General features: G+C 66.0%; 55 protein-coding genes. 28 read left to right on the top strand and 27 right to left on the bottom strand.

Annotated features, from left to right (window positions below; translation table 11 throughout):
* Nucleotides 1-85 precede the first annotated feature (85 nt).
* The gene (locus ACH2CY_RS25950; protein WP_395022786.1) at nt 86-760 is read left to right on the top strand and encodes a glutathione S-transferase family protein; all 675 of its coding nucleotides are present in this window, start codon (nt 86-88) and stop codon (nt 758-760) included.
* Nucleotides 761-763: 3 nt separating this feature from the next.
* Here ACH2CY_RS25950 and ACH2CY_RS25945 read toward each other — a convergent pair whose 3' ends face one another.
* The 5 genes from ACH2CY_RS25945 to ACH2CY_RS25925 are packed head-to-tail and all read right to left on the bottom strand — an operon-like array spanning nt 764 to nt 5,237.
* Nucleotides 764-1,555, bottom strand: a complete 792-nt coding sequence (locus ACH2CY_RS25945) for an SDR family oxidoreductase (RefSeq protein WP_395022785.1) — start codon at nt 1,553-1,555, stop codon at nt 764-766.
* 31 nt (nt 1,556-1,586) lie between these two features.
* Nucleotides 1,587-2,600, bottom strand: coding sequence for a Gfo/Idh/MocA family protein (locus tag ACH2CY_RS25940; protein ID WP_395022784.1), 1,014 nt, complete (start codon nt 2,598-2,600; stop codon nt 1,587-1,589).
* Nucleotides 2,597-3,115 (bottom strand): GNAT family N-acetyltransferase, encoded by a 519-nt coding sequence (locus ACH2CY_RS25935; protein ID WP_395022783.1) that lies wholly within the window; start codon nt 3,113-3,115, stop codon nt 2,597-2,599. The genes ACH2CY_RS25940 and ACH2CY_RS25935 overlap by 4 nt, the downstream gene beginning before the upstream one ends.
* Nucleotides 3,112-3,852 (bottom strand): acylneuraminate cytidylyltransferase family protein, encoded by a 741-nt coding sequence (locus ACH2CY_RS25930; RefSeq protein WP_395022782.1) that lies wholly within the window; start codon nt 3,850-3,852, stop codon nt 3,112-3,114. The genes ACH2CY_RS25935 and ACH2CY_RS25930 overlap by 4 nt, the downstream gene beginning before the upstream one ends.
* Nucleotides 3,849-5,237, bottom strand: coding sequence for an aspartate aminotransferase family protein (locus ACH2CY_RS25925; RefSeq protein ID WP_395022780.1), 1,389 nt, complete (start codon nt 5,235-5,237; stop codon nt 3,849-3,851). Before ACH2CY_RS25925 ends, ACH2CY_RS25930 begins: the two co-directional genes overlap by 4 nt.
* 77 nt (nt 5,238-5,314) lie before the next feature.
* Here ACH2CY_RS25925 and ACH2CY_RS25920 point away from each other — a divergent pair, with 77 nt between their 5' ends.
* Nucleotides 5,315-6,241, top strand: a complete 927-nt coding sequence (locus ACH2CY_RS25920) for a 2-hydroxyacid dehydrogenase (RefSeq protein WP_395022779.1) — start codon at nt 5,315-5,317, stop codon at nt 6,239-6,241.
* Here the strand turns inward: ACH2CY_RS25920 and ACH2CY_RS25915 are convergent.
* The 7 genes from ACH2CY_RS25915 to ACH2CY_RS25885 form a co-directional block, all read right to left on the bottom strand.
* Nucleotides 6,210-7,274, bottom strand: a complete 1,065-nt coding sequence (locus ACH2CY_RS25915) for a DUF1513 domain-containing protein (protein ID WP_395022778.1) — start codon at nt 7,272-7,274, stop codon at nt 6,210-6,212. The two genes, ACH2CY_RS25920 and ACH2CY_RS25915, sit on opposite strands and share 32 nt — an antisense overlap.
* Before the next feature lies 1 nt (nt 7,275).
* Nucleotides 7,276-8,346, bottom strand: a complete 1,071-nt coding sequence (locus ACH2CY_RS25910) for an imelysin family protein (protein ID WP_395022777.1) — start codon at nt 8,344-8,346, stop codon at nt 7,276-7,278.
* Between the two features lie 11 nt (nt 8,347-8,357).
* Complete coding sequence (locus tag ACH2CY_RS25905) at nt 8,358-9,650, bottom strand: di-heme oxidoredictase family protein (protein ID WP_395022776.1); 1,293 nt, start codon at nt 9,648-9,650, stop codon at nt 8,358-8,360.
* Nucleotides 9,634-11,040: a multicopper oxidase family protein gene (locus ACH2CY_RS25900; RefSeq protein ID WP_395022775.1), complete on the bottom strand. Its 1,407-nt coding sequence runs from the start codon at nt 11,038-11,040 to the stop codon at nt 9,634-9,636. Before ACH2CY_RS25900 ends, ACH2CY_RS25905 begins: the two co-directional genes overlap by 17 nt.
* Nucleotides 11,041-11,137: 97 nt before the next feature.
* Nucleotides 11,138-12,406, bottom strand: a complete 1,269-nt coding sequence (locus ACH2CY_RS25895) for an imelysin family protein (protein ID WP_395022774.1) — start codon at nt 12,404-12,406, stop codon at nt 11,138-11,140.
* 133 nt (nt 12,407-12,539) lie between these two features.
* Nucleotides 12,540-13,184 (bottom strand): FABP family protein, encoded by a 645-nt coding sequence (locus ACH2CY_RS25890; protein WP_395022773.1) that lies wholly within the window; start codon nt 13,182-13,184, stop codon nt 12,540-12,542.
* A gap of 191 nt (nt 13,185-13,375) precedes the next feature.
* On the bottom strand, nt 13,376-13,855 hold the full coding sequence (locus tag ACH2CY_RS25885) for a winged helix-turn-helix transcriptional regulator (protein ID WP_395022772.1): 480 nt from the start codon (nt 13,853-13,855) through the stop codon (nt 13,376-13,378).
* 17 nt (nt 13,856-13,872) lie between these two features.
* On the opposite strand from ACH2CY_RS25885, the gene ACH2CY_RS25880 reads away from it, so the two are divergent.
* Nucleotides 13,873-14,382, top strand: a complete 510-nt coding sequence (locus ACH2CY_RS25880) for a MaoC family dehydratase (protein ID WP_395022771.1) — start codon at nt 13,873-13,875, stop codon at nt 14,380-14,382.
* Nucleotides 14,383-14,480: 98 nt separating this feature from the next.
* Nucleotides 14,481-15,779 carry an SGNH/GDSL hydrolase family protein gene (locus ACH2CY_RS25875; protein WP_395022769.1) on the top strand — a complete coding sequence of 433 codons (1,299 nt, stop codon included), beginning with the start codon at nt 14,481-14,483 and terminating at the stop codon, nt 15,777-15,779.
* A gap of 4 nt (nt 15,780-15,783) precedes the next feature.
* On the opposite strand, the gene ACH2CY_RS25870 is transcribed toward ACH2CY_RS25875, so the two are convergent.
* Nucleotides 15,784-17,226 carry a sensor histidine kinase gene (locus ACH2CY_RS25870; RefSeq protein ID WP_395022767.1) on the bottom strand — a complete coding sequence of 481 codons (1,443 nt, stop codon included), beginning with the start codon at nt 17,224-17,226 and terminating at the stop codon, nt 15,784-15,786.
* A gap of 167 nt (nt 17,227-17,393) precedes the next feature.
* Here ACH2CY_RS25870 and ACH2CY_RS25865 point away from each other — a divergent pair, with 167 nt between their 5' ends.
* The 6 genes from ACH2CY_RS25865 (at nt 17,394) to ACH2CY_RS25840 (ending at nt 23,622) form a co-directional block, all read left to right on the top strand.
* Nucleotides 17,394-18,161 carry a FadR/GntR family transcriptional regulator gene (locus ACH2CY_RS25865; RefSeq protein WP_395022766.1) on the top strand — a complete coding sequence of 256 codons (768 nt, stop codon included), beginning with the start codon at nt 17,394-17,396 and terminating at the stop codon, nt 18,159-18,161.
* Entirely contained in the window at nt 18,158-19,354 is a 1,197-nt protein-coding gene (locus ACH2CY_RS25860) for a PLP-dependent transferase (protein ID WP_395022764.1), read from the top strand. Before ACH2CY_RS25865 ends, ACH2CY_RS25860 begins: the two co-directional genes overlap by 4 nt.
* Before the next feature lie 57 nt (nt 19,355-19,411).
* Nucleotides 19,412-20,686, top strand: coding sequence for an ABC transporter substrate-binding protein (locus ACH2CY_RS25855; protein WP_395022762.1), 1,275 nt, complete (start codon nt 19,412-19,414; stop codon nt 20,684-20,686).
* Nucleotides 20,687-20,798: 112 nt separating this feature from the next.
* Nucleotides 20,799-21,728: a carbohydrate ABC transporter permease gene (locus ACH2CY_RS25850; RefSeq protein ID WP_395022761.1), complete on the top strand. Its 930-nt coding sequence runs from the start codon at nt 20,799-20,801 to the stop codon at nt 21,726-21,728.
* Complete coding sequence (locus tag ACH2CY_RS25845) at nt 21,728-22,558, top strand: carbohydrate ABC transporter permease (protein ID WP_395022760.1); 831 nt, start codon at nt 21,728-21,730, stop codon at nt 22,556-22,558. The genes ACH2CY_RS25850 and ACH2CY_RS25845 overlap by 1 nt, the downstream gene beginning before the upstream one ends.
* Before the next feature lie 2 nt (nt 22,559-22,560).
* Nucleotides 22,561-23,622, top strand: coding sequence for an ABC transporter ATP-binding protein (locus ACH2CY_RS25840; protein ID WP_395022758.1), 1,062 nt, complete (start codon nt 22,561-22,563; stop codon nt 23,620-23,622).
* On the opposite strand, the gene ACH2CY_RS25835 is transcribed toward ACH2CY_RS25840, so the two are convergent.
* The gene (locus ACH2CY_RS25835) at nt 23,619-24,251 is read right to left on the bottom strand and encodes a GntR family transcriptional regulator (RefSeq protein WP_395022756.1); all 633 of its coding nucleotides are present in this window, start codon (nt 24,249-24,251) and stop codon (nt 23,619-23,621) included. The two genes, ACH2CY_RS25840 and ACH2CY_RS25835, sit on opposite strands and share 4 nt — an antisense overlap.
* Before the next feature lie 384 nt (nt 24,252-24,635).
* Between ACH2CY_RS25835 and ACH2CY_RS25830 the strand changes: the two genes are divergently transcribed.
* The 8 genes from ACH2CY_RS25830 to ACH2CY_RS25795 all read left to right on the top strand — a co-directional run bounded on the left by ACH2CY_RS25830 (nt 24,636) and on the right by ACH2CY_RS25795 (nt 31,232).
* Nucleotides 24,636-25,106: a PAS domain-containing protein gene (locus tag ACH2CY_RS25830; RefSeq protein WP_395022755.1), complete on the top strand. Its 471-nt coding sequence runs from the start codon at nt 24,636-24,638 to the stop codon at nt 25,104-25,106.
* Nucleotides 25,107-25,478: 372 nt separating this feature from the next.
* On the top strand, nt 25,479-25,871 hold the full coding sequence (locus ACH2CY_RS25825; protein WP_395022752.1) for a hypothetical protein: 393 nt from the start codon (nt 25,479-25,481) through the stop codon (nt 25,869-25,871).
* 175 nt (nt 25,872-26,046) lie between these two features.
* Nucleotides 26,047-26,577: an inorganic diphosphatase gene (gene ppa / locus ACH2CY_RS25820; protein ID WP_395022751.1), complete on the top strand. Its 531-nt coding sequence runs from the start codon at nt 26,047-26,049 to the stop codon at nt 26,575-26,577.
* A gap of 570 nt (nt 26,578-27,147) precedes the next feature.
* The gene (locus ACH2CY_RS25815) at nt 27,148-27,771 is read left to right on the top strand and encodes a FecR domain-containing protein (RefSeq protein WP_395022750.1); all 624 of its coding nucleotides are present in this window, start codon (nt 27,148-27,150) and stop codon (nt 27,769-27,771) included.
* 38 nt (nt 27,772-27,809) lie between these two features.
* Entirely contained in the window at nt 27,810-28,574 is a 765-nt protein-coding gene (locus ACH2CY_RS25810; protein WP_395022749.1) for an SDR family NAD(P)-dependent oxidoreductase, read from the top strand.
* A 14-nt stretch (nt 28,575-28,588) separates the two neighbouring features.
* On the top strand, nt 28,589-29,800 hold the full coding sequence (locus ACH2CY_RS25805; protein WP_395022747.1) for an acyl-CoA dehydrogenase family protein: 1,212 nt from the start codon (nt 28,589-28,591) through the stop codon (nt 29,798-29,800).
* Nucleotides 29,801-29,804: 4 nt separating this feature from the next.
* Nucleotides 29,805-30,836, top strand: coding sequence for a phosphotransferase family protein (locus ACH2CY_RS25800; RefSeq protein ID WP_395022745.1), 1,032 nt, complete (start codon nt 29,805-29,807; stop codon nt 30,834-30,836).
* Between the two features lie 3 nt (nt 30,837-30,839).
* Nucleotides 30,840-31,232: a DUF6285 domain-containing protein gene (locus ACH2CY_RS25795; RefSeq protein ID WP_395022744.1), complete on the top strand. Its 393-nt coding sequence runs from the start codon at nt 30,840-30,842 to the stop codon at nt 31,230-31,232.
* 3 nt (nt 31,233-31,235) lie between these two features.
* Here ACH2CY_RS25795 and ACH2CY_RS25790 read toward each other — a convergent pair whose 3' ends face one another.
* Both ACH2CY_RS25790 and ACH2CY_RS25785 read right to left on the bottom strand, forming a co-directional pair.
* On the bottom strand, nt 31,236-32,387 hold the full coding sequence (locus ACH2CY_RS25790; protein ID WP_395022743.1) for a helix-turn-helix transcriptional regulator: 1,152 nt from the start codon (nt 32,385-32,387) through the stop codon (nt 31,236-31,238).
* 54 nt (nt 32,388-32,441) lie between these two features.
* Nucleotides 32,442-33,623: a thermonuclease family protein gene (locus ACH2CY_RS25785; protein WP_395022742.1), complete on the bottom strand. Its 1,182-nt coding sequence runs from the start codon at nt 33,621-33,623 to the stop codon at nt 32,442-32,444.
* A gap of 195 nt (nt 33,624-33,818) precedes the next feature.
* On the opposite strand from ACH2CY_RS25785, the gene ACH2CY_RS25780 reads away from it, so the two are divergent.
* From ACH2CY_RS25780 to ACH2CY_RS25760, 5 genes are read left to right on the top strand one after another with little or no spacing between them, the layout of a single operon-like run.
* Complete coding sequence (locus ACH2CY_RS25780) at nt 33,819-35,477, top strand: phytoene desaturase family protein (RefSeq protein WP_395022741.1); 1,659 nt, start codon at nt 33,819-33,821, stop codon at nt 35,475-35,477.
* The gene (locus ACH2CY_RS25775; RefSeq protein ID WP_395022739.1) at nt 35,474-37,051 is read left to right on the top strand and encodes a phytoene desaturase family protein; all 1,578 of its coding nucleotides are present in this window, start codon (nt 35,474-35,476) and stop codon (nt 37,049-37,051) included. The genes ACH2CY_RS25780 and ACH2CY_RS25775 overlap by 4 nt, the downstream gene beginning before the upstream one ends.
* Nucleotides 37,048-38,235 (top strand): aminomethyltransferase family protein, encoded by a 1,188-nt coding sequence (locus tag ACH2CY_RS25770; RefSeq protein ID WP_395022738.1) that lies wholly within the window; start codon nt 37,048-37,050, stop codon nt 38,233-38,235. Before ACH2CY_RS25775 ends, ACH2CY_RS25770 begins: the two co-directional genes overlap by 4 nt.
* A 10-nt stretch (nt 38,236-38,245) precedes the next feature.
* Nucleotides 38,246-38,887: a transcriptional regulator BetI gene (gene betI / locus ACH2CY_RS25765; RefSeq protein ID WP_395022737.1), complete on the top strand. Its 642-nt coding sequence runs from the start codon at nt 38,246-38,248 to the stop codon at nt 38,885-38,887.
* Nucleotides 38,884-39,306: a GFA family protein gene (locus tag ACH2CY_RS25760; protein ID WP_395022735.1), complete on the top strand. Its 423-nt coding sequence runs from the start codon at nt 38,884-38,886 to the stop codon at nt 39,304-39,306. Before betI ends, ACH2CY_RS25760 begins: the two co-directional genes overlap by 4 nt.
* Nucleotides 39,307-39,308: 2 nt before the next feature.
* Here ACH2CY_RS25760 and ACH2CY_RS25755 read toward each other — a convergent pair whose 3' ends face one another.
* Nucleotides 39,309-39,746, bottom strand: a complete 438-nt coding sequence (locus ACH2CY_RS25755; RefSeq protein WP_395022734.1) for an EamA family transporter — start codon at nt 39,744-39,746, stop codon at nt 39,309-39,311.
* A 138-nt stretch (nt 39,747-39,884) separates the two neighbouring features.
* Here ACH2CY_RS25755 and ACH2CY_RS25750 point away from each other — a divergent pair, with 138 nt between their 5' ends.
* Nucleotides 39,885-40,367, top strand: coding sequence for an SRPBCC family protein (locus ACH2CY_RS25750; protein ID WP_395022733.1), 483 nt, complete (start codon nt 39,885-39,887; stop codon nt 40,365-40,367).
* On the opposite strand, the gene ACH2CY_RS25745 is transcribed toward ACH2CY_RS25750, so the two are convergent.
* The gene (locus ACH2CY_RS25745) at nt 40,368-41,069 is read right to left on the bottom strand and encodes a helix-turn-helix transcriptional regulator (protein WP_395022732.1); all 702 of its coding nucleotides are present in this window, start codon (nt 41,067-41,069) and stop codon (nt 40,368-40,370) included.
* A gap of 140 nt (nt 41,070-41,209) precedes the next feature.
* Between ACH2CY_RS25745 and ACH2CY_RS25740 the strand changes: the two genes are divergently transcribed.
* Nucleotides 41,210-41,962, top strand: coding sequence for a glutathione S-transferase family protein (locus tag ACH2CY_RS25740; RefSeq protein ID WP_395022731.1), 753 nt, complete (start codon nt 41,210-41,212; stop codon nt 41,960-41,962).
* Nucleotides 41,963-42,032: 70 nt separating this feature from the next.
* Nucleotides 42,033-43,079 (top strand): cupin domain-containing protein, encoded by a 1,047-nt coding sequence (locus ACH2CY_RS25735; protein WP_395022729.1) that lies wholly within the window; start codon nt 42,033-42,035, stop codon nt 43,077-43,079.
* A gap of 4 nt (nt 43,080-43,083) precedes the next feature.
* On the opposite strand, the gene ACH2CY_RS25730 is transcribed toward ACH2CY_RS25735, so the two are convergent.
* The 6 genes from ACH2CY_RS25730 to ACH2CY_RS25705 all read right to left on the bottom strand — a co-directional run bounded on the left by ACH2CY_RS25730 (nt 43,084) and on the right by ACH2CY_RS25705 (nt 48,925).
* A complete protein-coding gene (locus ACH2CY_RS25730) occupies nt 43,084-44,739 on the bottom strand; it encodes a hypothetical protein (RefSeq protein ID WP_395022727.1) in 1,656 nt (551 codons plus the stop codon).
* Between the two features lie 229 nt (nt 44,740-44,968).
* Entirely contained in the window at nt 44,969-45,934 is a 966-nt protein-coding gene (locus tag ACH2CY_RS25725; RefSeq protein WP_395022726.1) for an MBL fold metallo-hydrolase, read from the bottom strand.
* A 14-nt stretch (nt 45,935-45,948) separates the two neighbouring features.
* Nucleotides 45,949-46,953 (bottom strand): methyltransferase, encoded by a 1,005-nt coding sequence (locus tag ACH2CY_RS25720; protein WP_395022725.1) that lies wholly within the window; start codon nt 46,951-46,953, stop codon nt 45,949-45,951.
* A 265-nt stretch (nt 46,954-47,218) separates the two neighbouring features.
* Nucleotides 47,219-47,671: a hypothetical protein gene (locus ACH2CY_RS25715; RefSeq protein ID WP_395022724.1), complete on the bottom strand. Its 453-nt coding sequence runs from the start codon at nt 47,669-47,671 to the stop codon at nt 47,219-47,221.
* 119 nt (nt 47,672-47,790) lie between these two features.
* Complete coding sequence (locus tag ACH2CY_RS25710; RefSeq protein ID WP_395022722.1) at nt 47,791-48,183, bottom strand: hypothetical protein; 393 nt, start codon at nt 48,181-48,183, stop codon at nt 47,791-47,793.
* 175 nt (nt 48,184-48,358) lie between these two features.
* Complete coding sequence (locus ACH2CY_RS25705; protein ID WP_395022720.1) at nt 48,359-48,925, bottom strand: hypothetical protein; 567 nt, start codon at nt 48,923-48,925, stop codon at nt 48,359-48,361.
* A 152-nt stretch (nt 48,926-49,077) separates the two neighbouring features.
* Here ACH2CY_RS25705 and ACH2CY_RS25700 point away from each other — a divergent pair, with 152 nt between their 5' ends.
* On the top strand, nt 49,078-51,339 hold the full coding sequence (locus tag ACH2CY_RS25700; RefSeq protein WP_395022719.1) for a tetratricopeptide repeat protein: 2,262 nt from the start codon (nt 49,078-49,080) through the stop codon (nt 51,337-51,339).
* Between the two features lie 29 nt (nt 51,340-51,368).
* On the opposite strand, the gene ACH2CY_RS25695 is transcribed toward ACH2CY_RS25700, so the two are convergent.
* The 3 genes from ACH2CY_RS25695 to ACH2CY_RS25685 all read right to left on the bottom strand — a co-directional run bounded on the left by ACH2CY_RS25695 (nt 51,369) and on the right by ACH2CY_RS25685 (nt 53,937).
* A complete protein-coding gene (locus tag ACH2CY_RS25695) occupies nt 51,369-51,734 on the bottom strand; it encodes a VOC family protein (protein WP_395022718.1) in 366 nt (121 codons plus the stop codon).
* Nucleotides 51,735-51,847: 113 nt separating this feature from the next.
* Nucleotides 51,848-52,912: a hypothetical protein gene (locus ACH2CY_RS25690; RefSeq protein WP_395022716.1), complete on the bottom strand. Its 1,065-nt coding sequence runs from the start codon at nt 52,910-52,912 to the stop codon at nt 51,848-51,850.
* A 5-nt stretch (nt 52,913-52,917) separates the two neighbouring features.
* A complete protein-coding gene (locus ACH2CY_RS25685; RefSeq protein ID WP_395022715.1) occupies nt 52,918-53,937 on the bottom strand; it encodes a hypothetical protein in 1,020 nt (339 codons plus the stop codon).
* A gap of 545 nt (nt 53,938-54,482) precedes the next feature.
* Between ACH2CY_RS25685 and ACH2CY_RS25680 the strand changes: the two genes are divergently transcribed.
* Nucleotides 54,483-54,668, top strand: coding sequence for a hypothetical protein (locus ACH2CY_RS25680; RefSeq protein WP_395022714.1), 186 nt, complete (start codon nt 54,483-54,485; stop codon nt 54,666-54,668).
* Nucleotides 54,669-55,405: the final 737 nt, after the last annotated feature.

Raw genomic sequence — 55,405 nt, 5'->3', positions numbered from 1 at the left:
ATCACATAGATGCATCTGCATCAAGATTGACCGATCGATGCAGCTGCATTAAATAGATGCAATTGCATGAAACGGGAGACCCGCCATGGAACGCCTCACCTTGGTCAGCCACCACCTCTGCCCCTATGTCCAGCGCGCGGCGATCGCGCTGGTGGAGAAGGGCGTCGCCTATGACCGCGTCACTGTGGATCTCGCGAACAAGCCCGACTGGTTCAAGGCGCTCTCGCCGCTCGGCAAGACGCCGGTGCTGCAGGTGGGCGCGACGGCGATCTTCGAATCCGCGGTGATCCTGGAATACCTGGAAGACACCCAGCCCAAACCGCTGCATCCGGCGGATGCCTTGCGCCGCGCCGAGCACCGCAGCCTGATCGAGTTCGGCTCGGCCATCCTGAACGACATCTGGGCATTCTATTCGGCGCCGGATGCGACGGTCTTCGACGTGAAAAGGAAGCAACTCGCCGAGCGCCTCGCCTGGCTGGAGCGGCGACTGGTGGCCGAGCCCTGGTTCGACGGCGCGGATTTCTCTCTGGTCGATGCCGCGTTCGCGCCGGTCTTCCGCTATTTCGACGCCTTCGACCGGATCGCGGATTTCGAGATCCTAGCGGGGTTGGAGCGGTTGGCGCGCTGGCGCGGATCGCTGGCGGTGCGGGCCTCGGTCAAGGCCGCGGTCGCCGCCGACTATGACGCGCGGCTCCGGCGCTTCCTGCTGGCGCGGGGCTCGCACCTCACGCGGCTGATGCAGGCGAAGGAAGCGGCGTAGCGGCTACCAGGCGGTCCAGCCGCCATCGACCACGATGTTCTGGCCGGTCACGTAGGCGGAGAGATCGCTGGCGAGGTAGGCGACGGCGCCGATCATGTCGTTCTCGCGGCCCATGCGCCCGAGTGGCGTGCGGGCGACGTAGCGCTCGACGAACTCCGGCGGCTGCCCGCGGGCGATGCCGCCCGGCGTCAGCGCGTTCACCCGCACTCTCGGCGCGAGGCTGGTCGCAAGCCAGCGGGTGAGCTGGATGAGGCCGCCCTTGCTGGCCGCGTAGGCGGCGGGATTGCCGAGCGCGGTCCCGCTGTAGAGACTGAGGTCCGGACCGACCAGTCCATAGATCGAGGCGATGTTGATGACGCTGCCGCAGCCGGATTCCGCCAGCAGCAAGGCCGCGGCCTGGGTCAGCGCGAAGACGGCGGTGAGGTTGACGTCGATGGCGCGGCGCCAGGTCTCGACCGACTGCTGCTGGAACGGCACCGCCCAGCCCTTGAGCGCGCTGGTGCCGACGAAGGCGGCATTGTTGATCAGGATGTCGAGCCGGCCGAATTTCGCCTTGACCGCATCGGGCAGGGCGACCACGGCGGCTTGGTCGGCGAGATCGGCGGGGAAGGGCGCGCAAGCCTTGCCATGCGCATCGGCCACCTTTTCGGCCTCGTCCGGCTGGAGGCCATGCACCGCGACCCGCGCGCCCATCTCAACCAAAGTTGCAACCATGACGCGTCCGAGATGTCCGGTGCCGCCGGTCACCAGCGCAACCCGCCCATCGAGATTCATGAGTTCCGAGAGGCGGGTCATGGAACCTGCAACACCCCGCGCCGCGCTGCCGTCACGCGGCGTCCAGTGCAACGGGTTGTCCGGCCGATGCCGATTGCCGCGCCGCCTCGATGATCTGCAGCGTCTCGATCCCGTCTTCCAAGCCCACGCGCGGCGGATGCCCCGATTGCATCGCTGCCAGCAGGTCCGTCAATTCAGCGCTGTAGAGCTGATTGCGGTGCGCGACCGCCGGAAACGGGATGAGGCTATCGCCGTCGCGGTGATGCAGCGTCAGCTGTCCCGCAATGAAATCCAGCTCCAAGGTTGCCTCGGTTCCGACCACGGTGAAATTGCGCCGCGCCGGCCGCTGCAGCAGATCGAGATGAATGCTCGCGACCATGCGCTCCCCGCCGCGATTGTGATGCAAGACCATCTCGACCGTGTCCTCGACGTCGATCTCGAGATCCCCCAGCCGGTCAAGGCTCGCGACCACCGAGACTGGCATGCCGAACAGCGCACGGACAAGGTCAATCTCATGGCTGAGCTCGAGCAAGGCGCCGCCACCGAGCGCCCGCTGCGCCGAGACCGTGTGTCGATAATCCATGCCGGGTCGCCAGTCGGGGAGGTATTGCCCGACCTCGGCACGGACCGAGAGCGGCCGCCCGATCGCGCCGGCGGCGACCCGCTCGGCCAAGGTCTGGAAGCCGGGGTGATAGCGCAAGGTATATCCGACCAGCACCGGCAGGCGCTTGGACCTGCAGAGCGCGGCGAGCTCGGCGCAGCCGTCCAGCCGGTCCGAGACCGGCTTCTCCAGCAGCATGGGAATGCCCGCCTCCACGAGCCTGCGGGCAAAGCCGACATGGGTCGGCGCCGGACTGGCGATGACGGCGAAGTCCGGCTTGGGGTTGATCGCTGCGGCCAGATCGCTGACCACCCGATCGAATTGCGTCGCGACCGAGGCTTCCAGCTCGGGCGGATTGGGCTGGCGCATCAGCGTGACCAGAACCTGCGGCAGGGTCTCGCGGATCACCTGCAGGTGGCGCCGCCCGATGCTGCCGGAGCCGACCAGGAGGGCGCGCTTGATCATCGCGCCAGCGTCCAATGATAGCCGAGGGTGGGCAGCGGCATTCCGGCCACGTCCTCCAGGCGACTCTCCGAAAGCCGCCGGCCGCCGCAGCGCTCATAGAAGCCACGGGCGGCGAAGTTGCCTTCCAGGCACCAGATGACCGCCTCGGTCATCCCGCGGCGGCGGAAGGCGTCGAACGCGGCTTCGATCAGCGCGCGGCCGACGCCCTGCTCGCGCCAGTCGGTCTCGACGTAGAGCGCGTAGACCTCGCCGCAGCCCGGCCCGCGGCGACCGCGCGCCGAGCCGATGATCGCATAGCCGGCGACCTCGCCCTGCGCATCGGCGACCAGGGTGCTTTCCACCCGGCTGGTGCGGCTCCAACGCGCCGCCTCGATCTTCGGGTTGAGTCGCGCGAGGTAGTCGGCAGGCAGCAGTGCCGCATAGGCATCGCGCCAGGCTTCGACATGGATGCGGGCGATCTCCTCGGTGTCGTCCGGGCGGGCGGGGCGGACCTCGAAGCGATCGCCGACCCTCATGGCCGGCCGCCCTGCTGCAGCAGGAACTCCGCCAGGCGGAAGTCCATCTCGGTGTCGATATCGACCGCACGCTCGCGCGGGATCTCGATCGTGGCGTTGCGACCGCCCCAGATGCTCTCCGATTCCCGGATATAGGCCGGACTGGTCACATAGACCCCGGCGACGATGTCGTAGACGGTCGGCGCCTTCTGCCGACCATGCACCACCGCCTCGGGCGGCTTGGTGAGCGAGGCCTCGCCGGTCGGGGCGAGCTCGACCATGTTGTAATAGGGATTGGCGTGCGACGGCGTCACCGAGAAGACGATATCCGCATTGCCCTTGCGGTAGAGCGCGATCGCGCGGGCGACATCATGCTCGTTGCGCAACGGGCAGACCGTCGGCACCGAGACGAAGATGTCGATCGGCTTGGCGCCGGGCTGGTTCTCGATGAACTCCACCGCATGACGCCAGGCCTGCCACTCGCGCGCGGTGTCCGAGGCGAGCTCCGGGGGACGCAGGAACGGCACCTCGGCGCCCTCGGCCCGGCCGGCATCGGCGATCTCCTGGTCGTCGGTCGAGACCACGACCCGCTTGATCGCCGGCACCGCCTTGGCGCAGCGGATGGCGCGGGCGAGCAGCGAGACGCCGCCCAGCGGCCGGAGGTTCTTGCGCGGTACACCCTTGGAGCCACCGCGCGCGAAGATGAAGGCGACGACGTTGGCGCCGGCGGACTTGCCGGAGGATTTCGCAGCCGTCATCCGACGCTCGCCATCACTTGGCCGAGGCTCTTGGCCAGCTTCTCGACGATCTCCACCAGCTCTTCCTGCGTGGCGATGTAGGGCGGCGAGAGGATCACGATATCGCCGCGCTTGCCGTCCACGTTGCCGCCGACCGGATAGCAGATGAGCCCGTTCTCGAAGGTCTGGCGCGTCACCTTCTGATAGAGCATGCGGTCGCGCGGGTAGGGTTCCTTGGTGGCGCGATCCTTGACCAGCTCGACGCAGAGGAAATAGCCGCGGCCGCGGATGTCGCCGACATAGGGGCGGTCGCCCAATGCGTCGCTCAGCATCCGCTTCAGCAGCAGCCCGTTCTCACGCACCTTCTCGAGCAGGTTGTCGCGGCGCACGATCTTCTGCACCGCGACGCCGGCGGCGCAGCCCAGCGTATGGCCGCTGAAGGTATGGCCGGTGAGCAGACCGCCGAAGCGCTCATACATCGGGCCGCGCAGGCGCTCGTGGTAGATCGCGGCCGAGAGCGGCACATAGCCGCCGGCCAGGCCCTTGGCGACCGCCATGATGTCCGGCTCGACGCCGTCATGCTGCAGCGCGCGCCAGGTGCCGGTGCGGCCGGCGCCGCACATCACCTCGTCGGCGATCAGCAGGACGCCATGGCGGTCGCAGATCTCGCGCACCCGCTTGGCATAGCCGGGCGGGGCGGGGACGCAGCCGCCCGCCGCACCGACCACCGGCTCGAAGATGAAGGCCGCCACCTTGTCGGCGCCGAGCCGCAGGATCTCGTTCTCCAGCTCCCGGGCGCAGAAGGCCGCGACGTCTTCCGGGAACACACCCTCCGGCGGGCGATAGACATTGGCGGGCGAGATCAGGCTGGCGGGAGCGAGCGCGCCTTCGAAAGCGGCGCGGCGGTCCAGGAAGCCGGAGATGGAGAGCGCACCCAGCGTGTTGCCGTGCCAGGAGCGCTCGCGGGCGATGAAGCGGCAGCGCTCGGGCTTGCCCAAGGCGGCGTGATACTGCAGCGCGATCTTCAGGCAGGATTCGATCGCCTCGGAGCCGCTGGAGCAGAAGGTCATGTGCTTCAATCCGCCGCCACACGACTCTGCGATCATCGCGGTCAGCTCCTCCAGCGGATCGCTGCTGAAAGTGTAGCGGTAGCCATGGGCGATGCGGTCGAGCTGGTCCTTGATCGCGGCATTCACCTCGGGATGGGAATGCCCCAGGGCAAAGACGGCAGGCCCGCCGGAACCATCGATATAGCGCTTGCCGTCCTGGTCGAAGACATAGCAGCCCTGGCCGTAGGCCACTTTCGGGAGCTGTTGTTGCGTTTCCCAAGTGGCCCGAACCGGTTCCGGGATGGCCGGTGTTGCGTCCCCTTGGGTTGCATGACCGATGGCCTGCGCGCTAGACATGATCTTCCTGACACTGTTGTGTGGGCAGTGAAGCCCGCCCAGCGTGCAGGTGTCAACTTCGGCGCCCTGGAGTCTCGATGACGATCCTATACGCGGCGGATCCCGCGGAGTCGGAAGCCTGGATCGGCAGCCTTCGCGCCCTCGATCCCAAGCTGGATTTCGCCACCTGGCCGGATTGGGGCGATCCTGACAAAGTCGATTTCATCATCGTCGGCGGGCGCTCGCCGGGGGATCTCTCGATCTTCAAGAACGCAAGGGCGATCCAATCGACCTGGGCCGGCGTCAACCATCTGCTCAAGAGCAAGTTTCCGCCTGGCGTCCCGATCGCGCGGATGGTCGACCAGGGGCTTTCGGCCAATATGGTCGAGTATCTGGTCTACTGGGTGCTCGATGCCTTGCGCCAGGGCCGGGAGCTTCGCGCGGCGCAGCGCGAGGGCAAATGGATCGACCTGCCGCTGCGCTGGGCGCGCGATTTCCCGGTCGGCATTTTGGGCCTCGGCACCTTGGGCGTCGCGACAGCGGAGAAGCTGGTGGGCCTCGGCTTCCCGGTCTCCGGATGGAGCCGCACGGCGAAGACCGTGGCCGGCGTCCGCGCATTCCACGGTGCTGGGCAGCTCGGCGATTTCCTCGCCCCGTTGAAATTGATGATCTGCCTGCTGCCTTTGACCAACGACACCGAGGGCATTCTCGACGCGAAGCTCTTCGCCGGCCTTACCGACGGCGCCATCCTGGTGAATGCCGGGCGCGGCGGGCACACCAACGATGCCGATCTCCTCGCTGCACTCGATTCCGGCAAGCTGGCGTATGCGCTGCTCGACGTCTTTCGCGAGGAGCCGCTGCCGCCGGACCATGTCTTCTGGCGCCGCAAGGACATCGTGATCACGCCGCATGTCGCGGCCATCACCCGTGCCGGCACCGGGGCCGAGGATATCCTGGAAAACTACCGCCGCGCGCTGGCCGGCAAGCCGCTGCTCAATCCGGTCGATCCGTCGCGCGGCTACTAGCCGTAAGGTGGTTGTCCCATTGCGGCAGGTGATTGGCGGACTGCTCGAGCAGGCTTGAAGCAACTCCTTTCGGCGTGGCCGTGACCCGGATGCGCATGCCGGCACCCGAGGTGAAAACGAAGCTGCCGTGCGCTCCATCGGCGACGATGCCGCAGCCGTCGCGCAATTCGACGCAGCCGAGATAACGTCGGTCGGGCAGATGCCATAAGGCGGCGACGCCGCCATGCGGCGAACTGGCGGCGGCGATGCTGCCGCTGCAGTCGATGGCGGCGCTGCCGCAATAGCCGCGCAGCCGCATCAGGTCGCCCAGCGGCAGTTCCAGAAACTCGATCGTGCCGCCGCGGGTGAGCAGGCCGGCCATCGGCCGCCAGTCGGTCGCGGCATCCTGGTCCTGCATGACGAAGACGATCTCGCCGGCCGCACTTTGCGCCAGGTGGCGGATCGAGAGCGAGATCAGGTCCTCGTCAAGCGCGTGCTTGGCGAGCAGCGCGCCGTCCCGCGCATCCAGCAGCACCAGGCTGGATTCGATCTCGGCTTCCATCGCCAGCTTGTCGCGGATACCGCCGTTGCCGATCGCCAGACTGCGGTCCGGTTCCGCCCAGATCAGTTCATGCGGCTCGATGCCCTGGGTCGGGAAGGTGGCGACCGGCATCCCATCCGCGACGTTGAAGACGGCGATGCTGCCGGCCTGGTCGCCGTCGCGGCTCTCGGTCGCGTAGAGCAGGGTGCCGGCGCGGTTGAAGACCGCATGGCCGTCGAAGCTGCTGCCCTCCGGCGCGGCTATCCGGTTCAGCAGCGCGCCGTCCGCGGCACGGCAAAAGGTGATGGCGGCACCGGGCTTGCGGTCGATGATGGCGCAGAGCCTGCCGTCCGGGCTGAGCTCGAGCGTGTGGCCCCGTGCCGGCATGGGCTGTTGCCAGACAATCCGGCCCTTGGCGTCGAGTCCGGCGGCCCCGTAGCCCTCCGGCCCCGGCTTCAAGTTGCAGGCACTGAAGTAGCGCGGCGGTTCTTGCTTCCGGGAGAACAGGCCCATCTCAGGATCCGTCGCCGTCCATCTCGTTGAAGCCGAGCGAGATGCCGAGTGCCGCCGGCACCTTCTGGTTCAGCACGTCGCGCAGATGGTTGACCGCGATCAACAGCGCGCCGACCTTCTTGCGGCCCTCGGCATCGGTGACAGCGGTGTCCAGCGGCTCGGGCGCGGCATCGACTGCGGCCAGGGCGGCATCGAAGGCCTTGGCAATCTCGTCCTTGAGCGCGGCCTGGTCGGCGCCGAGCAATGTCGCAAAGCCGGACGGGCCGGCCAGCGCATCGCGCAGCGCCTGCAGGTTCAGCTTGATGTTCTTCAGCGACCGGCCGGCGCGCCATTGCTCGGCGGATTTCGGCTTGGCCTTGTCGAGCGTCTGGCCGCGCGGGCCGGCGATCTTCTGGTCGCTGACGATTTGCAGACCGGTCATCAACCCGGCATAGAGCTGCGCGGTCGCTTCGTTCGGATCCTGGGCGAAAAGCTTGGGCTCGGCCTGTGCCTGCTCCCAGGCCGCCGCCAGCTCTTGTGCCACAGTGTCGAGATTGTGCGCGATCGCCTGGATCACGGCGATCCGCGCCTTCTGCTCCGGCCCGGCCGAGAGCACCTGGCGCGCCGCGTCGCCGTAGAGCAACCGCTCCAGGGCGGGCAGGCCCTGCACCGCGACACTGGATTGTGCAAACTTCTCCGTGGCGAGCGCATCGGGGTCGGCCTTGGCCAGCAGAGCGGCGAGCTGTTTGTCGATGATCGGCCGCTTCTCCGGCCAATACTCGAAACGCTCCGAGCGTTGCTGCGCGCCGAGCGGACCCAGACGGAAGAACTGCGCCTGCATCCAGGCGTCGGAGACGGAATCGAAGGTGACGCGCAAGGCGGCGAAACCATCCTGGCTCGGCTGCGCGGCAAAGTCGTCCGCGGCTTGTGCGAGTTTCCTGGTCTCGCCGGCCAGGGTCTTGAAGGCGGGCGTCACGACGTCGCGCGCATAACCCGCGTTGAAGGCGGCGAAGTCCGCGGCCTGCGCCGGCGCGGCGATGACGCCGAGCCAGGAAGCGATGAGCGCGATGCGGCTGACGAGACCTTTGATCATATACCTGCTTCCTAGAGCGAACCGATGAAGTCGATGAGTGACTGGCGGTCTTGCGCCGAGAGTTGCTCGACATGCTGCCGCGCCTTGGCCGCCTCGCCGTCATGCCAGAGGATCGCCTCCAGCAGGCTGCGCGCGCGACCGTCATGCAACAGGCCGGGGTTTTCGGCGCGCAGGGCCTGGCCCATGCCCCAGAGCGGCGCCGTGCGCCAATCCTTGCCGGAGGCTTCGCCTTCCTTCATGTGGTCGGCGAGGCCGAAGCCCATGTCATGCAGCAGCAGGTCGGTGTAAGGCGCGATCTTGCGTCCGCCGGCGAGTTCAAAGGACGGCCGGTGACAGGCGGTGCAGCCTGCCTCGGTGAAGATCTTGCGTCCGGCTTCGGCATTGGCGGCGGGCTTGACCGGCGGCAGCATCGCTTCGCTGACGAAGCGGTCGATCAGGCGGGTGAGGGAGGACGGCACTTCCAGCCCATCGAATTGTTCCGAGGCGCCGGTCGGCATCTTCAGGCAGTCCGGCTGCTGCTGCGTGCAATCACCGAAGGCATCGCGATAGACCGGGTTGGAGAGGCCGATGTCGAGATCGAGCGCCTTGCCATCCTGGACCTCCAGGCTGGGCGCGCTCGCCTTCCAGCCGAAGCGGCCCAGCGCGCGCTTTCCGGTGATCGGGTCGGTGACGTAGTTCGGCTTGCCGCCGTCCGGCTGGACATTCGCGAGGATCGCGGCCTCCGGGATCTGCTCGAGCAGGCCTGTGCCGTGGATCGCGGTCGCGAGGCGCGGGCTGACCACGGTGGTGGAGGCGAGCGCGCCATAGGCGAGCTTGTCGAGTTTCGCGATCGGCTTTCGCAATTCGACCAGCGTGCCATCGGCCAAGGTGACGCTGTGGCTTTCGAAGCTGACCCCGGTCGCGGCTTCCGCGCTGATCCCGGCCACCGACTGGCTCTGGATTTGCCGGCCATAGATCGGGTCGCCGGCTTCGGTGGTTGCGGCATTGTGCCCGCCGAGGCGGAACAGCAGCGCCGGCAAAGTCGCACCGAGCTGGTCGAAGGGTTGGCCGCGCCCGCCGCCGGGATGGCAGGAGACGCAGGCCCGCGCGTTGAACAGCGGTCCCAATCCGTCGGCCGCCTGGGTCGAGGCGGGCGCCGCCGCCCAATGGCGTTCGAACAGCGCGCGGCCAATCTCGAAGTCGAGACCCTTGGCGTCCTGCGGCAAAGCGGGATCGCGCACCACGTCCGGCGCCGGGTTGGCCAGCGCGGGATGCGCGGCAACGGCGATCAGGATCGCGAGGAGGGGGTTACGCCACCAGGACATATCCCATCATACCGGTTTCCTGATGCTCGATGATATGACAGTGGAGCATCCAGGCGCCGGGATTGTCGGCGACGAAGGCGATCTTCAGGCGCTCCTTCGGGGTCACCAAGGCCGTGTCGGCGAAATGCGGCAGAATCTTGCGTTTGTTCGAGGACAGCACCTTGAACGTATGGCCATGCAGATGGATTGGATGCGGATGCGGCGTCGCGTTGACGACTTCCGCGACGACGGTCTTGCCCTTCTGGAACGAGGCCAAGGGCGGCGGCAGCCGGCCCTCCTCGGTCGAGGGCCAGGTCTGGCCGTTCATCGCCCAGAAGGTGCGCTGGGTGAGGCAGAGGCTGTCAGCCAGCGGCAAGGTTTCGCCGTTCGGCAGCTTGAGGTCGGCCGGCAGCGGGCTCGGTGCCGACGCGGCGCTGAGGCGCAATGTGAAATCGACCGCGTCACTTGCCTTCGGCTCCGGAATGAGCGGCGTCTTCAGCGGCGCCGGTTCGAAGGCCGGGCGATCGAGCGGCGCGCCTTCGGCCTCGAAGGTCGCCAGCACGACCGGCTCCGCAGCGTAGTAGTTCATCAGTTTCACGCTACCCGATTTCGGCGCGCGGAAGGTGATATCAAGCCGCATCGCCGGTCCCATGCGCCAGGGTTCGAGCTTGGTCGGCGCCAGCGCATTGCCGTCGGTCGCGATCATCCAGCCTTCCGCGCCCTCGAGGCCGAGATCGATGAGTCGCGTCATATCGACATTCAGGAAGCGGACCCGGATATCGCCGTTGGCGGGCACCTTGAAGACGGGTTGGTGCTGGTCGTTGACGGTCTGGAAGCTGCCGAAAGTGCCGGCCGTCCCGGCGCCCTTGTTGGTGGTCAGCGCGCCGAAGCTGCCGTCGTCGTTCACCCGCCAGTCCCGATAGAGGCAGACGAGATCGGCGTCGAACGGCCGGGTCTCGTCGCCTTCGATGATCAGCACGCCGGCGAGGCCCTGGCCGAGCTGGGTGATGGTGTCGCAATGCGGATGGAAGAAGAAGGTGCCGGGATCCGGCGGCTGGAAGGCATAGGTGAAGCTCTGTCCCGGCAGGACCGGGTCCTGGGTCAGATAGGGCACGCCGTCCAGCGCGTTCGGCAGCCGGATGCCGTGCCAGTGGACCGTGGTGTGCTCGGCAAGCTCGTTCTTGAGCGTCGCGCGCAGCCACTGGCCGTGCCGGATGCGGATGATGCTCGGCCCATCGCCATAGCTGATGGTCGGCGTGATCTTGGCGGGGGCGGGGAGCAATTGCCGCGGCCGCAGCTTCGCCGTCAATGCGACATCAACGATGTCGGCGTCTTCCGGCGGCAGCGGCGCTTTTGGATAGCGCGGCGCGGCGCTGAAGGCGTGCGGTGCCAGGCTTACGGCGCCGGCCATGATCAGGCCGGCGCCGCCCAGTCCGAGCAGCTTGCGCCGCGAGAGGTGTGGAGTTTGAAAGCTGGCTGGCAGAATTGGCTCGCTTTCGTCTCTCTGTTTACTGGCCGACCGCCGAGGGGTTGTCCAGGCTGTCCGAACCCTCGACCGTGATCTTCAGCCCGAGGCTGGCGACCGCCGCTTCGAAGCCATGGGCCTGGGCGACCAGGGTATCGACCACATTCTGGACGATCTTGTTCCCTTCCGGATTGCCGTCGCCGATCATCTGGTCATAGGCCTCTTTGCCGCTGTCGCCGGTCTGCTTGAGCACGCTCATCGCCCCATTGGTCGCCTTCATGGCGTTGACCACGCGCTGCGCGACCTTGATGTCCGTCGCCTTCATCAGGGCGCGCAGGCTCGGGCCCTTCACTTCGCTGCCGTCGGTCCGCTTGTAGCTGCCATTGTAGATCTCCCACATACCAAGCTGGTCGTAGTAGTGGGAATTGTGCGTATTGTCGCTGAAGCAGTCGTGCTCTTCCTCGGGATCGTGCAACATCAGGCCGAGCTTGGTGCGCTCGCCGGCCAGCTCGCCATAGGAGAGGCTGCCGAGACCAGTGAACATGGCGGTCAGACCCTCCTGCGGGTTGGCGAGCAGGCGGGTGCGGCCGGCGCCGCCCTCGGCGAAGACCGCTTCCATCTTCTTCAGGTCGTCGATCAGCAGGGTGGCGGCGCTGCGCAGATAGTCGGCGCGGCGGTCGCAATTGCCATGGGTGCAGTTGGCGGTATCGAAGTCGCTGGCCGGACGGTTGCCGGCGCCGGGACCGGTGCCGTTCAGATCCTGGCCCCAAAGCAGGAACTCGATCGCGTGATAGCCGATCGCCACATTGGCCTCGTTGTCGCCGGCCGATTGCAGCGAGGTGATGAGTTCCGGCGTGATCTTGGCGGCATCGACCGTCTTGTCGCCCATCTTCAGCGACGGGTTGGCGATCACGTTCAGTGTGTAATAGGGGTTGCTGTCGGAGGTCGTGCCGTAGCCGCTGTCGACATAGTCGATCAGGCCTTCGTCGAGCGGCCAGGAATTGACGTTGCCCTCGAGGTCGTCGATCTCCGGATTGCCGAAGCGGAAGACCTCGGTCTGCATGTAGGGAACGCGCGCGGCCTTCCAGGCATCCTTCGCGGCGCTGAGTGTCGCGTCATTCGGGCCGACCAGGAAGGCATCGATGGCCGTCTTCAGCTTCTCGGCCTCGTCTACCGAGTCCTGGAACATGGCTTGGCCGATATCGGCATAGGTGGTCAGGATCGCCTTCGGATCTGGACCGGCAGCCTGCGCGGCAAGGCTGGTGCCGGCGAGCAGGATCGCGGAAAAGGCCAAGGTCAGACGGCGGTGCATCGGAGGGGCTCCGGGTGGGATGGGTTGTCGGGTGTACCTCTGGTAATGCAAGTCATTCGCAATTGCAAGGCGCGTCGGGTCGCACCCTGGTGACCGCTGCGGCGGTCCCAGGCGGCGGTCCCAGGCGGCGGGGCTAGCCGGCTTTGGCGAGTTCTCCGAGCAGCGGGTTCGGCACCGGTGCCGCGACCCGCCGCAGGGTGTTGGTATCGCGGTGGTCGAAGGCGGGGGTCTGGCCGCGCAGCGCCAGATCGGTGCGCGTCACGTAGCTCCAGCTGTCATCGCCGTGGAAGGTGATGTCGATGCGGTAATAGTCGGTGCGGAACGCTTCCTCGAGGAAAGGCGTCGAGCAGATCCCGAACTTGGTGTCGCCGCGCCGCGCCTCGACCGAGATCGTGTTGTCGCCCGGCGCCGCCTTGCCGCCCGCCAGCACCACCTGGCCGCGCGGGATGGCGATGGTCTGCATGATCAGGCCGGTGGCCGGCTCCCAGAGCCAGTAGCCGACTTGGTCGTGGAAGGTGGTCTTTTCCTCCGGCGTGTTGATATGGGTGTGGTAGCGCAGGCCGTAGAGCAGTTGCGGGCCATTGGGCTGCGGATCAATGGGCTCCATCCGCGTCACTTCCCGGAACACGCGCCGCTCCGGCCCTTCGGCCTTCGGGTTGATATCGACGCCGAGGTCCGATGCCCATGTGCCGGCCAGGCGCCGCAGCGGCCCCAGATTCGCCAGGGTGTCCGGCGCGATGTCCTCGGGTTCAGTGAAGATGTCGTCTGGAATGGCCATGAGTCCCCCGCATTGGCTGATCTTGCGAGAATGCGCATTCGGCCGCGCGAAGGCAACCCGGGCGCAACCGCCGGATCGGCCCGTCACTATCATTCTGCAAGTCGTGGCCGGCGGGAAACTATCGCCATGCCAGTGAGCATGGTCACAGACGGATCAGGCGGGGGAGGGTCAGTTGGCTGGGCGAGCGAGAATCAAGGGACCGCGTAGCGATCACGGATGCGGGCCTTGGCGGCCGGACCGGGACGCAGCACGAAGTCCTTGTCGGTCATCGGCCGGCCGGTCAGGCGATCCGTAAGGATGGGATCGGCTGGTTTGCCGGTCCTGGCATCGACCAGGAGCAGCGCCTTGCCCTCGGGCGTGAAGTGGCGGTTGCCCCAGGCCATGAGGGCAAGGAGCACCGGACGGAAATCCCGGCCCTTGTCGGTCAGGACGTATTCGTAGCGAGGCGGGCGTTGATTGTAGAGGCGGCGTTCGAGAAGGCCGGATTTCACCAGCGAGGCGAGGCGCCGCGTCAGCATGTTGGGCGCGATGCCGAGGCTCTGCTGGAACTGATCGAAGCGGCTGTAGCCGTGCAGCGCATCGCGGAGGATCAGGATGCTCCACCATTCGCCCACGCGTTCGAGCCCGCGCGCGATCGGGCACTGGGTATCACCGATGCGTTTTTTCTTCATGAAGGAAATCTAGGCAAATGACTATCATGCTGCAAGTCAAGGACGAGGCCGCGGTCATGAATCGCATGCCGGAAATGCCGAAGGCTCCGGGCCTTTATCTGGAGGACATCGTCGTCGGCGACCGCTTCTGCGGCGGCGCCATCGCGGTAACCGCCGAGACCATCAAGACCTTCGCCCGCGAGTTCGACCCGCAGCCCTTCCACACCGACGAGGTGGCGGCCAAGTACTCTTTCTTCCAAGGCCTCGCCGCCAGCGGCTGGCATACCGCAGCGATGACCATGCGCCTGCTGGCCGAGTTCGGGCCGAAGGTCGCCGGCGGGTTGATCGGCGGCAGCTGCGAGGTCGCCTGGCCGCAGCCGACCCGACCGGGGGACGTGCTGCATATCGAATGCGAGATTCTCTCGGTGACGCCGTCGCGCTCCAAGCCGGAGCGGGGCAGCGTGCTGATGCGCAGCGAGACCCGGAACCAGCGCGGTGAAGTGCTGCAGGTGCTAACAGCGCGGCTGGTGGTGCCGCGGCGGAATTAGTCCGACGAAAGTCGAAGAGCACGGGAAATTCGGAACCTGTACCCTCCGTTTCGATTGTAAAGCGGCTTCACGCAAAATCGACGAAATGGGAGGCAGGAATGGCGTTCAGCAATGTCGACGCACTGCGGCGTCGGTCAGGGGTCACCAAAACCATCAAGTTGGTCGGCGCGGCTGCGCTTGCGGTCGCGCTGGCTCTTCCGAGCATGGCGGCGCAGGCGGATGACTGGATCGGCACCTGGACCGCGAGCGTCCAGCCGGTCTGGGAGCCGGACTTTCCAGTGCCGACCAACATCCCGCGCAATCTGTGGAACCAGACCGTCCGCCAGACGGTGCGCGCCAGTATCGGCGGCAAGCAGGTGCGGGTTGTGTTCACCAATGAATACGGCACTCAGCCGCTGCTGATCGGCGCCGCCCATGTCGCCCTGGCGGACAAGGGTGCCGCGATCGTCGCCGGCTCCGATCGCAAGCTGACCTTCGGCGGCAAGGATTCGATCGAGATCCCGCCGGGAGCGCCGGCGATCAGCGATCCGGTCGCGCTCGATGTGGCGCCGCTGGCCAAGCTCTCGGTCAGCCTGTTCGTGCCGCGCACCGAGCCGACCAGCTCGATGCATTGGGACGGACACGATACCGCCTATATCGTCGCCGGCGACCAGACCGCGGCGGCGGATTTCAAGCCCGACAGCAGCATCGTCTCGCGCGTCTACCTGAGCGGGGTGATGGTCGATGCGGCGGCGGATGCCCGCGCCATCGTGACTTTCGGCGATTCCATCACCGACGGCGACGGCTCGACGGTCGATGGCTTCGACCGCTGGCCCGACAACCTCGCCGCGCGCCTGGTGCAGGCCGGCGGCGCGCCGGTCGCGGTGCTGAACCAGGGCATCTCCGGCGCCAAGATCCTGAAGGACCGCATGGGCGTGAACGCGCTGGCGCGTTTCGACCGCGATGTCCTCAATCAGCCGCATGTCACCACGGTGACCTTGATGATGGGCATCAACGACATCGGCTGGCCGGGCTCTGGCCTCGCCCCCAACGACAAGCAGCCGACCGCCGAGGAGATCATCGCCGGCTACCAGCAACTGGTGACCCGGGCGCATCTGCACGGCCTCCGAATCATTGGCGTGACGCTGACGCCATTCGGCGATTCCTTCGCGGGCACGCCCTTCGAGGGCTATTACTCTGAAGCCAAGGAGAAGATCCGCGTCGCGGTCAATGAGTGGATCCGCAACAGCGGCGAGTTCGACGGCGTGATCGACTTCGACAAGGCGGTGCGCGACCCGGCGAAGCCCTCCCATATCCAGGCGCAGTTCGACAAGGGCGACCACCTGCACCCGAACCCGGCCGGATATAAGGCGATGGCCGAGGCGATCGATCTCGGCATGCTGCTCGGGAACAAGTAGCGCGCTAGGGCGTCGACGGCGCCGGCGCTGCCTCAGCCGGTGACGCCGCCGCTTCCTGCTGCTTCGGCAGCACGATCGTCACCGTGGTGCCCTTGCCCAAGGTGCTCGCGATCGCGATCGTGCCGCCATGCAGTTCCACCAGCCGCTTGGTGATGGAAAGCCCAAGGCCGATGCCGCCGCGCCGCCGCGTCATGGCCGAGCCGCTGAACACGAAGGGCTCGAAGATGTGCGGCAGGTCCTTCGCCGCAATCCCGAGGCCGGTATCGGTGACGGTGATCCGGATCTCGTCCAGGCCGTCCGCGGCGGCCTCGAGGCGCACGGCGCCGCCGGGCTCGGTATACTTGAAGGCATTCGAAAGCAGGTTGGTCAGGACCTGCTTGAGCAGTTGCTCGTCGCCCTCGATCGCCACCGCGCCGTCGTCGATCTGGGTGGAGAAGCTGATCCGCCGCGCCCGCGCCTGGTGAATGGTCAGGCCCATCACCGCGTCGAGCGCGGTGCGCAGGTTCATGGGCCGGGCCTGCACGGTGATCTTTCCGGATTCGATCCGCGCCATGTCGAGCACATCGTTGATGATTCCGAGCAGATGCTGCCCGGCGGAATGGATCAGCCGCGCGTATTCAGTCGTGGAACCCGCGGCATTGATGACGCGGCTGTTGGACATCATGTCGGAAAACCCAATGACCGCGTTGAGCGGCGTGCGCAACTCATGGCTCATATTGGCCAGGAACTGCGATTTGGCTCGGTTCGCGGCATCGGCCTGGGTGCGTTCCTCGGCCAGCTGCACGTTGAGGACCTTGAGCGCGTCGGCCTGCCGGGTGAGCGCGTCGGTGATATGCTCGGCGCGACGCCGCGCGGCGCTGAGGTCGCAGATCACCAGCACCAGCGCGATGGTCACGATCATGACCTGATCCGCATGGGCGATGACGGCGCCGAGCTCCATCTGGCGGAACAGCGGCCAGGCCAGATTGACGACGGCGCGCAGCATGTAGAGCAGGCCGAGAAGGAGCGTGATCGTTTCCCGATGGCCCGCGAGCAGCAGAAAGCCGAGCCCGACATAGACCGCACCGCTCAGGGCCGGCAGGTAGAAGAATCCGATTACGCCGAACTTCGTGCCGACCTGGGCCAGCAGGAACAGGGCCGCCGCGCCTGCGCCCAGGATCGACCAGGCGGCGCGTCGCCCGGTCAGGATGAGACAGCCGCCGATCTGCACCGCGACCGAGGCAATGTAGAAGAGGTCGGCGAGAGGCTCGGCATAGGCCTGCTGGCCGGTCAGGCGCCCGGTGGTGGAGGCGACGAGCGACAGCGCCACGGCAGCGAAGGATACGCCGAAGATGAGCAGATACGGCCGGCGGTCCAGGTGCCAGAGCACGCCGAGAACCAGCGCCACGGCAAGATCCGTCACCGCAGCGGCCATGCCGATGAACATCAGGAGATCACGCAGGACCAAGCCGGCACCTCGCTCGCAGCAGGCTGAGGCACCCGGCGGGCTAGAAGGAGATTCCCATCGAATAAAGCCCCAAAACCGGCTGTCGATGCTCCGAATGCTGTCGCAGTGCGGGATTGGCAGCTTAGCTTGACTCTCGTCCCGGTTCCGGCAAATCTGTCAGATATCAGATGTCAGACCAATTTTGGGAAGTCTGGCCCTGCCACCTGACTCTGGGAGGGCGGTTGATCGAGATCCATTCCGGCCTGAAGCCACTGCCGAAGTCGGATCGCGCGCGGAGCGTGATGACGGCGATGGCGGATTTCATCGCCCGGTCCGGCTTCAAGCCCGGCGACCGGCTGCCGGCCGAGCGGGAGTTCATGGAAGGCTTGGCGGTCGGCCGCTCCACCGTCCGCGAGGTGATCCGCCAGCTCCAGGCCCTCGGCGTCGTCGAATCCCGGAAAGGCAGCGGCACCTATCTCCTGCGCGGCGTCTCCGCCGACACCGTGCATATGCCGCTCTCCTTCGACAGCGCGCGGCTGCGCGACGCGCTGCTGCAGACCCTCGATATCCGCCGCGGCCTGGAAGCCGAGGCGAGCGCCATCGCCGCGGTCCGCCGCAGTGACGATGACCTCAAGGAGATCGAGGTCAAGCTCGAGGCGATGGAGGCGGTGCATCATTCGGAAGGCACCGCCGGCCCGCAGGATCTCGCCTTCCACCTCGCGGTCTATGACGCCACCCACAATCCGCTCTTCCCGCAGCTCCTGGAGCAGATGCGCGAAGCCTTCGAGAGCTTCTGGGAGCAGCCGTTCGAGCGTTCGGATTTTGCGCGCCGCTCTTTCCCGTTCCACCGCGAGCTCTATGACGCGATCGCGGCCCGCGATGCCGAGCTCGCCCGCCGGAAGACTTTGGCCATCCTCGACATCGTCGAGGAAGACATCAAGGAAATGTCCCAATGAGTGGTAACGACGCCCGGCAAACCGGCATTGGCCCCGAAGATGCCTTTGCGGAAGCTTCCATGGCCGTCGTGCATGACGATGCCAATCCCTACGACGCGGTGGTGCCGCCGATCGTGCAGACCTCGCTCTTCACCTTCGCGTCCTACGCCGAGATGGAGGAGACCTATAAGGGCCTGAAGAACCGCCCGACCTATTCGCGCGGCCTCAACCCGACGGTGCGGGTGTTCGAAGAGAAGATCGCCGCGCTGGAGCATACCGAGGATGCGCTCGGTTTCGGCAGCGGCATGGCGGCGATCTCCTCGACCGTGCTCACCTTCGTGAAGCCGGGCGACCGCATCGTCGCGGTGAAGCATCTCTATCCCGATGCCTATCGCCTGTTCCAGACTTTGCTGGCGCGCCTCAACATCAGCGTCACCTATGTCGATGGCAAGGACCAGGACGCGGTCACCGAGGCGCTGCCGGGTGCGGCGCTGTTCTACATGGAGAGCCCGACCAGCTGGATCATGGAGCCCCATGACGTCCGCGCTCTGGCGACCCTGGCGCAGCGGCAGGGCGTCGTCAGCGTGATCGACAACTCCTGGGCGACGCCGATCTTCCAGCGCCCGATCACGCTCGGTGTCGACTTGGTGCTGCACTCCGCCTCGAAATACCTGAGCGGCCACAGCGACGTGGTTGCCGGCGTGGTGGCCGGGCGGAAAGAGCTGATCGACAAGATCCGCAAGCAGACTCTGCCTTATCTCGGCGGCAAGCTCTCGCCTTTCGATGCCTGGCTGCTGACCCGGGGCTTGCGCACCCTGCCGATCCGCATGAAGGCGCATGAAGCGGCCGGTCTCGAAGTCGCACGGCGGCTGCAGGCGCATCCGAAAGTCGCGTCGGTGCAGCATCCCGGCATCGGCAACCGTCTTCCCGCGGGCCTCGACGGCACCTCCAGCCTGTTCTCCTTCATCTTCAAGGAGGGCGTCGATATCCCGGCCTTCGCCGATCGCCTCAAGCTCTTCAAGCTCGGCGTCTCCTGGGGTGGCCATGAAAGCCTGGTCGTCCCCGCCCAGGTCGTGCGCCAGCAGGCGGCGGGTCCCAATTCCGCGCTCGATTTCGGCATCGATGCGCGGTCGGTGCGTCTGCATGTCGGTCTCGAAGGGGTCGAGGCCCTGTGGAACGACTTGAAGGAGGCGATCGAACACGCCTCGCGCTAGTGCCGAGAAGTAATCAACAACAATCGTAACCCAAATAATTCAAAACAGGAGGAACTGATGTTGAAGAAATTGCTGATCGCCGGCGCCGCCTTCGCGGCGCTCTCGGTCGGAACCGCCCTTTCGGGTCCAGCGGGGGCGGAGACGCTGAAGCTGGTCGAAGTGATCACCAGCCCCGAGCGCACCGAGACCCTGAAGGGCATCGTGAAGTCGTTCGAGGCCGCCAATCCCGGCACCACGGTCGAGATCATCTCGCTGCCCTGGGGCGAGGCTTTCGAGAAATTCGCCACCATGGTCTCCGCCGGCCAGACCCCGGACGTGGTGGAGATGCCGGACACCTGGCAGGCGCTCTACGGCAACAATGGCCAGCTCGAGGATCTCGAGCCCTGGGTCGCGAAGTGGGACCAGGCCTCCGACCTCAGCCAGAAGGCCCTGGACATGGGCCGCATCGTCGGCGGCAAGACCTATCTCTTGCCCTACGGCTTCTATCTGCGCGCCATGTTCTACAACAAGAAGCTGTTCGAGCAGGCCGGCGTGAAGGAGCCGCCGAAGACCCTCGACGAGTTCCTGGAAGCCTCGAAGAAGGTCTCGGCCATTCCCGGCAAATACGGCTATTGCCTGCGCGGTGGTCCCGGCGGCCTCAACGGCTGGGTGATGTTCGGCGCGATTGCCAACGGCGACAACACCTTCTTCAAGGAAGACGGTACCTCGACCTTCGCCGATGCGGGTTGGGTCAAAGGCATCACCTTCCTCACCGATCTCTACAAGAACGGCTATGCGCCGAAGGACAGCGTCAACTGGGGCTTCAACGAGATCGTGGCCGGCTTCTATTCCGGCACCTGCGCGATGCTCGACCAGGATCCGGACGCGCTGATCGCCATCGCCGAGAAGATGAAGCCGGAAGACTACGGCGTGACCACGATGCCGAAGGGCCCGAATGGCAAGACCTTCCCGACCATCGGCTACGCGGGCTGGTCGATGTTCTCCAACAGCCAGAACAAGGACCTGGCCTGGAAGCTGATCGCGACGCTCGAGGGCAAGGAAGGCAACGTCGCCTGGAACAAGCGGACCGGAGCTCTTCCGGCCCTGAAGTCGGCGGCGACCGATCCCTTCTACGACAGCCCGCAGTTCAAGGGCTGGTTCGACGAGCTGGGCGACAAGGACGTGGTGCCGACCATCATGCCGACCTATCTCGAGGAGTTCGCCTTCTTCAAGGACAGCCTGGTGATCAAGACCAGTCAGGAAGCCTTGCTGGGCGATCGCACCCCCGAGGACGTCGCCAAGGAATGGGCCGACTATATGACCAAGGCCCAGCAGAAGCATCTGAAGAAGTGACGCTGACACGTCCCCCCACCCTAACCCTCCCCCGAAGTCGGGGGAGGGGACCCTCTTCTCCCTCCCCCGACTTCGGGGGAGGGCCGGGGTGGGGGGAAGTCTCATCCCTCCGATGACCGCACTCGCTTCTTCCGGCACACCCCGCAGCACCCCTCTGCTGCGCCGGCTGACGGTCGCCGCTGAACCCTATCTCTACAGCGCGCCGGCGCTGATCCTGATCATCGCGATCATGCTGGTGCCGCTGGCGCTTGGCTTGTCCTACGCGTTCCGGGACGTGAAGCTGCTGAACCCGCTGAGCGGCGCCTTCATCGGCCTCGATCACTTCCGCGAATTGATCGACGATCGGACCTTCGCCCGCGCCTTGAAGAATACCTTCTTCTGGGCCGGTGCCTCGGTCGTTCTGCAATTCGCCTTCGGTCTCATCCTGGCGCTGCTGCTGAACCGGCCCTTCCACGGCCGCGGCATCGTGCAGGCGCTGGTCTTCCTGCCCTGGGCGGTGCCGAGCTTCCTTTCGGGGCTGAACTGGGCTTGGATGTTCAATCCGGTGATCGGCCCGATCCCGCATTGGCTGTTCGCGCTGGGGATCATGGATGCGCCGAACAACATCCTTTCCGATCCCCATCACGCCATGTGGGGGCCGATCATCGCCAATGTCTGGTGGGGCATCCCGTTCTTCGCGATCACTTTGCTGGCCGCCCTGCAGGCGATTCCACGTGATCTCTACGAGGCGGCTTCGATCGACGGCGCCAACGCCCTGCAGCGCTTCAAGTCGATCACGCTCCCGTTCCTGGCGCCGACCATCGCCATCACCATCCTGCTGCGCACAGTCTGGATCGCCAACTTCGCCGACTTGATCGTGGTGATGACCAACGGCGGCCCGGCCGACCGCACCCAGATCGTCGCCAGCTACATCTTCACCCAGGCTTTCCGTCGCTTGGACTTCGGGTATGCTTCTGCCATTGCGGTCGTGCTCCTGCTGCTGCTGATGGCCTATGCGCTGCTGATCGTGCTGCTGCGCCAGTCGATGCTGAAGAGGGCATGATGCGCAGCACCCTCATCGGCACGCTCCTGCACCGCCTGGCGATCCTGGCATATGTCGTCTTCGCACTGTTCCCGCTCTACTGGCTGCTGAAGGTCTCGGTGACGCCGGACGACTTGCTTTACAGCGAGGGTGTCAGGATGTGGCCGTCCCATGCCAGCTTCGCGAATTACGGCTTCGTGCTGGAGCACAGCGACTTCCCGAAATTCTTCAAGAACAGCGTCATCGTCTCGGCCTCGACCGCCTTCATCGTGACCATCCTGGCCTCGCTCGCGGGCTATGCGCTCTCGCGCTTTACCTTCCGCGGCAAGTATTGGATCGTCGTCTTGATGCTGCTGACCCAGATGTTTCCGCTGGTGATGCTGGTCGCGCCGATCTTCAAGATGCTCGCGCCCCTGGGACTGACCAACAGCCTCACCGGCCTGGTCATCGTCTATGTCGCCTTCAACGTGCCCTTCGCCACCTTTCTGATGCAGTCCTTCTTCGACGGCATCCCGAAGGAGCTGGAGGAGGCGGCGATGATCGACGGCGCCTCGCGCTTCCGCGCCTTCAGCCAGATCATCCTGCCGCTGACCCTGCCGGGCATCGCCGCGACCCTGGGTTTCGTGTTCACCGCCGCGTGGAGCGAGCTGCTGTTCGCCCTGATGCTGATCTCGGGTGCGGATTCCAGCACCTTCCCGGTCGGGCTGCTGACCTTTGTCTCCAAGTTCGCGGTCGATTTCGGCCAGATGATGGCGGCGGGCGTGCTGGCGCTTATTCCCGCCTGCCTCTTCTTCCTCCTGATCCAACGCTATCTCGTCCAGGGCCTCACCGCGGGCGCTGTGAAAGGCTGATCATGGCTTCGATTGATATTGCCGCAATCCGCAAGAACTACGGTTCGATCGCCGTGCTCCACGGCGTCGACCTCGCGATCAGGGACGGCGAGTTCGTGGTCCTGGTCGGCCCCTCGGGCTGCGGCAAGTCCACGCTCTTGCGCATGATCGCCGGCTTGGAGGAGATCAGCGCCGGCGAGATCCAGATCGGCGGCCAACGGGTCAACGATCTCGAGCCCAAGGACCGCGACATCGCCATGGTGTTTCAGTCCTACGCGCTCTACCCGCATATGACCGTCGCCGGGAACATGAGCTACAGCTTGCGCCTGCGCCGCGCCGCGAAAGAGCTGATCGCCGGCAAGGTCTCCGCCGCCGCGGCGACGCTCGGCCTGGAGAACCTGCTGGAGCGCCGCCCGCGCGCGCTTTCCGGCGGCCAGCGCCAGCGCGTCGCCATGGGTCGCGCCATCGTGCGAGCGCCGAAGGCGTTCCTGTTCGACGAGCCGCTCTCCAACCTCGACGCGCGCTTGCGCGAGACGATGCGCGGCGAGATCAAGCGCCTGCACCAGTCCTTAGGCGCCACCTCGATCTACGTGACCCATGACCAGATCGAAGCGATGACCCTGGCCGACCGGATCGTCGCCATGAATGCCGGGCTGGTGCAGCAGGTGGGCTCGCCGCTCGATCTCTACGATCGGCCGGCCAATCTCTTCGTCGCCGGCTTCATCGGCTCACCGGCGATGAACATGTTCGGCGGCACCTATTGCGCGGAAGAACGGGTGTTTGTCGCCCATGCCAATACCCGCATCCCGCTCGGCCGCGCCTATGCCTGCGCCAACGGCGCACCGGTGACCTTGGGCATCCGGCCGGAGCATGTCGTGGTCGGGGGCGGGCAGGGCATCGCGGCGCCGGTCGACCTGGTCGAGCCCACCGGCTTCGGTACCATCCTGCACTTGCGCGCCCTGGGCGCCGACTTGAAGGCCTTCACCCTCGAGCGCAAGACCGCCCAGGTCGGCGAAACCACGACCGTCACCCTGCCGCCGGAGCGGCTGCACCTGTTCGACGCCGAGGGTGCGCGGATCGCCTAGCCGCGCCCCCCGCTCTTCCGGAACTCCGCCATTCGCGCCAGCATCATCGAGATGTGGTTGCGGCGGACGTAGCCGACCGCCTCGAAGTCATTGACCTCGAGCGCGCGCAAAGTCTCCTGAACCTCGTTGTGCAGATACTCGACCTCGCGTTTGGGGTCGGTCTGGTCCATCCAGCCGTACCAGTAGCGATCGGCCTGGTGGTAGAGCACCTCGATGAAGTGCTTCAGCATCGGCGAGCCGATCACCTTGTTGACGAGGTTGTGGAACACCTCGCAATGGGACGAGAACAACGCGATGTCGGGCTTGCCGGGGGCGGCGAGCATGCGTTTCAGGTCTTCGCCGACCCCGCGGATCGCCGCCATGTCGGCGGCCGAGATCGGCCGCGGGGCCGCGCGCCCGATCAGCGCCACCAGTTCCAGGCGCAGAAGGTAGATCTGGTCCAGCGCCGCGTCATCCACCTCGGTCACGCGCACGCCGACGCCGTTGCGGATCTCGACCAGGCCCTCGGTCTCGAGCTGTTGCAAAGCTTGGCGCACCGGGGTGCGGCTGACGCCGAACTCGGCGGCGATCTCCTGTTCCTTCAGCCAGGCGCCCGGCGGGTAATGCCGGATCGCGACCCGCTGCCGCATGGTCTCGTAGATCAAGAGCGCGTTGGAACGGAATCCCGGATTCTCCGTCGCGCCACGCCCGTTCTCGTCTCCGTTGGGGACCTGCCCGCCGCTTGAATCGGGCGTTAGGATTGCGGTCTCCGCAGGAATCTGCGACACCTTGGGAGAGGGGCGGCTCGGGGCGGGCATGTCGCTGTGTCGTGCTCCGGCTTCAAGAGTGACAGTGGGGAACGCGGGCTAGTGTATAGGTTCGCCGCCTTCGTCAAACAAGCAGGATACCGCGGCGGCAATGCGCCGCTGCCGATTTTGCGTCGCGGGGAAGCCCGCTACTTATAATATTTGCCATTGGATTCCATAAGACCAAAAATGGCCGCGGGATTGGATACGCGTTCGGGGACGGGGCGAATGGCGCGGTCGATAGAAGGTCTGCTGGCGCGGATCCAGCATCCGATCCTGAAGCGCATGGTCGCCTTCTGGGATGAGAAGCGCGCCGGTCGTGCATGGCCGCTCCGTGCCGATCTGGATCCGCTCGATTTCTGGTTTGCCGTCGGCTACGTCAGCCTGATCGACGTTTGGGCCGCGGAAACGGGTCGGCGCCGTTATTTCTTTCGCCTCGACGGCACGCGGCAGGTCGACCTGTTCGGGGTCGACTTCACCGGCAAGTTCCTGGACCAGGTCTACGACGCCGAGAGCCTTCCGCTCGCCGAAGCTTCCTACGGCGCCGCGGTCGAGCAGGGCGAGCCGCAATACCACGTGCGCCAGGTCGACTTCCACGACCGCCCCATTCAATACGAGGTCGTCATCCTGCCGCTGTCGCGGACCGGCGCCGCGGTGGACATGTTGATGACGGTCGTCACGCGGAACGAGGAGATCTGACGGGGCGGAGCATTCCCCCGTGTCGGGCTGTGTCCTGCGTCACTGCCCCCGGCCCGGAGGAGCCTTATGTTGAGGATGCCGATGTGAAGCGGGGAGCCCGGAACGGGCGGAATTTCGGGGGCGGGATGCGTCATCAGGGCAGTTTTGCTCACCGAAATTTGTGTATTCGGGCGGACGGACCTTGGCCGTATAATTGGGCGGGTGGGTCAGGGCCTTAATTCCCGAGCAATGCCGGCGCGACGAAGCGATGACAGCCGCTTCCAGAGCCCTGTCAGCGCGCGCCGGGCGAAGCTCGGATCGAATTTGCGGATGAACGAAAACACGCCCCGGATGGACCAAGTTGTCCAAGGGCGTCATGGAAAGGGATAGACGATGAAGCGCTTTTTGGCAGTTGCAGCTACGCTCGGGATCGCTGCGGTGGCTTTGGCCGGCTGCACCGCCACGAGCCAGCCGATCGTGGACACCAAGGGTGTCGATTCTCAGCAATTCGCGCAGGACAAGTACGAGTGCGAGCAATACGCCGACAACGCCAACGTGGCGGGTGACGCGGCGGTGGGCGCCCTCGGCGGCGCTGCGGGTGGTGCTGCGCTCGGTGCGATCACCGGCGCCCTGGTCCCCGGCGTCAGCGCCGGCGGCGGTGCGGCCCTTGGTGCGGCGACCGGCGGTGTGGTCGGCCTGGGCGCCGGCGCCTATAGCGGCGTCGAGCAGAAGCGGGAGATCTACCGCAACTGCATGCGGAACCGCGGCTACAGCGTCCTTAACTAGTCTTTTTGCGCTGCAGCATTTCTGACTTTTATTCGCCCCGGGCCGGGAGTATATCCTGGCCCGGGGTTTCGCATTTTCAGCCCCCGGGGCTTTCCCCCAGGCATTTTCCCCGTTCCGGGGCGGGCCGTTCCCAGGACGCGATTCTGGGGAGGCCCGATGTGAGGAGCATTGAAGATTGGATCTTTCCAAGGTCGGGATCGGCCAGAACGCGCCCTATGACGTCAATGTCGTGATCGAGGTGCCGCTCGGCGGCGTGCCGGTGAAATACGAGCTCGACAAGGATTCCGGCGCGCTGTTCGTCGATCGCTTCCTGCATACCGCGATGTTCTATCCCGGCAACTACGGCTTCATCCCGCACACCCTCGCCGACGACGGCGATCCGGTGGACGTGGTGGTGATCGGTCCGACCCCGGTGGTGCCCGGCGCCATCGTTCGCTGCCGCCCGATCGGCGCGCTGATGATGGAGGACGAGGCCGGCGGCGACGACAAGATCATCGCCGTCCCGGTGGACAAGCTTCATCCCTATTACGCGAATGTCGGTTCCTTTCGCGATCTGCCGGAAATCCTGCGCGAGCAGGTGAAGCACTTCTTCACCCACTACAAGGATCTCGAACCCGGCAAATGGGTGAAGTTTTCTCGCTGGGCGGAACCGGAAGAGGCGATGGAGCTGATCCGCAAGGGTATCCAGGCGCAACGGGATAAGTAGGGTTAAGCCAAGCGCAGCGCGGCTTTTCGAGATTCGGAGCCGGCGGCTTTATCCACCGCTTTTCACTGCCTGCGACATCGACTGCCTTGACGCTTGCCGGTTCGAGGCATAGCTTTTTAGGTGACAGCCAAGAGCTGCTGCGACTTCCGAAAAGTGCTTCTTTCGAAGCGGCAACGGAAGTCAGCGCTGACCGACGATCGGTCGCTGCGGCAACCCCTCGTCGGATATCGCAACCGCCAACAGGAGGGTGTCCAAACAACATGACTCCACCGGCGATAAAGAGCGACAATCTGGCTAAGACAGCAGATTGAATGCCCGGTTTACCGACTGGGCAGCGGAACGCCGCGGGCCATAGCGCCCCATCGCACCGCACCTGAATGGTCGGATTGGCGGCAACTCCGCAACAACCCATCAAAGCCCCGCTCGTGCTCAGGCACGGGCGGGGTTTTCAGTTCCGTTCTCCCCTGCCAAACCCGAGGGGAGTGTCAGCCATCACAAGCGACGTTCCCGCGCATGGCGCCTTGCCGCCCGCGTGCTAGATTCACGCCGACCAACGCGGGAATACCGATCATGCACAGAGCTTGGCTCCTCTTCCCTTGCGCCGCTTTCGCCCTGATCCTCTCGATGCCCGGCGCCGAAGCCGCGGATGCTGCGGTCATCGGCAACGCGACGCAAATGAAGCCCGAGGCCGGTGCCCGGTTCGAGGGCCAGGCGCGGGAGCTCGCAGTTGGCGCCGAGGTGCACCGCGACGAGCAGGTCTGGACCGCGAGCGGCGGGCGCCTGGACATCGCTTTTGCCGACGGCAGCAGCATCACCCTGGGCGAGAATGCCCGCGTCGTGCTGGACGAGTTCGTGATGCCGGAAGGTGCGGGCGGCGGCAGCCAGGTGGTCCGCAGCATCACCGGCGCCTTGCGCTTCGTCGGCGGCACGGTCGACAAATCCGGCTCGACCAAGATCGTCACCCCGATCGCCACCATGACCGTGCGCGGCACCGAGTTCTTTGCCGGCCCGATCGACGGCGCCTACGGCGTCTTCGTCTTCGACGGCCAGGTCGATGTCGCGACCAGCGCCGGCTCGGTGACCCTGAAGAAAGGCGAGGGCACGACCCTCACCCAGAGCCGCATCGCCCCCACACCGCCCAAGACCTGGGGCGACGCCAAGATCGCCCGGGCGGAGAAGATCGTCGGGTACTAGTTGCGTGCGACTGCGGCTTGCGACATCTTGCAGGCCGCATGTCCCAGTTCTCCCTCGCCAACCAGATCGCGGTCGTGACGGGCGCTTCCTCCGGGCTCGGCGCGCATTTCGCGCGCGTGCTGGCGGAGGCGGGGGCGAAGGTGGCGCTGCTGGCGCGGCGCAAGCGCCTGGCGGAGGAGATCGCCGCCGAGATCGACCATGACGGCGGCCGCGCGCTCGCCTTCGCCGCCGATGTGACCGATGCCGACAGCCTGCACCAGGCGCTCGCCGACATCGAGCAGCAGCTCGGCATCCCCGACATCCTGGTCAACAATGCCGGCGCCCATGCCGGCGACATGGCGCTGGACCTCAAGACCGCTGAGTGGGACCAGATGCTGGAGACCAATCTCAAGGGCGCCTGGCTGCTGACCCAGCAGCTGGCCCAGCATTGGGTCGAGAAGCAGCATTCGGGGTCGATCATCAACATCGCCTCGATCCTCGGGATCGGCGTCAGTCCCGGCGTCATGCCCTATTCGGTCTCGAAGGCCGGCCTCATCCAGATGACCAAGGCGCTGGCGCTGGAATGGGCGCGCTATGGGATCCGGGTCAACGCCATCGCGCCCGGCTATTTCCCGACCGACCTCAACCGCGACTTCCTGGCGAGCGAGGCGGGCGAAGCGATCAAGAAGCGCGTGCCGATGCGGCGCTTCGGCGCATTGGCGGATCTCGACGGTCCGCTGCTCTTGCTTGCCTCATCCGCCTCGGCTTACATGACCGGCAGCGTCATCACCGTCGATGGCGGCCATCTGGTCTCCAGCCTCTAAGGCACGCACCCATCATGGATTTTGCCCTCTCGCCTGAAACCCAGGACACCTGCAAGCGGATCAACGCCTTTCTCGACCGGCACGTGATCCCGCTGGAATCCGATCGCGCCAACTACGACGAGGGCGAGAACATCCGCCTCGATCTCTTGGCCGAGCTCCGCAAGAAGGCGCGGGCCGAGAATCTCTGGTGCCTGCAGATCCCGAAATCCGAAGGCGGGAACGGCTTGCCCAAGGGCCAGACCGTCACCCATATGGCGGCCTGCTACGAGGCCATGGGCCGCTCGATCTTCGGCCCCGTCTGCTTCAACAGCGCCGCCCCCGACGACGGCAATCTCTATCTGCTGAACAAGGTCGCGACCCCGGCGCAGAAGGAGAAGTGGCTGAATCCCATCATCCGCGGCGAGGCGCGTTCGGCGATCGTGATGACCGAGCCCGCGCCCGGCTCCGGCTCCGATCCCGCCGGCATGATGAAGACGACGGCGACGAAGCATGGCGATACCTGGGTGATCAAGGGCCATAAGTGGTTCATCACCGGCGCCGGCGTCGCCGATCATTTCATCCTGCTGGCGCGCACTTCGGACGATCCGCGGCGCGGCCTCACCACCTTCCTGTTCCACAAGGACCAGCCCGGCTGGAAGCTGATCCGCCGCGTGCCGATCATGGGACCGGAGGAGCATGGCGGCCATTGCGAGCTCTCCTTCGACGGGCTGGAGATCAAGGACAGCGAGCGGCTGATGGAAGTGGGCGAGGGCTTGAAGGCGGTGCAGATCCGCCTCGGCGTCGCGCGCCTCACCCATTGCATGCGCTGGCTCGGCATGGCCAAGCGCGCCATGGAGATCGCCGGCGATTACGTGAAGGAGCGCGAGTCCTTCGGCATCAAGTTGATCGACCACGAGGGTGTGCAATGGATGCTGGGCGAGGCCGCGATGCAGATTGAGATCGGCCGGCTCTTGACCATGCATGCGGCCTGGCGCATCGACCAGGGCCATCGTGCGCAGAAGGAAGTGGCGATGGCGAAGATCGCCGTCGCCGATGTGCTGCACAAGGCGATCGCCACCTCGATCCAGCTCTGCGGCGCCCGCGGCTATTCCAAGGACACGCTGCTGGAATGGATGTACCGCTACGCGCCCCAGGCGAAGCTGGTCGATGGCGCCTCGGAAGTGCACAAGATGCTGCTGGCCAAGCACTTCATGAAGGACGGTCGCGACTTCTGGCAATGGGGATGAGCGCGTGAGCCTTGCCGCGCAATCCCAAGCCGTCGCCGACTTCATCGCCCAGGCGGCCGGCGCGAAGAGCGCGACCGTTACCATCCTGAATCGTCTCGGCGGCGGTGCGATCCAGGAGAACTGGGCGCTCGACATCGACGTCGCCGACGGACCGCAGGCCGGCCGCTACGAAGCGGTGCTGCGCAGCGACGCCGTCTCCGGGATCGCCGAGAGCTGGCCGCGGGGCAAGGAATTCGCGCTGATCGCCGCGGCCCATGCTGCAGGCGTGACCGTGCCACAACCGCTCTGGCTGGAGCCCAGCGGCAGCATCATTGGCCGGCCCTTCTACGTGATGCGCCGGGTGAACGGCCTGGCGCAGGGCCGCCGCCTGCTGCGCAGCCTGGAAGGCGAGGCCGGCGATCAGCTGGCGACGCGGCTCGGTGCCGAGCTCGCCAAGCTGCACCGCATCCGTCCCGCCACCGCGCCGGAATCGCTCGCCTTCCTGCCTAAGGCCGGCGCCGATCTGATCCCGCGCCGCGCCGCGCATTATCGGAAATGCCTCGATGCGCTGCTCGAGCCGCAGCCGGTGCTGGAATGGGCGATCAACCGGATGGAAGACCTGGCGCCACCGATCGAGACCGTCGCGCTGGCGCATCGCGATTTCCGCACCGGTAATTACATGGCCGATGACGGACAGCTCACCGCCATCCTCGACTTCGAGTTCTCCGGCTGGAGCGACCCTTACGAGGATCTTGGCTGGTTCTGCGCCCGCTGCTGGCGCTTCGGCGCGGTCGATCGCGAGGCCGGCGGCATCGGCACGCGCGAGGCTTTCTATGCCGGCTATGAGAGCGGCACCGGTCAGCCGGTCGACGACGCGCGTGTCCGCTACTGGGAGGCGGTGGCGCCGATCCGCTGGGCGATCATCGCACTCCAGCAGGGCGAGCGGCATGCCTCGGGCCAGGAGCCGTCGCTCGACCTGGCGCTGACCGGCTTGCGCGCGATCGAATGCGATTACGATCTCCTGGCCGAACTGCCCAAGCTGAAGAAAGGCGCTTAGACCATGCTGCCGCGACCCGGAGCCGCCGATCTGCTGAAGCTGGCCGAGCAGGGCCTGCAGGACCACCTCGTCGGCACTTTGACCGGCGAGGCAAAGTACCACACGTTGATGGCGTTGCGCGCCATCGCCATCGCCAAGGCCGAGCTGGAAGAGGGGCCTGCCGCGGATGCCGCCGAGCTGAAACGGATCCAGGCGCTCTATCCGGAGCCGGTTGGTGATCTCGCCGCTGCGCGCAAGCGCCTGGCTGCCGACATCCGCGCCCGCCGCTTCCAGCCCGGCACGCCGCGCGAGGTGCGTCTCCTGGATGCGCTCACCGCCACCACGGCCACGCGGCTCCGCGCGGTCAACATCAAATACATGGTAAGGCGCGGCCGGGGCGCCGAGAGCGCGGTCTAGCGCTTACTGCCCCAGCACACCCAGCCGGCTGATGATCGCGCTGATCTCGGCCTGATGCGACACGTCCATCTTGCGGTGGATGCTCTTCATCTGGGTGCGGATGGTCTGCGGCGAGAGTGAAAACTCCGCGGCGATCTCCGGCGCGGTGGAATCGCCATGCGCGAGACGCCGCGCCAGGCGTGCCTCCGCGGTGGTCAAGCCGAACAACGCCTTCAGCGCCTCGATCGCCGGCGCGGCGTTGCGCTCCGGGTCGTCGATCAGGATCATCGCGCCGCCCGCGCCGCCGAGCCCGGCATGCTGCGCTTCCGGCAGCGGCGCCACCAGCACCTTCAGCGGTGGGCCGTCGCTGCGCCCGACCCGTAGGGCATTGCCGGCGCCGTTCGGCTCGAGGCCGGTCCGCCGCGCCGCCGTTGAAATCATCCGGCGCAGCCCGTGCTGCTGGTTGGGATCGTTCACCGTCAGCGTGTCCAGGCCGTCGAGCACGATGCCGTCGCCGCGCTGCAGGATCTCCTCGGCTATGCGATTGGCGATCCTGACCTTGCCCTCGGGTGAACAGACCACGACCCCGATCGACAGCGCATTGAGGCTGGCCCGGGCATGGGCGAGGTCGAGCTGCAGCCGCCGCAGGTGATGCGTCAGCTGCAGCGAGCGCCGGAGATGCGGCAGCAGGGTGTCGAGCCCGGCGGCCTCGCTCTCGCTGTAATGCCGGTCCTGCTTGTTGCGGAGCACGCCCAGCATGCCGATCTGGCCGTCGCTCAGCGGGATCGCGGCGCCGAGGCACCAGAAGAAGCTTGAGTTCGGCTGGACGAAGTCGTTGTAGATCTCCGAATGCTCCCAGACGTCGGGCGTCACCAGGCGGTGCATCAGCAGTGCCCGGTTGCCGCGTTCCGGCGTCGCCATCTGGGCCCAGAGATCATGCCGCACATAATGCTCGGCGTAGGCCGCCATATTCAGGCCTTCGCAGCCGGGCGTCGCCAGCAGCTGCGAGCGGCCGACCCGCATGTCGGCGATTTGCAGCAGGCAGCCTTTCGCATCCAGGATTTGCATGAACTGCCGGCCGACGGCGGACCAGGCCTCGCTGCTCTGGTCATAGGCCGCGTCATAGAACAGGCCGATCGCCTGCTCGAATGCGCCCTGGTTGCCCATCCCCGACATCGCCAATCCCCGTCAAACCCGACTCGGAATGATCCGGGCGGAAGGGCCTCAACGTCAATGGGCTGCGGGATCTGGCTTGCTATTCGCCGGCCCGGATGGTGCAGGTGAAGCAGCGGCTGCAGGCGTCGGCGTTGTCGCCGGCGCGGGCTTGGGCTGGTCCGGAGCCGCTTCGGCGTGCCGTTCGATGCCGATCGACGCCTCGATCGCGGTGACGGCGGCGGTGCCATACTCGACCAGGGTATTCAGCGCGGCGGTCAATGTATTGGCGGGCACGGCGCTGGCGACAGATAGCTTTCGGACCGCATCCTCATATTGGGCGTGGAAGCGGAGCAGGGGAACCGTCGCCTCGACCGGCAGCAGATGCAGCCGCGCCGGATTGGCGCTCCAGAATGTGGTGCTCGGCAAAGCCAGCGCGGCGCTGGCCGCGCCAGGGATCGGCCGCTCCGCCGGATGGGTGGAGATCTGCTCGACCAGCCGCCGTGCCGTCGCCAACACGATCTCGACCTCGGCGGCCATGGCGAAGGAGAGCGTGGTGCGTTGCTCCTCGCGCCGCTTGCCGCGTTCGACGCGGTCGCGGCGCGCGACCGAAAGCCGGGTGATGGAGACCGTGAAGATCGCCAGGATCAGCAACGCGAAGCCGGCATAATGCAGGACCCGCGCCTTGGTGCGCTCCTGCGCCGCCGCTTGGGGATCGGCGGCCGGCGCCGGTGGCTGCCAGAGGCCGGCATCCTGCTGCCGCGCCTGGGCCTCGGCGGCGTCGTATTTCTCGGCGAAGGCCTGCTGCTCGCTGTCATTGAAGTTGCCGCTGCGATAGACCGCGGCCAGCCCGCGCGCGACCAGCTCCAGCGCAGGATCCTTGCCGCCGACCTCGCATTGCGCGATCGCGTCGCCCTCCGGCGTCTTATCGAAGACCTTGCAGGTCACTCGCGCGCCGCCGATCAACCCATCGAGCGCGACCCGCGCCTCGGGCCCCATGCGCGCGGACATGTCCGGCGCCGCGATTCCATAGAGCCGGACCCGCGAATCGCCGACCCGGATCTCGTCGCCATCGACGGCCTGCGCGGTGCCTTCCAGCTTGGTTGGACCGGGCGGGACCAGCGCCTCCGCATCCACCTTCGGGACCGGCACGGCGGGCGGAGCGGGGGCCTCGCCCTTGGTCGTCTTGGCAAAGGCGGGTGCTGAAAGGAGTAGCGCAACAACAACGGCTTGCAGCGCGACAATAAGGTTCTTTGGCAAGACTCGAATCCCCCTGGGCGGGCCTTTCAGAAGGGCTAGACCCCCATGGTTAACGTGTCAAACGGCAATTGGGTTGCCGGTCCTGCAGGCCGGCGGTCCGTCTGGACAGGCTCGCCCAGCCTGGCTATATTTTGAATGAACATTCAAATAGTAGCCAATCAATTTAATCAATGACTGGGACCACCGGGGCGGCAAATGGCTGAAAGCTACGATGTGATTGTGATCGGCGGCGGGCATAACGGGCTCACCACCGCCGCCTATCTCGCCAAGGGCGGCGAGAAGGACGGCAAGAACAAGCTCAAGGTCCTGGTGCTCGAACGCTACAAGAAGGTCGGCGGCGCGGCGATGTCCGAGGAGATCTATCCCGGCTTCACCTATTCGACCTGCTCCTATGTCTGCTCGTTGCTGCGGCCGGAGATCTTCCGCTTCCTCGACCTGCCCCGGCACGGGCTGCAGGTCATCCCCTACGAGATCAACTCCTCGCCGAATCCAGAAGGCGAGGGGATCATCACCTACAAGGACCACGACCGCACCCGGGAGAGTCTGCGCCGGCATTCGATCAAGGATGCCGAGGCCTATGACCACTACGCCGCCGAGATCAGCCGGCAATGCCGCTTCATCAAGCCGCTGCTGATGCTGACGCCGCCGGACCCGACCCAGCTCAATCCCTTCGCCCAGAACCGGATCAATCCCTGGGGCAAGCGCGAGGACTTGGACGGTCTCCTGAAGATCGCCGCGGAGTTCAGCCGCATGGGCGAGAAGGAGATGTACGAGATCATCCGCTTCTGGACCATGTCGATCGGCGACTTCCTCGACGAGTATTTCGAGAACCCGCGCTGGAAGGGCTTCTCGGCCGCCTCGTCCATCATCGGCACGGCTTTGGGTCCGTACTCGCCGGGCACCGCCTACGTGCTGCTGCACCACTATATGGGCGAAGTCGATGGCCAGATCGGCGCCTGGGGCTTCGCCCGCGGCGGCATGGGCTCGGTCTCCAAAGCCATCGCCTCCGCCGCGACCGAGGCGGGCGTCGAGATCCGCACCAATGCCGAAGTCGCCAAGGTCATCGTGAAAGGCGGCCGCGCGGTCGGCGTGGCGCTGACCAGCGGCGAGGAGATTTACGCCAAGGCGGTGACCTCCAACCTCGACCCCAAGCGCACATACCTCAAGCTGATCGAAAAGTCGGATCTCGATGCGATCGATCCCGACATCCACGCCTACGCCAAGAACTTCAAGATCCGCGGCTCCTCCGGCAAGCTCAACATCGCGCTGGACGGGCTGCCGCAATTCGCCGGCTGCCCGAAGGAAAGCGCCTGGGGAACGATCGATATCGGCGGTGACTTCGACTACATCGAGCACGCTTTCGACGACTACAAATACGGCTCCTGGTCGAAGCGGCCCTTCCTCGACATCGTGATCCCGACCACGGTCGATCCGACCATGGCCCCGCCCGGCAAGCATTTCATGTCGGTCTTCGTGCAATACGTCCCCTATAAGCTCGCCGAGAGCGAATGGACGCCGCAGATGAAGGCGGCCTTCGAGAAGGACGTGCTCGACACCATCGAGATGAACGCGCCGGGTTTCCGCAATCTCATCCTGCACTGCCAGACCCGCACGCCCTGGGACATCGAGAACGAAGTGGGCCTGACCGAAGGCAATATCTTTCAGGGCGAGCTTACCCTCGACCAGCTCCTCTTCAACCGCCCGTTCCCCGGTCTCGGCCAGTATCGCGGGCCGTTCGACGGCTTCTACATGTGCGGCTCCGGCACCCATCCCGGCGGCGGCGTCATGGGCGCTCCCGGCGCCAACGCGGCGCGCGAGATGCTGAAGGACTTCAAGCACGGGGTGATCCGATGAGCGGCAGGATTTACGATGTCGCCATCATCGGCGCCGGCCATAACGGCCTCGTTGCCGCAACCTATCTGGCGAAGGCCGGGCAGAAGGTGATCGTGCTTGAAGCCAGCGATCGCATCGGTGGTGCAGCGGTGACGCGCGAGTTCGCCCCGGGTTTCAAGGTCTCCGGGGTCGCGCATATCCTGCATGCGCTGCACCCGAAGGTCGTTCGCGATCTCGGCCTGAAGCTCGATCACACCGCGATCGGCACCTCGGTGCTGCTGCCGGAGTCCAAGAGCATCGAGATCTCGAGCGATGCCGCCGCCACCGCGGCCTCGATCGCCGCGGTGAGCAAGGCCGATGCAGAGGCCTGGCCGCGGGTCACGGCGCGCCTCAACAAGATCGCCGGTGCGCTCGGCACCTTTCTCTCTCGAACACCGCCGAGCCCGGCGATCAGCGCCAACGATTTCCAGACCAAGCTGGCGCTGGCGATGTTCGCGCTCCAGGTGCGCATGCTCGGCAAGAAGGACATGCTGGAGCTGACCCGTATTCTCACGATGAACGTGGCCGACCTCGCCAACGATTTCTTCGAGAGTGATGCGATCAAGGGTTTGCTGAGCCTCGACGCCACGCTCGGCGTCTATCTCGGGCCCCGTTCGCCGAACACAGTCTTCAATCTGCTCTATCGCCAGTCTTCCTACGGCAAGCACGGCATGGGCGGCCTCTATCTGCCGAAGGGCGGCATGGGCACCGTCGCCAAGGCGCTGGAAGATGCCGCGGGCAGGGCCGGCGTCGAGATCCGCACGCAGGCGGCGGTCGATCATATCCTGCTGGAGAAGGAGATCGCGACCGGCGTGGTGCTGAAGGGCGGCGAGGAGGTTCGTGCCGCGAATGTCGCGTCGAGTGCCGATCCGCAGACCACGCTGCTGAAGCTGGTCCAGCCGGGCAATCTCGACACCGAGTTCATGAAGCGCATCCGGCACCTGCGCATGAACGGCTGCGTCGCCAAGGTGCATTTGGCGCTCGACGGCCTGCCTGATGCCTGGAAGACCCGCAGCGGCCGCATGGTCGTGGCACCGAAGATCGACTATGTCGAGCGCGCCTTCGACTGCGCGAAATATGGCCGGGTCGCCGACAAGCCGGCGCTGGAAGTGACGCTTCCCACGCTCACCGATCCCAGTCTCGCACCGAGCGGCAAGCACGTCGCCTCGATCCTGTTCCAGTATGCGCCGTACAAGCTGCGCGAGACCGCGCCGGATGAGGCACGCCGCCAGGTGCTGGAGCGCACGATCGACACGCTCGACGTTTTGGCGCCGGGATTGCGCACCCGCGTCGTCGGCTCCGAGGTGCTGACGCCGCACGATCTCGAGGCGCAATTCGGCCTCGCCGGCGGCCAGTGGCACCAGGGCGAAGTCACCCTCGACCAGATGTTCTTCCTCCGCCCGGCCGGCCAGTACCAGCAATACAGGATGCCGATCCCGGGTCTCTGGCTCTGCGGTGCCGGGGCGCATCCCGGCGGCAATGTCTCCGGTGCCGCCGGTGCCAACGCGGCGCGCGAGATCCTCAAATCCCTGAAGACGCGGAGGGCCGCGGCATGACCCACGTCCAGCACCTGAGGCCCTTCCTCAAGAAGACGCCGTTCCATGAGCCGATGGAAGCGCTGATGCACGGCAACGGCTGGATCCGTTGGATGGGCACCTACTCGCCGGCTTTCTTCGATTCCGTTTCGGCCGAATACTTCGCTGTCCGGACCGGTTGCACGCTCTACGACGTCTCGCCGCTGATCAAGTATTCGGTCCGTGGCGCCGATGCGGCGCGGTTCATGAACTTCCTGCTGACTCGCGACATCACCAAGGTCAGGCCGATGCAGGCGGCCTACACCGCCTGGTGCGACGACGACGGCAAGATGATCGAGGAGGGGACGATCTTCCGCCTCGGCGAGAATGACTTCATCCTGAACGCGGCACTGCACCAGCTCCATTGGCTGCATGAAAGCGCCTATGGCTTCAATGTCGAGATCGAGGAGGTCTCGGACCGCTTCTGCGGCTTGGCGCTGCAAGGCCCGACCTCGCGCGATCTCCTGAAAGTCATGGGCGTCGGCGGCATCGAGAGCCTGCCGCATTTCGGCATCATGGAAACCACGGTCGATAATCACTGGCTGCGCATCGACCGCGCCGGTTTCACCGGCGATCTCGGCTACGAGCTCTGGGTGAAGCCGGAGAGCGCGCCATGGCTCTGGGACCGGCTGATGAAGCTCGGCGATCCCTTCAAGATCGCGCCGATCGGCAGCCAGGCCCTCGACATGGTGCGGATCGAGGCGGGCTTCATCCTGGTCGATGCCGACTATATCGGCGCCATGCATGCGATCCGCCCAACCCAGCGCGAAAGCCCGATCGAGGCCGGGATCGGCTGGGCGGTCGGCCTGAAGAAAGAGGCCTATTTCGTCGGCAAGAGGGCGCTGCAGCAGGAGAAGGCCAAGGTCAGCTCCCGGCACATCCTGATGGGGATCGAGGTCGAGGGCCGGAAGCCCGCCATCGGCGGGTCCTTTCTCTATGCCGACAAAGCCGCCAAGCAGGAAATCGGCCTCACCACCTCCGGGATGTGGTCGCCGATCTTGAAGAAGAGCATCGCCTTTGCCAGAGTGCCACCAGCCTATGCGAAACCGGGCACCGAGATCTGGACCGAGATCTGGTACCCGAAGGAAAAGAAGATCGAGCGCCTGATGGCCCGCTGCACGGTGACCAACCGCATGTTCTTCGACCCGCCGCGCAAGAAGGCGTGAGGGCGGCGGCTTGAGCACCTTCAAGCGCAAGCGCCGCGCCCTCGGCCAGAATCCGGCGATCCGGGCCACCCGCCGCAAGGAGCTGATCGAAGCGGCGATCCATGTCATCGCCCAGCACGGCTACGCCGGCTGCACCGTCGGCAAGGTCGCAAAGCGGGCGGGCGCCTCACAAGGGTTGATGAACTTCCACTTCAAGTCCATCGACCTGCTGTTGGAAGCCGCGTTCAATCACCTCGCCGACGAGTTCGACCAGGCCTGGAAGGCGCGCGTCGCCGAGGCGGGGCCGGAGCCCTGGGACCGCATCACCGCGATGGTCGATGCCTATTTCGGCGCCGAGGTGTTCACCGCCGAGAAGCTGGCGGTCTGGTTCACCTTCTGGGTCGATTCCGGCCTGCGCGACCGGTTCCGCAGCGCCGCGGTTAGGGTCGAGCGCCGCTATCACCGCGACCTCGAGGCGGAGATGCTGCGGATCGTCCCGTCGAAGAAGGAGGCCGCGGCCTTGATCGGCATGCTGAGCGCGCTGGTCGATGGCTACTGGCTGCAGGCCTTGCTCTACCCGAAGACCTTCAAGTCGCGACATGCCGTGCAATCCTGTTTGACCTGGCTGCGCCAGGCGGTCGAGAATGCGCCCAAACCGGGGAGAAACGCATGAGCACGCTTCCGTCCGCCACCGGCCAATGCCTCTGCGGCGCTGTCAGCTTCACCGCGACCGAAGTCGATACGCATATGCATGTCTGCCATTGCGGCATGTGCCGCCGCCACGCAGGCGGGCCGACCATGTCGGTCCATGTCGGCGGCATCACCTTCAAGGGCGACGGCGATATCCTGCGCTACAGGTCCTCGGACTTCGCCGAGCGCGGCAGCTGCAAGAAATGCGGCAGCCATCTCTTCTATCACCTGTTCCAGCCCGACATGTACATCATGAGCATCGGTGCTTTCGACGACCAGGCGAAGTTCGAGATGGGCGGCGAGATCTACATCGACGCGAAGCCCCAGGGCTACGCCTTCGCCGGCGACCACAGCCGCGAGACCGAGCACGAGTTCCTGAAGCGGATCGGCGTGATCCAGTAAGGTCAGGCCTCCAGCGCAATCAGCACCGCGCCGCCCGCGATCAGGGCGATGCCGAGCCAGCCGAGGCCGCTCAGCCGTTCGCCGAGGAAGACCACGCCGAACAGCGCGACCAGCACCACCGAGAGCTTGTCGATGGGCGCCACCTGGGCCGCCTGGCCGATCTTCAACGCCCGGAAATAGCAGAGCCAGGAGGCGCCGGTCGCGAGACCCGACAGGATCAGGAACATATAGGTCTTGCCCGAGACGCTGCCGAAGGGCTGCCATTCGCCGCCGAGCGTCAGGATCGCCGCGAGGACGGCCAGGATCACCACGGTGCGGATGAAGGTGGCAAAATCCGAATTGATGTTCTCGACGCCGACCTTGGCGAAGATCGCGGTCAGCGCGGCGAAGGCGGCGGAGAGCAGGGCCCAGAACGGCCAGGCCGAAAGCAGGGTTTTCATCTGAGGTTCCCCGGTTCATCAAGACCGGCATCAGCCTAAGCCGCGTCAAACCAAAGTCCAATATGCCCTGCTTCTTTTCTTCCTATGGTGGAGGCAATGCCGACGCGCAATTCGGCAATTGGGAGGAGAAGGGGAATCATGAAATCGCGTATCACGCTGACCGCGACGACGCTGTTCGCGGTCGCCGCCTTTGGGAGTTCCGCCATGGCCTTGGACGTGAAGAAGAGTCTCGACGTCGCCGCCGCGCCCGACGCGGTCTGGCAGGCGATCGGCGATTTCTGCGGCATCGGGTCGTGGCATCCGGCGGTCGAGAAATGCGAGCTGCAGCAGAAGGACGGCAAGACCTTCCGCCTGCTTTCCCTCAAGGGCGGCGGCTCGATCCTGGAAGAGCAGTCGGCCTGGGACGACGCGGCGCATTCCTACGGCTACACCATCGTCGAGAGCCCGCTGCCGGTGCAGAATTATGCATCGACCATCTCCGTCGCGGCCAACGGCAGCGGCTCGACCATCACCTGGGTCGGCAAGTTCGACGCCAAGGACGCGCCGGACGACAAGGCGATGGAAGTGATCGGCGGCATCTACGACGCCGGCCTGGCCGGGATCGCGGAGAAGGCGAAGTAGTCAGGCCTTCGCCGGCACCTTGTCCCGCAGGGTTGCGCGCCACCGGGCGCGCAGCACCGCGGGGCGTTCCGGATAGCGCTCGTCGAGGAACTCCGCCGTGGTGATGCGGTCGGTGCGGAAGTGGCGGAAATCCTGCCGCATCTCGCACCAGCCGACCATCATGCGCACGGTCTCGAGATAGCCGATCGCGATCGGCCAGACCTTGCGCGCCGTCTCCTCGCCCTTCTCGTCGCGATAGCCGAGCTGGATCTTGCGGCTGGCGTGGATCGCGCGCCGCACCTCGACCATGTCGATCATGTCCGGCGGGATCGGCAGCCGGTCGCTGCGGGTGCGCGTCGAGGGATCAAGCACCAAAGGCCGGAGGCGCTCCGGCACGGCGGCCGCGATCTTCGCCACCAGGTCCTCCGCGGCGCGGACCAGTCCGGGATCGCCCCGCGCCATCACCCATTGCGCGCCCAGGACCGCGGCCTCGATCTCCTCCGGGGTCAGCATCAGGGGCGGCAGGTCGAAGCCGGAATCCAGCACATAGCCCATCCCGGCCTCGCCGCGGATCGGCACCCGTTGCGCCATCAAGGTGGCGATGTCGCGATAGACCGAGCGCTTGGAAGTCTCGAGTTCTTCGGCGATCGCCTCGGCCGTGATCGGCTTCCGGGCGCGCCGCAATATCTGGATGATCTGAAACAGCCGGTCCGCTTTCCGCACCTGACACCTCCTGATGACAGCATGCTGCCAGATCGCTCCTGACAGCATGGTGGCAGCAGGGTTCCGTGCTGCTGACAGCAGGCTGGCAACAGGGGGCGGCTATTTCAGGGGTCAGGCAACCCCCGCGAAGGAGACCCGCAATGATCACCCTCTATGGTTTCGGCCCCTATCTCGGCATGCCGGACGGCAGCCCCTTCGTCATGAAAGGCGAGATCCTGCTGCGCATGGCGGGCCTCGCTTACAGCAAGAGCATCGCCGGTCCCGACCAGGGGCCGAAGGGCAAGCTGCCCTATATCGACGATGACGGGGAGATCGTCGCCGATACCAGCTTCATCCGCGCCCATGTCGCGCGCAAATACGGCTTCGACTTCGACCGCGGCCTCGATGCGGTCGAGCGGGCCGAGGCCTGGGCGGTCGAGCGCATGATCGAGGATCATCTTTACTGGTGCTGCCTGCATATGCGCTGGGGCATCGAGGAGAACTTCAACAACGGCCCGGCGCATTTCTTCGACAATGCCCCCGAAGCGATCCGCGACAAGATCCGGCAGGGCGCGCGCGCCAAGGTGCTGGGCTATCTGCAGGCCCAGGGCATGGGCCGGCACGCGCCGGAGCAGATCGCCGCGCTCGGCGGCCGCACCCTGGAGGCGCTGTCTGCTCTGCTCGGCAAGCGCGCCTGGCTGATGGGCGACCAGCCCTGCGGCACCGACGCGGCGATGACCGGCATGCTGGCGACGCTGCTCAACGGCGCGCTGGACTCGCCGCTGCGCCAGATCGGCCTGGCGCATGCCAATCTCGCCGGTTACATCGACCGCGCGGTGCCGCATTTCTTCCCGGAGCATGACTGGGCGCCGGTCGCGCGCAAGGCGGAGTCCGCTGCGCTGGCTTTTGCATGAGGCATTGAACCGGGCGCAGGCTCCGGCCAAACTCCGGCTCCCCCGGAGCGAAGCGGAGCCTGCCATTCCCATGTTGTCCGAGAATCCATCCGAGAGACCGATCAAGCCGATCCGCAGCGACGACGTGCCCTGGACGGCGTTCGACGACGTGCCGAACTTCAACATCCGCTACAAGCATCTCACCCTGGCGGCGGTCGGAGAGGGTTATCACGTCGGCGTCGCGATCGAGGAACTGCCCGCCGGGATGCGGACCGCACCGGCGCATTATCATTTCATCGAGGAGGAGCATGTCTTCATCCTTGAAGGCGCGTTGACCTTGCGTCTCGGCGCCGAGACCCACCGCATGCAGGCCGGCGACTATGTCTGCTTCCCCGCCGGGCAGAAGGCGGGGCATACGCTGATCAACGAGGGCGACCGGCCCTGCCGCTATGTCATCGTCGGCGAGAACAGCCCGAACGAGGTCGTGGTCTATACCGACACCAACAAGGTGTTGGTCCGCCCGCTTGGCCGCCGCGCGTTGCTCGACCTCGCCGCCACCCGCAACTACTGGGACGGCGAGGATACCGGCCTGCCGGCGGGCGAGCGGCCGCCCGCCGACGCCAAGGTCGAAGCCGAGGATCCGGACCTCTCGCCGAAGCCGCCAATCGCTTCGGATTCCGTGGCCTGGGAAGAGAGCTTGACCGCCGAGAAGTTCGGCGGTCGAACCAGGCACCTGACCTATGCGGCGGTCGGCGGGGATTACCATGTCGGCATGGCGATCGAATCCCCGGCGCCGGGGAAACGGCTCTTCCCGCGCCACTATCACATGCTGGAGGAGGAGCAGGCGATCGTCCTGGAAGGCGAGGTCACCTTGCTGCTTACCAGCGCGGAGAACGGCGACGAGCGCCACGTGATGAAGCCCGGCGACTATGTCTGCTTCCCGGCGGGAAGGAAGGTCGCCCACTCCTTTCTCAACAGCGGCAGCGGCCCTTGTCGCTATCTGATCATCGGCGAGCGCAAGCCCGCCGATGTCTGCGTCTATCCCGATTCCAACAAGCTCGCGGTCCCGGGGCTCGACGAGCGCCAGCACGTCTTCGACAAGGCCGCGACGCGCCGCTACTGGGACGGTGAGGCCTGACCGGTTACTGCACGCCCAAAGTACAGCTGCCCCCCGAGCAGCTCGTCGCGGTCTTCAGGCCGGGACAATCCTTCTTGCCCGGGGTGCCGAAGGCCAGCTGCGCCTGGTTCGCGTCGCCGACCAGTTTCTCGACGGTGATCTCGAGCGGCGCCACCTTGTCGCAAGCCTGCGGCGAGCGAACGCTGACGAAGGCGGCGGCGCTCGCAATGCGCGGCTGCTTGTTGCCGAACTGATCCTGCGGGATGGTGAGCAGGCCGATCTGCCGCCCGTTGCTGCCATCGGCATCGGACACCCAGGCGCCCCAGGCCCCGTTGTTGGTGATCCAGAGCCGCAGCTTGTAGGGCTTGTTGAGCTCCCAAGCCCAGGGCAGGCTGCAGACCACCCAGCTTCCGATCTTGTCGTCGGGATTGGCCAGGAAATCGCTGATGCCGCCCGTCACCGGGTAGTCGAGCATGCCGCGCTCGGTGCAGCTGCCCGGCGCGGCGCCGCGGATGCCGAAGACAAGGCCGGGAAAGGAGCCGTTGTAGTCGAGCGGGAACTTCAGGACGCTGCCGTTAGGCAGGGTCATCGCGAGGCGCTCGGGAACCTGCGGCACGAAAGCGATGAAGCCCGGGTAGGTGAAGCGCTGGTCCAACTGGGTCAGCGGCGCCGCATTCATGTTGAAGGATAGTCCCGCCATGCCGGCGAAGGTCGAGGCGCTCTTGACCGTGACGGTGGCGTCGATGTTGTAGAGCGGTGCGTCGATGAAATCCTTGCCGCTGCGAACCACCGGTACCGAGGCGACGATCCCGAGCGGGCGCCGGATCTCGAAATTGGCGTAGGTCGGGCTCGCGTTCGAGGCGTCCCAGAGGCCGTAGCGCGTCCAATCCGGGCTCCGGACCACCTGGACCAGGCCGAACAGCTCGTTGGGGTCACCCGAGACATAGAGGAGCTTGCCGGTCCAGGCGTTGCCCTTCAGCTCAGCGATCTGCCAGGCGGTGGAAGTCGGATCGCTGGGGTTGGCCGGGCGGAGCACCAGGCGCGGGTAGAAGTCCGAGAAGGCCAGGCCGATGCCGGCAATGTCGCCGGCCGACTGGCGCTGCCAGATCGGTGTGCCGACCGGGAGGTATTTCCGGCCGCTCCCATCCTCTTTGCCGCCGAGATAGATTCCTTGCCAGGCCGTTCCGTCCTGGTCAGTCGCCGCGACGGTGCCGAGCACCCAATCCTTGTCGTTCGTCACGGTCGAGGCATCTTCGATGGTGCGGTGAATGATGAAGCACGGCCGGCACTCGGGAAGCGTCGTGTCCAGCTGCTCCAGGTAGATCCGGTTGAACGCCGAGGGAGTCTGCGATGCGACGAAATCCAGCTCATAGGTCTTGTAGTTGCCCCAGCGGATCGGCGGGATGGTGAGGATTCCGTCATCGACGCGGGTGTTGACGCCGTTGACGCTGTCGATCTTCGAGGCCTTCACGCGGGTCGCGTTGTTGAGCACGTACTTGCCGTTGTGCGACGTGAGGGTAGCGAAAAAACGCGTGCTGTCGGAGAAGGCTTTCAGTCCATCAGGGCTCAGCGCCTTGGCGGCCATGAAGGAGTCGTTCTGGGTTTGCGCAACCGCGCCTTGCAGACCGAGGAAGGCGCTGGCCAATACCGCAAGCCCTGCGAGGAGTGTTCTGAACAGCATGATAGGTTCCCCCATTGCCGATGGAGGGCAAAATCGCCCAGACGCCAAGCCGGTTCCTGGTCCCCGTAGGAACGATGTCTGGTACCACAGATAGAGAGACTGCATAAGCGCAAAGTCGACCGGAGGTAGTAATTCTTTATGATCCCGCCGACGGACCTAACGCCCGTCCTGCTGGGTGGGGCATACGGGCGTGTGTGTGCGGTATGGCCGACCGCGCGGCCGCCCGCTGCTACAACCGGTAGTATTTTCCGACCGCGCTGGGCACCACCGCGCTGCCATAGGCGTCGCTGAGCGCATTGACGGCGCGCCAGCCGGTGCAGTGGCCGGCGGCGATCAGCTTGAGGTCGAACTGCGCCAGGGCCGCGACCGTCTCCGGGATGATCGCCTCGGTGAGGCCGGAGAGATGGAAGCCGCCGAACACGCCGTAGAGCGGCACGTCCGGAAAGCGCGCCCGCGCTGCCAGCAGCACGTTAATCAACCCGGCATGGGAGCAGGCGGTGAACACGACCTGGCCCTTGCCGGCGACGTGGACCGAGACGAAGCGCTCGTCCGGCAGGAGCTCGTCCTTCTCCCAGCTGCCGTCCGGCTTCTGGCGATGCTGGCCCGGCATGCCGCGCTCGAAGGCGGTCACGCGTGGAATCTCGCCGCTGATATGGAAGGCGCCGTCCAGGGCCGACTGTTCGTCGCGCGTGACCACCACGTCGCCGCCGCAACCCGCGAGCACGTCGACGCTCGGCACCTTCTCCATCGGGAAGATGCCGCCGTCCTTGGTGCGGGTGCCGCGCAGCGCGAACATTTCCGGATGCAGGTAGACCGGCACATTCCTGCCGCCGTTCGCCTGCGTGATCATCTGCAGCGCCCGCGGCATGGCGCCGCCGTGATCCCAATGCCCATGCGACAGCATCATGGCCTCGACGCTGCCGAGATCGACACCGAGCCGCGTCACGTTGCGCTCGAACACCCATTCATCCGGACCGGTGTCGAATAGGAGAGTGTGCGACGTGCCGGCGGTCTTCGTCGTGATCAGGCAGGAGAGACCATGCGCGGCACAGCAGAGGCACTTGCCGGAAAGCCACTTCATCCCGTGCCGCCGCAGGAAGGCGAACTCGGTCTCGACGAAATCCGGGTTGGAAGAGAGGGAGTCGGTTGTGTTGTCTACCAGGATGGCGATCTCAAGCGCTTCGACCGGTTTCATGCGAAAACTTTCGTTCAGAGCCTGGTGGCGACGATGGCGCCGCGGCCGCTCGGCAGGCGCAGCCGCCGGACCGCCCCGCAGCCGGCTTCAGCAAGCCACGTGCGATGCGCGCTTTCGGTATGCGCGCGGCCTTCGGTGTAGAAGTTGAGGAAGGTGAGGTTGAGATAGACCGCTTCTTCCGGGCCGAGCCGGTTGTCGTCCAGGATGCCGCCGCCGATGATGTAGAGTGCGCCGCCGGGGCGGAGGCCTGCGGCGGCGTGGCGGATCGCCCGGGCCGCTTCGTCGGGGCCCAGCACCTGTACCAGCGCCCGCAGGATCGCGGCATCATATCGCTCGGGCGCGAGCGGTGTTGCGACGATGTCGCCGGCCTCAATCGTCACGCGCTCGCCGCCCGGCGTCGCGCGCAGCAGCGGCTCGATCAGGCCGGCGCAGCGCGGCAGCTCCAGCAAGGTCCCCTGCAGCGCGGGAAAGGCGGCGCAGAGCGTCGCCACCAATCCGCCCGATCCGCCGCCGATGTCGATGACCGCGCGGGCGGCGCTGAAGTCGAAGACCTGGAGCAGATCCTTGGCGGTGGAAATCGTGCCGGGATGCAGCTCCGTGAACAGTTTCAGCAGCGCTTCATCCGGCGCCTTCGAGAAGTCATGCGCTGCCGCCGGTGCCCCGGCATGGATCGACTGCGCCGTCTTGAGATCGGTCTCCCAGAGATGGGCGGTGAGTGCGTGCATGCTGCCGCGGTATCGCGGACGCCCCTCGACCAGGAAGGTGTCGGCCTCCGGCGTATTGGCGAAAGCGTCGTCGGTGCGCTTCTCCAGCAGGCCGGCGACCACCAAGGCATGCAGCAGCCGTTGCAGCCGTTCCTCGCCGCAGCCGATGCGCGCGGCAAGCGCCGCCGTGTCCAGCGGGCCGTCGCCCAGCCGGGTGAAGACGCCGAGTTGCAGGCCGGCCATCATCGCCAGGGCCGCCGGCACTGCGCCTTCCAGCCGATCGATGGTGTCAGGCCTGATCGTTGCATCCGTCATCGCGGTTCCGGTGTGGGTCCCGTGGGGGTTGCGCGTTCCTGTGGGGGTCGGGTGGGGGTTATGCGCAGCGGTAAGCCTGCGGTCGGGGTTGCGCGTTTCTGTCGGGGTCCCGTCGGGGTGGGCGATGCAATGCACTTGCCGCGATTTTCGACATCCGATGATTGTACCGCAAATGTTCTCGGGCGGCAACGCGCGCGTGTCATCTTGGGAAGCGCCTGCAATTCGGCCCGTGTGCGGGCTCAGCGCGCTGCGCGGCGCAACGTGCCTAGCTCTTGAGTCCGGCGAACTTGAGGACCGCCTTCACCCGTCCCGGTCCTCGATCCTCGCCGCCGGCAAGATCGCCGCGCAGGGCCCGGAGGGCGTAGCGCTCCTGGTTGATCTCGTCTGCGGTTCTGAAGCCGAGGCGCCTCAACACCGGCACGGGCGGGCACCAGCCCTGGACGGCGTGCTGCAGCAGGAAGGCGGTCACCAGCGCCGGCAGGATCAGCCAGCGCCGGTCGCCGGTCGCGCCGAGCACCACGCCGGTGAGGGCGAGTGTAGACGCGTTCGCCTCGATCGCCCGCTCGATGTCCCATTCCCGATCGAGCTCATCGAGACGCTGATCAATTTCGTCGGGATGGTCGGCGTAATGACGCAGGCCCGCGACCATATCGTCCCGAATCCGCGCGTTGACGTCGGAACTCGTGTGGCTGGAAACGCGTCGGGCTGTCGAAACCATTTGGAAACCTCTCGCTGCAGGGCCAGGCCGAGCGCTTTCCGCCGCGCCTTTGGCGCAGAGAGCGGCACTAACTCGTCAGCAAACCGGCGGGCGGCCGGGTGGTTCCCGCCGTCCGGGTCTCAGCGCAGGTCGAGCAGCGTCGCCGGACTCTCGCCGCCGGTCGGCTGCTTGACGCCGCCCGCGCCGCCCATCTGCAGCGTGGGCTGCTGCAGGATCTGCACGGCGTCCCTGCCCGGCTTGATCGGACGATGGTCGGCGACGCACTTGTTGTCGTTGCACCAGACCGAGGTGCCGCCGCCCTTGCCGTCATGCACGAAATAGCCGTTCACGCCGCCGCCGAGATCGCCGACCGGCATGCAGTCCTTGTTGCTCTGGCAAGCCTTGTCCCAGTTGGCCTTGGTGCCGCCGACCTGGCGCACCTCGGCCAGGGCCGTCGTGGAAACCAGGCTGAGACCGATCACGAGGCCGGCCGCGAAGCTGCCGGCGATACGGGGACGCGAAAACCATTCCATGTTGCTCTCCCTTGTCAGCCCGGCGAGACAGCCTCGCCCGGAGCAACAGACGTGTCGCGTCGCGGTGAAGCCGCGTTCAACGGATTCCGCAGCGGCAGATCGCAAAGCGGTGAGCGGCAATTGCCTCAAATCACCGAGAAATCGGCGTGAGGCCGGGACAAGGTAAGAGTCCGCGTCAGCGGCCCAGAATCCGCAGGCTGGCGCGGGCCTCTTCGCTGGTGGTTTCGAAGATGAAGGCGTCCGAGCAGGGCGCCTGCAGCACCGTCAGAGCGGCCGGTTCGGGGTTGGGCATGATCGTGGCGCTGGGTCCGCGCAGCGGCAGCATCAGGCCCTTTCTCGGATCGGTCAGTGCGATCAGGAAGGGACCGGAAGGCATGCTCTCCGGCTCCGAGAAGGTGGAGTTGTCCCAAGTGACGGTCAGGGCTTCCGGCGCCTTGCCGACCAGCACTTCGTCGACCAGCACGTCGAACTTGGCATAGTCGGTCAAGAAGCCGCGATCCGTCAGGTAGAATTCCTTCAGCTCGGGTGAAATGCCCGGCTCTTGCGCGCGCTTCTTCATCTCCTCCCGCCAGGCCTGGTCGAGCACGATGGTGTAGTTGGCGATGCGCCCGATCACGACAACATCCGCATACTTGATATCGGCGGGTTCGAGCGGCGCCACCGCCATGCAGGCCTGCGCCGGGGCAGCGGCGGAGGTGAGGGCGAGGAGCAAGGTCGCAAGCAGGGCGGCGCGAAGGCCCATGGGGATTTCTCCAGGAACCGGCGGTTGAGGATCGAAGCACCGGGCATTGTTGCCGAGGAACTATGGCCGGATGATGGCCTTCACGGGCGACGCGCGTCTTGACGCCCCGCATGGGATCGTCGAAAACGCCAGGGACCTGGGAGTTGATGGCGATGCGACGTTTGACGGCGCTGCTGGTTGCAGCCGGATTGAGCCTCTTTGCCGGCGCCTGTTCCGACGGCACCGAGGAGGCGGATGCCTGTGTCGATGCCGCCGATCGCGCGCTCGACACCGCGCTCAACCTCTGCAGCCAGGCCATCGACTCCGGCGCGCTCTCCGACGCGAACATGGTGCGGGCGCTGGTCGGCCGCGGCGATGCCTATGCCGGCAACGGCGAATCCGATCGCGCGATCCAGGATTACGGCCAGGCGATCAGGCTTAAGCCGGGGGAGGCCGCAGCCTACAACCAACGCGGCATCGCCTATGTCGCAAAGGCGGAATACGATCGGGCGATCGAGGATTTCAGCCAGGCGATCCGGTTGATCCCCGACGCCGCCGTGCCCTATCGGAACCGCGGCATCGCCTATAACAAGAAGGGCGAGCACGATCAGGCGCTGCAGGACTTCGACCAGGCGATCCGGCTGGACCCGCAAGAGGCTGAAAGCTATGAGGGCCGCGGCAACGCCTATGACGGCAAGGGCGAGTACGACCGCGCCATCGCCGAGTATGACCAGGCGATCCGCGTGAAGCCGGATTACGCGGTGGCCTATTGCGACCGCGGCCGTGCCTATCTGCAGAAGGACGACTACGATCGCGCGATCCAGGATTTCGACCGGGCGATCCGGCTGGACCCGGGCCTGTACGAGGGCGTCTACAACCGCGCGCTGGCCTACAACGCCAAGGGTGAATATGTCCCCGCGATCCGGGACTTCGACCAGGCCATCCGGCTGAGGCCGAACGATGCCGACAGTTTTCTCAATCGCGGATTGGCTTACAGCATGACGGGCGACTTCGACCGGGCGATGCAGGATTTCGGTCAGGCGAAGCGGCTCGCGCCTGCCACCGCGGCGCTCTACAAGAGCCGTGCGGCGGCGTATCTCGTCCAAGGCGATTACAACCGCGCGGTCCAGGATGCCGATGAGGCGGTCCGCCTCGCGCCGGACGACGCCGGGGTCTACTATAGTCGCGGCCTCATCCATGAAACCCAGGATGACGCCCAGGCGCTGGTGGATTACGACCAGGCGATCCGCCTCGACCCGAAATACGTCGACGCCCTTCGTCACCGCGGCAGGGTGCATCTCCGCCGGGACGCCTACCGGGAGGCGATCGCGGATTTCGATGCGGTGATCGAACTCGGGCCGGATGATGCGGATGCGTATTTCAGCCGGGGCCTCGCCTATGCCAGCAGCGAAGAATACGATCGGGCGATAGCGGACTACGACGCGGCGATCCGGCTGAAGCTGGACGATCCCCAGGTCTATAACGCGCGCGGCGCCGCCCATGTCGCCAAGGAAGCGTTCGACCAGGCGCTCGCGGACTATGATCTCCTGGTCAAGCTGCTGCCCAATGCCGGCGACGGTTTCAAGGGCCGGGGCATGGTCTATGTCGGCAAGGGTGACAACGCGCGGGCGATCGAAGCGCTCGACCAGGCGATCCAGCGGGATCCGAACGATGCCTGGAGCTATGCGCTGCGCGCCGCCGCGTATTCGGACCAAAAGGACTACGACCGCGCGATGGCGGATTTCGACCAAGCGATCCGGCTCGACCCGGGGAATGCGACCAGCCACTACGGGCGCGGCCGGGTTTACAAGCTGAAGCAAGACTTCGACCGGGCGATCGCGGATCTCGACCAGGCGATCCGGATCAATCCGGACTATGCCGATGCCTTCTACGAACGCGGCCGGGTCTATAGCCGCAAGGGCGACTATGAGCTGGGCATCCCGGACCTCGAGCGGGCGCGTCGGCTGGACCCGGATGAATACACGGATAATGCATCCTGGAACATTGGCGCGGCTTTGTTCGGGCTGGGGCGGTTTGCGGAGGCGGCCGAGGCCTTCGCGCACTCATCGAACGCAGATGTGATGCAGGGCCATACCGCGATCCTCCTCTATCTGGCGCGGATGCGCGACGGCAAGGACGGCGCAAGCGCACTCGACACGGCGGCCGACGGCCTCGACCTCGCGGCGTGGCCGGGGCCGATCCTGCGCTACTACCAGGGGCGCATCACCGCGGCGGAGTTGCTGAAGGCGGCCGAGAATCCGGACCCGAAGACCGCCAACGAGCAGGACTGCCAGGCCGCTTACTACATCGGCCAGCTCGAGCTGATTGCCGGCCGCCTGGCGACGGCGCGGCAGCGCTTCGAGCATGCGCGCGACGTCTGCCCGCGCAACTTCATCGAAAGCGCCGGGGCGGCGGCGGAGCTGGGGCGGCTGTAGCCGGTCGAATCATCGCCGCGCCGCTGCGCCTATTTCTTCTTGAACTCGAAGAGCTCGATCAGGTTGCCGGAGGGATCTTCGAGAAGCCGGGCGCGGCCGGCGCCGGCTTCGCTGATCTCGCCCCTGAACCGAGCGCCAGCCTCAGTCAACCGGCCGATCAGCGCGTCGATGTCCTGGGTGACGATCATGAAGCGATTCCAGCCGCCGGGCTCCGGCCTGCCGCCAGCGCTGCCGCCGCTTCCGGCCCCCGGTGCGCTCAGGTAGAGGGTGAGATCGTCGCGCTGGAGCGCCGCGAACTTGCCGGGATTGTGCATGTCCACCGCGAAGTCGAGGCGATCACGGTAGAATGCCACCGCGGCGTCGATGTCCGTCACGATGTAGCGGATGGATGCCATGACGCATGCTCTCTCGCCGTTCAGACTATTCCGAGCGATGTCGCCCGCAATCGTCAAAACAAAAGCAGCGCCGGGGTTGCCTCCGGCGCCGCAGTTTCCAGATTCCAGGAGGCTCAGCCGAGAACGGCGTTTCCGAAGCCCCCGGCGACCGGGTTGAAGCCGCCTTGCGGTGCGGTCAGGAGCTCGACCTGCAGGGAGGGGCAGAGGAGCTGGCGTGCGGCCACGTTGGAGTTGAAGTCCAGCGTGATCGAGCCGCCGAAGTCGATCCACCAGTCGGCGCTGCAGGCGACCTCGAAGACGACGATCCGGCCGGGGTCCACGGCGATGTTGCTGGCGGAGAGATCGAAGCTGCCGACAAGGTCCACGGAATTGATGCTGCCCGGCGCGCCGAACTCCGAATAGCCGGCCTCGGTGTAGACCTGGCCCATCTGCTTCTGCTGGCTGCCTTGGTAGTTGATCGTGGTCGTGCCCATGTAGACCGTCAGCCTGGCCCAAGCCTCGATCCAGGCGCTGCCGGGGAAGAGCCAGCCCGGCTCGGCGGTGTCGATGAGGAGACCGTTCGCAATCAGGCTGGTGCTGCAGTTGATCACCGCCAGGAAGTCGGAGTTGTTCTGCCAGGCGAAGAAGAACTTAACCACCACGCTGTCATAGGCGGTGTTCCGGTCGCTGGTGTAGAAGAACTTGGCGAAGTTGTTGAACGGCTCGGTATGGGTGTCGCTCAGCATGCCGACCGGCGTCGCGTAGATCAGGAACGGGGTGCTGATCGGGATCGTCGTGGTGAGATGCGGCTGGTAGCGGATGTGCTCCAGCGCAGCCCGGGTGTTGGCGATGCCCGCCTGCTGCCGCTTGATGATCGGCGCGGCCTTCTTCGCCGCGGCGGCGGCTTCCTTCTTCAGGACGGCGCTGAGCTCGGCCTGGTTGCCGGCCAGGACCTTGTCGATCTTCCTGGCATCGAAGGCGGCGCCGGCGAACTCGGTCCGCAACTGCCTGCCGAGCTTGCGCCGCAGCTTTGCCTGCTTCGACTCCCGCTCCATCTGCAGCAGCTCGAGCTCCGGCCCCTTGCGGTCCTTGATCTTGTCGATCAGCGCCTTCACCTGCTGCTTGTCGAGCTTGACCGGCGCGGTGCCGGTGCCTTTGGTCTTCGCGGTCTTGGCTTTTTCGAGCTGGATCCTTTTCATGGCACTCACCTCCCGATGACCGATGTGAAGGGCTCCAGCACGAAGGGCGGCTGGAGGCTGGGGCCGGGCGGCGTCAGCAGCTCGATGTTCAGCGCCGGGACGATCACCGAGCGGTCGCCGCTGGCGAAATCGATGTCGATGCTGCCGTCGTCGATCGAATAGTCGGCGATGAAGGCCACCTCGAACACGGCGATCCGGCTGCCCTCGACCTGGATGTTCGCGGCGCTGAGATGGGTGCTGGCGGAGACGTCCCGGTCGCCGACGGCGCCGACGTCGAAGATGCCGCCGCCCTCGGCGCTGATGGTGTCGATGTTGGCCTTCTGGCCCTGCTGGAAGGAGATGGTGAGCGGGCCGATGAAGACGTTGAGCTCGGTCCGCAATTTGACCCGGGCGGTGCCGCCGGTAAACCAGCCGTCCTCGGCGGTGTTGCGGACATGGCCGTTCACGATCACGTCGGCGCTGCAGTTGAGGACCGCCAGGAAGTCGATCGGATTCTGCCAGGCGAAGTAGAAGCTGATCTTGGCGGTCCGGCCGTCGGTGTTCTGGGTGACATGCAGCGACGGCTTGGCCACGTTGTTGAACGGCGCGATGCTGGAATCCTCCAGGAAGCCCGCCGGCCGGGCGCCGATGAAGAACGGCGTCGCCACCGGAATGGGCGTCGTGAGGTAGGCGGTGCCGGCGATCTGCTCCAGCGCGGCGCGGGTGTTGGCGAGGCCCGCCAGGCGCTCCTTATGCGCTTGCGCGTATTCCTTGGCGGTGGCGGCGCGGTCCTGGGCGAGGCTCTTCTTGAGCTCGGCGTGATTGCCCTGCAGCGCCTTGTCGAGCTTGCGGAGATCGAGCCCGGCGCCGGCGAACAGCGGCCGCAGTTGCTTGCCGAGCTGCTTCCTGATTTTGCCGCGCGCCTTCACATCGGCCGACATGAGCTTGGGGCGCTTTCGATCCTTGATGGCATCGATCGCGGCTTTCGCCCGCGCCTTATCCAGCGCGAGGTGTTTGTCGAGTGTGATCGCTGACTGCTTGGACATTCCGCTCTCTCCCTGAACTCGTGAACTGAGAAGACTCTCAGACTGAGCCGAAGTCGAGTGGCGAGGGCGGATGCTGCGAGCCGTTGCAGGTTCGGTCAAGCGACCACGCTCTCCGGAGTGACGTCGGTCACCCGGTGTTGGCGCTTCACACACAACGGAGCGTGTCGGGGCGAAACAGGTTAGCGGCGGCATTAAGCAGAATATGCGGCTATGCGCTTCCTGTGTGCGTCCGGCGGAGGCGCGGGCGCTCGGCGCGGGGCGGCGCCGCATTTGCCGTCGGCGCCGCAGTCACGTGGACAGAGTAGGCCGCGACGCCCTGAAGGACCGGCTGCGCGCCTTCGTCGCCGCGGCGGGGCCGGTGGAGATGCGGGTGGCGGCCGGCGGCAAAGTGAGGCCCGGCAGGTACCGAAATCAGCGCTTCCGCACAGCCCGGTGCGCGAAATCGCGGGACAGCGGAACGATCCATCGACCGCCGGCCTTGCTCAGTCGAAGGCCGATGCGCATCTTGGAGGCGGGGTCGGTTCGGAACATTCGAGGACAGGGCTATGAATCTTCTCAACCTCGCGCGCTGCGGTTTCATCGGCATCATTGCGCTTCTGGCCGCTGCCTGCGCGCAACCGATCACGACCACGAGCGCGACGTCGTCCGGGTCGGATGACAACGGCGCCAATTGCGGCGGTACCCCGATCAACAAGGAAAGCTGCATCAACAACCAGAACCGGATGCCGTAGCGCTCCGATCGCCGGGCTGCAGCGGCGTCCCGGGTCCCAGGCGGATCCGGCGCGCCCGGCTGCATCGCCCCCAGACAGACGGGCCGCGACGGAAGGATCTGGCCCAGGCTCGCTAAACCCTTGCTGCAATACGCCGAACAGGACGAGGCGGGGGCGACCGATGGTCGATTCCGTCTGCGTCCTGTCTGCGTTGGCGATCCGTCTGCGTTCGCCCTGGGTCGTGCGATCCGTCCGGGTCGGGTCCGGGTAGTGCGATCTGTCTGTGTCCGGTCTGTGTTGATCGTTTGTGTCGGGGTCCGGTCGGGGTCGTGCGATTCTGTCGGGGTCCGGTCGGGGTTAGCGAACCGCTCAGCCCGCGCGGCACCGGCGATACCTTTACCGCCGGTGGTCGCGTTGAGGCTGAAAGGTCGGCTCAAGCGCTTGAGGCCGCAGGCGAAACGCCACCGCGCGCGCACGAATGCGATTCTCTCCCGGTAAAGGCCCTGTAAAGGTTCGCCTTGCTTGGCGCACGGCCAACGCGCGGGGCCGACTTTCAATACATCACTCACGATGTCAAACAGCACGGCGATTATAGCAGGATGCGTGCGGTTTGTCCGGTATGGCGTCGGAGGGGTGACGTAAGAGATTTTGTGTCAGGGCAAGGAAGGGGTACTCCAGATGTGAACTGCCAAGCACACAAGAGGAGCACCCCCATGCCACAGCAAGCTGCGACGATCACGAGTTTACCACTGGCTTTT

It is taken from the genome of Dongia sp. (assembly GCF_041905885.1).
Classification (GTDB): Bacteria; Pseudomonadota; Alphaproteobacteria; order Dongiales; family Dongiaceae; genus Dongia.
The sequence above is the reverse complement of the archived record's forward strand: the minus strand, read 5'-3'. Positions and strand labels throughout refer to the sequence as shown.

Coding starts and splice junctions, on each gene's coding strand:
- ACH2CY_RS25950 (WP_395022786.1), top strand. CDS start 86: ATGGAACGCCTCACCTTGGTCAGCCACCACCTCTGCCCCTATGTCCAG.
- ACH2CY_RS25945 (WP_395022785.1), bottom strand. CDS start 1,555: ATGACCCGCCTCTCGGAACTCATGAATCTCGATGGGCGGGTTGCGCTG.
- ACH2CY_RS25940 (WP_395022784.1), bottom strand. CDS start 2,600: ATGATCAAGCGCGCCCTCCTGGTCGGCTCCGGCAGCATCGGGCGGCGC.
- ACH2CY_RS25935 (WP_395022783.1), bottom strand. CDS start 3,115: ATGAGGGTCGGCGATCGCTTCGAGGTCCGCCCCGCCCGCCCGGACGAC.
- ACH2CY_RS25930 (WP_395022782.1), bottom strand. CDS start 3,852: ATGACGGCTGCGAAATCCTCCGGCAAGTCCGCCGGCGCCAACGTCGTC.
- ACH2CY_RS25925 (WP_395022780.1), bottom strand. CDS start 5,237: ATGTCTAGCGCGCAGGCCATCGGTCATGCAACCCAAGGGGACGCAACA.
- ACH2CY_RS25920 (WP_395022779.1), top strand. CDS start 5,315: ATGACGATCCTATACGCGGCGGATCCCGCGGAGTCGGAAGCCTGGATC.
- ACH2CY_RS25915 (WP_395022778.1), bottom strand. CDS start 7,274: ATGGGCCTGTTCTCCCGGAAGCAAGAACCGCCGCGCTACTTCAGTGCC.
- ACH2CY_RS25910 (WP_395022777.1), bottom strand. CDS start 8,346: ATGATCAAAGGTCTCGTCAGCCGCATCGCGCTCATCGCTTCCTGGCTC.
- ACH2CY_RS25905 (WP_395022776.1), bottom strand. CDS start 9,650: ATGTCCTGGTGGCGTAACCCCCTCCTCGCGATCCTGATCGCCGTTGCC.
- ACH2CY_RS25900 (WP_395022775.1), bottom strand. CDS start 11,040: ATGGCCGGCGCCGTAAGCCTGGCACCGCACGCCTTCAGCGCCGCGCCG.
- ACH2CY_RS25895 (WP_395022774.1), bottom strand. CDS start 12,406: ATGCACCGCCGTCTGACCTTGGCCTTTTCCGCGATCCTGCTCGCCGGC.
- ACH2CY_RS25890 (WP_395022773.1), bottom strand. CDS start 13,184: ATGGCCATTCCAGACGACATCTTCACTGAACCCGAGGACATCGCGCCG.
- ACH2CY_RS25885 (WP_395022772.1), bottom strand. CDS start 13,855: ATGAAGAAAAAACGCATCGGTGATACCCAGTGCCCGATCGCGCGCGGG.
- ACH2CY_RS25880 (WP_395022771.1), top strand. CDS start 13,873: ATGACTATCATGCTGCAAGTCAAGGACGAGGCCGCGGTCATGAATCGC.
- ACH2CY_RS25875 (WP_395022769.1), top strand. CDS start 14,481: ATGGCGTTCAGCAATGTCGACGCACTGCGGCGTCGGTCAGGGGTCACC.
- ACH2CY_RS25865 (WP_395022766.1), top strand. CDS start 17,394: ATGTCAGACCAATTTTGGGAAGTCTGGCCCTGCCACCTGACTCTGGGA.
- ACH2CY_RS25860 (WP_395022764.1), top strand. CDS start 18,158: ATGAGTGGTAACGACGCCCGGCAAACCGGCATTGGCCCCGAAGATGCC.
- ACH2CY_RS25855 (WP_395022762.1), top strand. CDS start 19,412: ATGTTGAAGAAATTGCTGATCGCCGGCGCCGCCTTCGCGGCGCTCTCG.
- ACH2CY_RS25850 (WP_395022761.1), top strand. CDS start 20,799: ATGACCGCACTCGCTTCTTCCGGCACACCCCGCAGCACCCCTCTGCTG.
- ACH2CY_RS25845 (WP_395022760.1), top strand. CDS start 21,728: ATGCGCAGCACCCTCATCGGCACGCTCCTGCACCGCCTGGCGATCCTG.
- ACH2CY_RS25840 (WP_395022758.1), top strand. CDS start 22,561: ATGGCTTCGATTGATATTGCCGCAATCCGCAAGAACTACGGTTCGATC.
- ACH2CY_RS25835 (WP_395022756.1), bottom strand. CDS start 24,251: ATGCGGCAGCGGGTCGCGATCCGGCATTACCCGCCGGGCGCCTGGCTG.
- ACH2CY_RS25830 (WP_395022755.1), top strand. CDS start 24,636: ATGGCGCGGTCGATAGAAGGTCTGCTGGCGCGGATCCAGCATCCGATC.
- ACH2CY_RS25825 (WP_395022752.1), top strand. CDS start 25,479: ATGAAGCGCTTTTTGGCAGTTGCAGCTACGCTCGGGATCGCTGCGGTG.
- ACH2CY_RS25815 (WP_395022750.1), top strand. CDS start 27,148: ATGCACAGAGCTTGGCTCCTCTTCCCTTGCGCCGCTTTCGCCCTGATC.
- ACH2CY_RS25810 (WP_395022749.1), top strand. CDS start 27,810: ATGTCCCAGTTCTCCCTCGCCAACCAGATCGCGGTCGTGACGGGCGCT.
- ACH2CY_RS25805 (WP_395022747.1), top strand. CDS start 28,589: ATGGATTTTGCCCTCTCGCCTGAAACCCAGGACACCTGCAAGCGGATC.
- ACH2CY_RS25795 (WP_395022744.1), top strand. CDS start 30,840: ATGCTGCCGCGACCCGGAGCCGCCGATCTGCTGAAGCTGGCCGAGCAG.
- ACH2CY_RS25790 (WP_395022743.1), bottom strand. CDS start 32,387: ATGTCGGGGATGGGCAACCAGGGCGCATTCGAGCAGGCGATCGGCCTG.
- ACH2CY_RS25780 (WP_395022741.1), top strand. CDS start 33,819: ATGGCTGAAAGCTACGATGTGATTGTGATCGGCGGCGGGCATAACGGG.
- ACH2CY_RS25775 (WP_395022739.1), top strand. CDS start 35,474: ATGAGCGGCAGGATTTACGATGTCGCCATCATCGGCGCCGGCCATAAC.
- ACH2CY_RS25770 (WP_395022738.1), top strand. CDS start 37,048: ATGACCCACGTCCAGCACCTGAGGCCCTTCCTCAAGAAGACGCCGTTC.
- ACH2CY_RS25760 (WP_395022735.1), top strand. CDS start 38,884: ATGAGCACGCTTCCGTCCGCCACCGGCCAATGCCTCTGCGGCGCTGTC.
- ACH2CY_RS25755 (WP_395022734.1), bottom strand. CDS start 39,746: ATGAAAACCCTGCTTTCGGCCTGGCCGTTCTGGGCCCTGCTCTCCGCC.
- ACH2CY_RS25750 (WP_395022733.1), top strand. CDS start 39,885: ATGAAATCGCGTATCACGCTGACCGCGACGACGCTGTTCGCGGTCGCC.
- ACH2CY_RS25740 (WP_395022731.1), top strand. CDS start 41,210: ATGATCACCCTCTATGGTTTCGGCCCCTATCTCGGCATGCCGGACGGC.
- ACH2CY_RS25735 (WP_395022729.1), top strand. CDS start 42,033: ATGTTGTCCGAGAATCCATCCGAGAGACCGATCAAGCCGATCCGCAGC.
- ACH2CY_RS25730 (WP_395022727.1), bottom strand. CDS start 44,739: ATGCTGTTCAGAACACTCCTCGCAGGGCTTGCGGTATTGGCCAGCGCC.
- ACH2CY_RS25725 (WP_395022726.1), bottom strand. CDS start 45,934: ATGAAACCGGTCGAAGCGCTTGAGATCGCCATCCTGGTAGACAACACA.
- ACH2CY_RS25720 (WP_395022725.1), bottom strand. CDS start 46,953: ATGACGGATGCAACGATCAGGCCTGACACCATCGATCGGCTGGAAGGC.
- ACH2CY_RS25715 (WP_395022724.1), bottom strand. CDS start 47,671: ATGGTTTCGACAGCCCGACGCGTTTCCAGCCACACGAGTTCCGACGTC.
- ACH2CY_RS25710 (WP_395022722.1), bottom strand. CDS start 48,183: ATGGAATGGTTTTCGCGTCCCCGTATCGCCGGCAGCTTCGCGGCCGGC.
- ACH2CY_RS25705 (WP_395022720.1), bottom strand. CDS start 48,925: ATGGGCCTTCGCGCCGCCCTGCTTGCGACCTTGCTCCTCGCCCTCACC.
- ACH2CY_RS25700 (WP_395022719.1), top strand. CDS start 49,078: ATGCGACGTTTGACGGCGCTGCTGGTTGCAGCCGGATTGAGCCTCTTT.
- ACH2CY_RS25695 (WP_395022718.1), bottom strand. CDS start 51,734: ATGGCATCCATCCGCTACATCGTGACGGACATCGACGCCGCGGTGGCA.
- ACH2CY_RS25690 (WP_395022716.1), bottom strand. CDS start 52,912: ATGAAAAGGATCCAGCTCGAAAAAGCCAAGACCGCGAAGACCAAAGGC.
- ACH2CY_RS25685 (WP_395022715.1), bottom strand. CDS start 53,937: ATGTCCAAGCAGTCAGCGATCACACTCGACAAACACCTCGCGCTGGAT.
- ACH2CY_RS25680 (WP_395022714.1), top strand. CDS start 54,483: ATGAATCTTCTCAACCTCGCGCGCTGCGGTTTCATCGGCATCATTGCG.